Source organism: Rhizobium sp. B230/85 (genome assembly GCF_019355735.1).
In the GTDB taxonomy this organism is placed as follows: Bacteria; Pseudomonadota; Alphaproteobacteria; order Rhizobiales; family Rhizobiaceae; genus Rhizobium; species Rhizobium rhododendri.
Genome location: NZ_CP072158.1, coordinates 229154 through 285997 on the forward strand (window position 1 = coordinate 229154; position 56844 = coordinate 285997).

Sequence of the window (56844 nt, forward strand, 5' to 3'; positions counted from 1 at the left end):
GTAGCCGATCTGTCGCTCGAACGCGAAGGCCTCGCGGATTTCGTTGGATGCGTCGTCGGCATCCCAGGTCAGCCCGCCGTCGAAGCGCAGCCATGAAGCCTGGGGATATTTGGCCGCAAGCGTCCGGTGACGATCGATGCCAACCATGCGCAGCCGGTGATAGGCCTCGGAGCGCTTCCGGGACGAGTTGAGCCATGACAGCGAACGGCCGGATGCGCCGTTGGCAGGCGGACCGTCATTGACCAGCGTCGTCTGGACACCCAGGCGGGCGAGATTGACGGCGGATGCCACGCCGAAAATACCGGCGCCGACAACGATGACCTTCTTGGCGGATGAGACTGACATTCTGGGATAACCTTTGTAGTTGATGCTGGCGGTGTGGTGGTTGAACGGCACCGGGGTTCTTGCGCTAAAGCACCTCGGCGAGAAAGTGTCTGAGACGAGGACTGCTTCGGGTGTCGAAGATCTGAGATGGCGTGCCCGCCTCGATCACCCTTCCCTCGTCCATGAAGATGACCTGGTCGGCGACCTTGCGGGCAAAACCCATTTCGTGGGTGACGACGACCATGGTCATGCCGCGCTTGCCGAGATCGGCCATCAGGTTGAGGACGCCCTTCACCAGTTCCGGGTCGAGTGCGCTGGTGACCTCGTCGAACAGGATCACCTCCGGATCCATGGCCAGCGCTCGGGCAATCGCCACGCGCTGTTGCTGGCCGCCGGAAAGGCCGCCCGGACGGTGGTGCTTGCGGGTCGCAAGTCCGACATCCGCCAGCCGGGCCTCGGCGATCGCCTCCGCCTCGCGCTTGCCCATGCCCTTTATCTTGGTCAGCGACAGCATGACGTTTTCGAGGGCGGTGTGGTCGGGGAAGAGGTTGAAATGCTGGAACACCATGCCGACCCGACGGCGCAGCTTCTCCGGCTTCATCGTCAGGATGCTGGCGCCATCCAGAAGCACATCGCCTCCCTTCGGCTCGACCAGGCGGTTCAGGCACCGCAGCAACGTCGATTTGCCCGAGCCGGACGGACCGATGATGCAGGTCACCGTGCCCGGCTTGACCGTGAGGTCGACGCCTTTGAGGACCTCGAGATTGCCGTAGGCCATCGACAAATTGCTGACTTCAAGGCTGCCGCCCCGGAATTTCGGGCCGTTTGGTGGTATAGGACTGCCGGAGCCCGTATCCACCACGCTCGCCAGTTCGCTGACTTCGGCGAGCCCGCTGGTCGGCTCGCCGCCCTTGTGCTTGCCGAGCCTGAGATTGGTGTCGATGGCGTTGACCACATGGGTCAGCGGCACGGTGATGACGAGATAGAAGACGCCGGCCAGAAGCAGCGGCGACAGGTTGCCGGTGACGACGGCCTGATCCTGGCCGACGCGGAAGATCTCGCGTTCGGAAGCCAGCAGCCCGAGGAAGTAGACGAGGCTCGAATCCTTGACGTTGCCGATGAACTGGTTGACCAGCGCCGGCAGCACCCGCCGTATTCCCTGCGGAATGATGATGAGCCGCATGCCCTGCCCGTAGCTCATGCTGAGCGCCCGACAGGCTTCCAATTGCCCGCGCTCCACGCTCTGGATGCCGGCGCGGAAGATCTCGCCGACATAGGCACCGGCAATCAGGCTGAGAGCAAGAATGCCGAGTGGAAAAGGAGACGGACCGAAAAGTTCGCGGCCGATGCGGGCAAAGCCCTGACCAATCAGCAGGATCGTGACGATCGCCGGGAGGCCGCGGAAGATGTCGGTATAGAGCCGTGCCGGAATTCGCAGCCAGCGCGACTGCGAGATACCCATGACGGCCAGTATCATGCCGATGACCACGCCCAGTACTGTCGACGTGGAAGCGAGGATCAGCGTATTCTTCAGTCCGACGGTGATCATCGCCGGCATGACCTCGAGCATCGCGTTCCAGTCGAGGAAGCTGCGACGCAAATTCTCAAGCCAGTCCATTCCTATCCCCTTGCTATCGATGGTGTGCCGGCTGTCTGGTTGTTGCCGGCAGCCGGCCAGGCGTCGTTATTTCGGGAGATAGTCTGCTGGCATCGGCGAACCCGGGAACCACTTTTCGTAAAGTTTCTTCCAGGTGCCGTCCTGCATCGCAGCGTGTAGGCCGGTGTTCAGTGCTTCGCGGAAGGCATCGTTGCCCTTTTTGATGACGAAGCCGGCAGGTGCATCGAAGGACGGGATATTGACTGCGATCTTTAGGGCTGGATAACGCTCTGAATACTGCTTGGCGGCTTCGTAATCGAGGAAATGCGCGTCGACAGTACCGTTGTTCAGCGCGGAAACCGCCGAGTTGTTGTCGGGAAACTTCACCAGATCTGTGCTGGTGAAAGTCTTCGCGGCATAGATTTCCTGCAGCGTCCCCTGGACTACGCCCAGCCGCTTGCCCTTGAGGCCTTCCGCGCCGGTAATCGCCTTGTCGGCGGTCAGCACGGAGAGATAGCCGGCAAGGTAGCCATCGGAGAAATCGACGGTTTCCTTGCGCTTGGCGGTGGTGCCGATGGCGGCAACCGCCACGTCGAAGCGACCGTTGGCGACCGAGGGTATCAGCGCCGAAAAGTCCTGGCCGGTGAAGATAACCTGCTCCTTGGTGAAGCCCATGCGCTTGGCGACATCGAGGAAAAGCTCGATATCGAAACCGGTGAACTGGCCGTCTGCTGTGGTGAAGACGTAAGGCTTGGCATCGCCCATCGTCCCGACGCTGATCTGCTTGGCGTCGATCAGGCCGTATTTGTTGTCGTCTGCGGCAAAGGCCCCGGGGCTCGTGCCGACGGCTGCCAAAGCCGCTGCAAAAACCAGCGCGGCCGATAGAGCTGCCGGCTTCACAAATCTGATTATTCCCATCATGCGCATGTCGTTCTCCTCTGAACTTGTTTTTTGGGTCGAACGGGCACGCCATTTGGCACCGTCGGAAGGCTCGCGCCGACGTTCAGCTGCATGGTTCTTGTTACCCGAAAACTCACTTTTATGCGGATGAGACCGGTTTCTACGTTAGTGAGACCGGTCTCATTGATAATTGGTATATTCGGATTGACGGTTCGTCAACATCTCTTGTAGTCGTTGCCGGGATGAAAAAAATATCCGTGAAAACCCGCGCCGTGACGGTTGCGGATGTGGCCCGGGCGGCCAATGTCTCGAAGGCGACGGCGGCCCGCGTGCTCGGCGGCTATGGCGTCGTCAGCGACAAGGTCCATGCGGACGTCATGACTGCGGCCAAGGCGCTCGATTACCGGCCGAACGAACTGGCCCGGAGCATGACGACCGGAAAGTCCGGCCTGCTGGGTGTGGTCGTCGGCGATATCGAAAATCCCTTCTTCAGCCTTGCGGTGCGCGGCATCAGCGATGTCGCACGGGCGTCCGGTTTCAACGTCATCCTCGCCAATTCCGGTGAAGAACTCGAGGCCGAGAAGGCCGCAGTGCGGGTGCTGATCGGCAAGCGGGTCGATGGACTGATCGTCTCGCCATCGGATAGCCGGGAGATCGCCCATCTCAGGGACATCGACCGCTCCGGCCGTCCCCTGGCATTGCTCGACCGCCCCCTGCAGGATTTCAACGTCGACACCGTGACCGTCGATGACAGGGATGCCGCCAGCCGGGTGGCGCGGCTGCTGGTGGCCGCAGGCCACCGCAGGATCGCCTATTTCACGGCGGCCGAAGCGGAGGCAGGCCCGGGCTGGAACTTCAACCACATACCGACGTCAACCGTGCGCGAGCGCATTGCCGGCCTGCTCGCGGTCTGTGCGGAAGCCAATATCCCAGATCCGGAACGCTATCTCATGTTCGGCGCCAAGAAAGCCCGCACGGCATCGATCGTGGCGAATATCATGTCGGAACCGGATCGCCCCACCGCGATCATCGCCTCCGACAGCATCATCGGCCTGGAGATCTACAAGGCTATTCGCGATCTCGGCCTCAGCGTGCCGCAGGACGTATCGCTGGTCACCTTCCACGATGCCGATTGGACCAGTGTCACGACGCCGCCGATCACGGCGGTGGATCAGCCCGTCTATGAAATGGGAAAAGCGGTTGCCGAGTTGCTGATTCGCCGGCTGAAGGGAGATACGCATGCGCCGCAACGGATCGTCCTGCCGACGTCTATCATCGAACGCGGCTCTGTCGGTCCGGCAAAGGCGGATTGAAGCCAGAGTCAGGCGGTTAGCGGTGTCGCCACTCTCACTGCGTCAGAACCAGCCCTTCCGGCGGAACCAGACGAGTGGCAGGATGGCGCTGAGGGCGATCAGTGCCAACGATATCGGATAGCCCCATGTCCATGAAAGCTCCGGCATCGACTTGAAATTCATGCCCCAGATACCGGCGAGCAGGGTTGGCGGCACGCCGACGACAGAGGCGATGGTCAGCACCTTGAAGATTTCGTTCTGCTCGATGTTGATGTAACCGAGCACGGCGTCGAGCAAAAACTGGATCTTGTCGGAGAGGTGCGTCTCGTAGTCGCTGAGCGACACGACGTCCTTGCAGACCGCCGCCAACCGGTCGCGGAATTCGGGCGCCAGCCATTCATGCCCAACGTCGCCGCTGAAAGATGCGATCCGCCCGACGCCGAGAAGCACGTCGCGCGCCTTCGACAGGCGGTCGCCAAGGCCGCCGATCCTGGACAGCGTCCGGTGCAGCGTTGCGGTCGCCTTGCTAGGGTCTTTGAGACCCGAAATCTTGCCTCGAAAAATTGATCTTGAGACTTCGTCGATGGCGGCCCCGAGATGCTCGAGTGCGTCGGCGCCACGGTCTACTATGGCTTCCAGCAGCGAGGTGAATACCCCGACGCTGCTGGCGATAGTGCCATCCTTGTTCATCCGCTCCACAACTGCGTCGAACGTCGGCAGCGATGCGTAGCGGATGGTGACGAGAATGTCTTTGCCGAGCACGAAGCCGGCTGGCGACAGTTCAGCATCGTCCAGCGTCGCGTGGCCGATGACCGGAGTGCTGAGATAGAGGTGGTCGCCCTGCCTCGAGAGCCTGCTCGATGCCTCGATCTCGCTCAGGGCATCCCGCGACGGCACCTTGATATGGGCTCCGGCCTCGACGAATGCAATTTCCTCCGCCGTCGGATCCATGAGGTCCATCCAGATGACTTTGTCGGGAAGGTCAACGCCCGTGTCGGCCTGGCGCACGGAGGGGGTGGTATCGCGGTGGATGGTGAGCAAGGCTGCACTCCCGGGGGTCAAAAAGGCTTAGGCAAGTCGTTTCGGCGGAGCCTTAGGTGGCCAAACTGATATCACCATGATTACGCGGAACAATAGTTCTCGTTCCCGGCATCGGGCTTTACTTTTTCCAGCGGCGGGCAGGCATGCGGCAGCGCTAGATGTCATCGTCCTCAAAAAGGCAGCAGCACGGCCACAAATTGATGCTTTTCGTGCCCGGTCGATTTCCGTAACCCATAAGCCACAGACAACGAGGAACGGGTCGATGCCGACGCCATTTTACTGGAACGAGCTGAATACCTACGATTTTGCCGGGCTGTCGCCAGACACCACCATCGCTATCCTGCCGATCGCGTCCACCGAGCAGCACGGCCCGCACCTGCCCGTGGCGACGGATGTGGCGATAGCCAATGGCATGCTGGCCGAATTGCGCGCCCAGCGGCAGGACGATCTCGATATTCTGGTGCTTCCGACGCAGGAAATCGGCAAGGCCAACGAGCATGTCTACGGTCCCGGCACGCTGTCGCTGGGTGCTGAACTGCTAATTCCGGTGTGGACGGCGATCGGTGCCAAGGTGGCGGAAACTGGCCTGCGCAAGATGGTGATCGTCAATTCCCATGGCGGCAATGTCGACATCATGAGCATCGTCGCCCGCGAACTGCGCGTCCGCTACCAGATGGCGGTCATGTCGACGCAATGGGGCCGGTTCGGCAATCCCGAGGGTCTGATCAGCGATCACGAGTCCCGTTACGGTATTCACGGCGGTGAAGTCGAGACATCGCTGATGCTGCATTTCCGCCCCGACCTGGTGCGGATGGAGAAAGCGCAGAACTTCGTCTCGAAAGCCGAATGGATGCGCGAGCAATCCCAGTATATTCAGCCGCTGCCGCCGCACTCGCTGGCCTGGATCGCCCACGATCTGAACCCCAACGGTGTCGTCGGCGACGCATCGCTCGGCACCGCCGAGAAGGGAGCGGCAATCTGCCGACATCAGGTCAAGGGTTTCGTCGAGATGCTCTACGATCTCAAGGCCTACCCGCTTTCCAACCTCTACTCTCGGTAATTTTCAGGCGGCTGCCGGGCGGTCTGGGGCGATGTGGCCCTTGGCCTGCAACTCGGTGACGAGCCCGGCGAGTTCGGCGAGCAGATATTCGACGAACAGGCTGGTCGTGGCGTCGAGCGGCGCGCGGGCCCGGGCAAACAGCTTCATCGGTTGATGGCGCGTATGCGGCTCGGCGATGGGGCGGAACACCAGTTCGCCGGAGCGGCACTCGGTGATGACGTCGAGCGGATTGAGCATCGTCAGCCCCGCCCCGCATTTCACCAGCTTCTTCAGCATCTCGGACGCGTTGGTTTCGAGCACCGGCTCCACATGAACGTCGAGACGCGCCAGCATAAGGTCGATGGCATCGCGCAGGCTCGTTCCCGGCTGTGCCAGGATCAGGCGCTCCTGCACGACGTCGGCAAGGTTGATCGGCCCCGGCGCTAGCAGCCTGTGGCCGGGCGGGAAGACGACCCCGATCGGGATGTCGAAATTTGCCAGCGTCCGGATGCCCGGCGTTGCCGGAATGTTGAAGCCGAGGCCGATGTCGACCTCGCCGGTCAGCACCGGGTTGACCGTCGTCGTGCCGGCGTCGTTACGCAGTTGCAGGTAGACGCGCGGGTGCTTGAGCTGGAACCGGGCGATAATTTCAGGCAGCGGCCCGGAGGCGAGACCGACTGTCGTCACCAGCCGGATCTTGCCGGCCTGCTGCGTCTTCAGGCTGCGGATCCGCCCCTCCAGCCGCTCGTAGGTCTTCAAGACCTCGCGGATATGCTCGATGCAGAGTTCGCCGGCCGCCGTCAGGCGCAGGCCGCGCGGCAGGCGCTCGAAAAGCGGCGCGCCCATTTCTTCTTCCAGCGCCAGGATCTGCCGGTTGATCGCCGACGAAGCCACGTTCAGCCGCGCCGCCGCCTTGCGGATCGAGCCGCAGCGAGCGATTTCATTCATGTAGAGAAGCTTCCTGGAATGCAGCACGGGCGCCTCTTTGCGTTAATTTTAAGCAGCGCGCACAATTTCGGTACAGGCGCGCCCTGAGATGCCAAAAAGGCATCGTTGCGCACGAATTTTGATGCTTTTCAAAGCGCAAGGCAACCGCTCAAATGCAGAAAATCCGGCGTCTTCCAAGGCGACTGGTGGCCACAAAAATGGGGAACGCCTGCCATGTCGAAGCTCATGAACACCATTGCCTTTTCCGCAGCCCTTGGCTTCGGCCTCGTCGGCGCACTGACCGCGCCCGCCTACGCGCTGGATCAGGTGACCTACGGTACCAACTGGCTGGCCCAGGCCGAGCATGGCGGTTTTTACCAAGCCGTCGCCGACGGCACCTACGCCAAGCACGGCCTTGACGTCAAAATCGTCCAGGGCGGCCCGAACGCTGCCAACAGCGCTTTGCTCATTGCCGGCAAGATCGACTTCTACATGGGTGGCCCGCAGCAGGAGCTTTCGGCGGTCGAACAGGGAATTCCGATCCTCGACGTCGCCGCCATCTTCCAGAAGGATCCACAGGTGCTCCTCGCCCATGCCGATGCCGGTGTCGAGAAGTTCGAGGATCTGGCCAAGCTACACACTATTTTCATGAGCAAGGACGGCTATCTCACCTATTTCGAGTGGATGAAGTCGAACTTCAAAGGTTTTGCCGACGAGCAGTACAAGCCATATACCTTCAATGCCGGTCCGTTCCTTGCCGACAAGCAATCGGCCCAGCAGGGATACCTGACGTCTGAGCCCTACGAAATCGAGAAGCAGACCGGCGTCGCACCGAAAGTCTTCCTGCTCGCCGACAACGGATATTCGCCTTATTCGACGATGATCACCACCTCGCAGAAGATGGTCGACAGCAAGCCGGATGTCGTCCAGCGCTTCGTCGACGCCTCGATCGAGGGCTGGTACAACTATCTCTACGGCGACAACAGCAAGGCGAACGCCCTGATCAAGACCGACAATCCTGACATGACGGACGGACAGATCGCCTATTCGATCGCCAAGATGAAGGAATACGGCATCGCCGAATCCGGCGAGGCTCTCGACAAGGGCATCGGCTGCATGACGGATGCCCATTACAAAAAGTTCTTCGAGGAGATGGTCGGCATCAAGGTCGTCAAGGCCGATACCGACTACACCAAGGCCTTTACTACGAAATTCGTCTGCAAGGGCGTCGGCATGGCGCTCAAGAAATAAACGCCGCGCGCGCGAGGTTCGCGACCGCGAGGCTGCGAACCGCAACTGCCTTCAGGAAGATCCAGTCCATGTCCCTAGCCGAAACCCAGGCGTCCCGATCGACGGAAACGCGCAAGCGTCCGCTGGTCGTGATGCAGTCGGTGTCCAAGGTGTTTTCCAGCGGCACCGTCGCCTTGTCCGACATGTCGCTGACGGTGGAAAGCGGCGAATTCGTCAGCTTGCTCGGACCCTCCGGTTGCGGCAAGTCGACGGCGCTGCGGATCATCGCAGGGCTTGGCGGCACCACGAGTGGCAGCATCGACTGGCCGAGCTCGCGGATCAATGCCCGGGGCCTGCCGGAGGGCGATATCGGCTTCGTCTTCCAGGAGCCGACGCTGATGCCCTGGAAGACCGCCTTCGGCAATGTCTACCTCCCCCTCCGGCTGCGCGGCGTTTCGAAAGCTGCGGCCCTTGGCCCGATCATGGAAGCGCTCGAGAGAGTCGGCCTTGCCGACTTCGCCGACGCCTATCCGCGCGAATTGTCCGGCGGCATGAAGATGCGTGTCTCGATTGCCCGGGCGCTGGTGACAAAGCCGAAGCTCTTGCTGATGGACGAGCCCTTTGCCGCACTCGACGAGATCAGCCGCCAGAAGCTCAACGACGATGTGCTGCGGCTCTGGAAGACGACGGGCATCACGGTGATCTTCGTCACCCATTCGGTGTTCGAATCCGCCTACCTGTCCAATCGCATCGTCGTTATGAAGTCGCGGCCCGGACGCGTCCATGCCGATATTCCGCTGGTCACCAGTCTCGAGCGCGACGCCCATTATCGCACGTCGGAAGAGTATCGGCGGGCCTGTGAGACCGTCTCCCGGTCGCTGATTGCAGCCATCAACACGGCAGAGGAGGCGTGATGAGCAACGATCCCAAAACACACCCGTTGCCGGAAGGCCAGCAGGCCACCAATACCGGCCGACGCGATCTCGCCTTGCGCATTGCAGTGCCGATTGCCGTCATCGCCGTGCTGGTGTTGATCTGGCATGCCTATGTCCGGCTATCCGGCATTCCGCCCTATATCCTTCCGGGTCCTGTCGCTGTTGCCAATGCCTTCGTTTCCGACTGGGGGACGCTTGCGCCTGCCTTTTGGGTGACGACGAAGATCACCCTGATCTCGCTGCTGCTGGCGCTGATCGGCGGCGGTGGTTTCGCGATCTTCCTCGTCCAGTCGCGCTGGATCGAGCTCGCCTTCTATCCCCTCGCAGTCATCCTGCAGGTGACGCCTGTCGTGGCGATCTCGCCGCTGATCCTGATCTACGCGCCCTCGACGCAGGCAGCATTGTTGATTTGCGCCTTCCTCGTCGCCTTCTTCCCGATCCTGTCCAACATGGTGCAGGGGCTGAAAAGCGTCGACCACAATCTGATCAATCTCTACGAACTCTATGGCGCCTCACGCTGGCAGACGCTGCTCTATCTGAAGCTTCCGGCAGCCCAGCCCTATTTCATGACGGGGCTGCGGATCGGCGGCGGGCTGGCGCTGATCGCGGCGGTGGTCGCCGAATTTGCCGCCGGCTCGGCCGGGGCCGGCTCGGGCCTCGCCTTCCGGCTGCTCGAGGCGCAGTACCGCATGAACATCCCCCGCCTATTCGCCGCCCTGCTGATGCTGTCGATGCTCGGCGTGGCGATCTTTGCGATTACCTCTTTCATTTCCTGGGTGAGCCTGCACCGATGGCATGAGAGCAGCCTGAAGCGAGAAAACTGATGTCGACATCCTTTCTGTCTCCTCCCAATGCCGGACGCTTCGTACTCAGTCATGCGACATTGCCGGCAGTTGCCGTCGAGGGTTTTGCCGCGGCGTCCGACGAGGGCCTCGTGAAGGCCGATATCGTCATCAACGACGGCCTGATCGAGGCAATCGTGCCGCCGGGCACCGCGCCCATCGAGCTTGCCCGGTCCGACCTGAAGGACGGCATGGTCTGGCCGTGCTTTGCCGATATCCACACCCATCTCGACAAGGGCCACATCTCCGCCCGCCACGCCAATCCGGACGGCACCTTTGCCGGCGCGCTCGATGCGGTAAGGACCGACCGGGAAGCCCATTGGTCGGCGGACGATGTCCGGAAGCGGATGGAGTTCTCCCTGCGCTCGGCCTATGCCCACGGCACGAGCCTGATCCGCACCCATCTGGATTCGCTGAACCCGCAGCACCGGATCTCCTTCGATGTCTTTGACGAGGTTCGCGATGCCTGGAAGGACAAGATTGCGCTGCAGGCCGTCGCCCTCTTCCCGATGGATGCGATGGCCGATGCTGCCTATTTCGCCGACCTCGTTTCCGTTGTGCGGGAAAAGCGCGGCCTGCTCGGCGGCGTCCCGCAGATGAGCGCCGATCGCACCTGGCAACTCGACACACTGTTTCGGGCCGCAGCCGAAAACGAGCTCGATGTCGACCTGCATATCGACGAGACCGACGATCCCGCCGCCGAGACCCTGAAGGCCGTTGCCGAAGCCGTCCTGCGCAACCGTTTTACTGGCAAGGTGACGGCCGGGCATTGCTGCTCGCTGGCCCGCCAGGACGAGGAGACCGCACGCCGCACGGTCGGGCTGGTGGCAGAGGCCGGACTGTCGATCATCTCGCTGCCGATGTGCAACATGTATCTGCAGGACCGCTACCCGGACCGCACGCCCCGCTGGCGCGGCGTAACGCTGTTCAAGGAACTGGCGGCGGCGGGCGTTGAGACGGCTGTGGCCTCCGACAACACCCGCGATCCCTTCTATGCCTATGGCGATCTCGATCCCGTCGAGGTGTTCCGCGAGGCGGTGCGGATCCTCCATCTCGACCACCCCTTGGACACCGCCGCCCGCGTCGTCACGACATCGGCTGCCGCCATTGTCGGGCGGCCGGACATGGCGCGTATCGCCGTAGGCGCGCCGGCCGATCTCGTCCTCTTCAGTGCCCGTCGCTGGAGCGAATTTCTGTCGAGGCCGCAATCCGATCGCGTCGTCCTCAGGCGTGGCAAGATGATCGATCGGAACCTGCCCGATTACCGTGAACTCGATAGCGTCGTTGGAGCCTGACATGCCGGATTATCAACTGATCAAACAGGAACTCGAGGGTATCGCGGTCGAGGACAATCCGGCGCTGGTGCGCCAGAAAAGCCGCGACTTCTTCTGGTATTCGCCGATCCTCAAGGCGCAGCTCGACAACGTAACCGCCGATCTGGTGGTGACGCCGAAGACCGAGGCTGAGGTCATCCGGACCCTGAAAGTAGCCTTCGCTCATGGCGTGCCGGTGACCCCGCGCGGCGCCGGCACCGGCAATTACGGACAGGCCATGCCGCTTTCCGGCGGTATCGTCCTCAATCTCGCCGGCATGGACAAGATCAAGGAAATCCATCCCGGCCGTGTCATCTGCGAGCCCGGCATCGTCATTGCCGATCTCGACAAGCAGACTAAGGCCCATTCCGGTCAGGAGCTGCGCTTCCATCCCTCGACCAAGCAGACGGCTACCATTGGCGGCTTCATCGCCGGTGGCTCGGGCGGCGTTGGCTCGATCACCTGGGGCGGTCTTCGCGATATCGGCAATATCCTGCGGCTGCGGGTCGTGACGATGGAGGCCGAACCGCGCGTCCTCGACCTCACCGGCTGGGACCTGCAGAAGGTCAGTCATGCCTATGGCACCAACGGCATCATCACCGAGATCGAAATGCCGCTGGCGCCGGCTTACGACTGGATCGACGTGCTGGTCGGCTACGACGACTTCATGGCGTCGGTGCGTTTTTCGGATGCGCTGGCGAAATGCAACGGCATCCTTGTCAAGGAAATCGCCCCGATCGCGGCGCCTATACCTTACGACTACTTCACCCGCCACAAACCCTACATTCGCGAAGGCCAGTCCGTCGTGGTGCTGATGATCGCACCCCACTCGATGGACGCCTTCCTCGCCTTCGCAGCATCGCAGAGGGCCGAGGTGATCTTCCGCTCCGACACGGTCGAAAGCATGAAGGGCATCCCGCACGCCTATGAGCTGGCCTGGAACCACACGACGCTGCGCGCTTTGAAGGTCGATCCCGGTCTCACCTACCTCCAGATCCAGTATCCCGGCCCCGACCACGTCGCGAAGGTCGCCGAGATGACCGCGATCTTCGGCGACGAGGTGCCCGGTCATCTCGAATTCATGCGGTTCGACGGCCAGGTCCAGTGCTCCGGCCTGCCGCTGGTGCGCTACACGACAGAGGCGCGGCTGGAGGAGATCATCCAGATCCACCAGGATCACGGTTGCCCGGTCTTCAATCCGCATCGCTACACGCTCGAGGAAGGCGGCATGAAGCGCACCGACAAGATACAGCTGGCCTTCAAGCACGAGACGGACCCGAAGGGCTTGCTCAATCCCGGCAAGATGATCGCCTGGGACAATCCGGATTTCGATTTTACTGCCGGAAAGAATTATCTCTTTCCGGGGCTTGCTGGTGTCATGGAGGGGTGATGAGGGTCCTGGTTCTGCATTCGCATCCGGTGGAATCGAGCTATGGGGCGGCCCTTTACCGGCAGACGGTCGCAAGCCTGGAGGCCGCCGGGCACACGGTCGACGGTTGCGATCTCTATGCGGAGAAATTCGACCCGGTTCTCTCGCGACACGACCGGCTGATCTACCACGACTACCCGCAGAATACCGAACTGGTGGAGCCCTATGTCGAGCGTCTTCGGCAGGCGGAGGGCCTGGTCATCGTTACGCCGGTCTGGAATTTTGGCTTTCCGGCGATGCTGAAGGGCTATTTCGACCGCGTCTGGCTCCCCGGCGTCTCATTTGAGCTCGTCGACGGGCAGGTGCAGTCGCGGCTTCGGCACATTCGCAAGCTGGCAGCGGTTCTAACCTACGGCGCAACGCCGCTCCGCGCGCTGGTCGCCGGCAACCCGCCGAAGAAAATCGTCAAGCGGGTGCTGCGCGCGCAGATCAATCCGGTGAAGCCGGTGACGTTTCTCGCCCATTACGACATGAACAACTGCACGGAGCAAACCCGGGCGGCATTCATGGCAAGGGTGAAGACGGCGATGGAGCGCTTCTAGCCAGGGCGGCGCCCGTCAGATGACCTTGGCTGCCGTTACTTCGACTTCCACCAGGAATTCCGGGCGCGTAAAGCCGCTGACGATGATCAGCGTCGAGACCGGCTTGGGGTCGAGCGTGTAGCGATCCCGGACAGCCATGTAGGGGGCGAAGTCCTCGCGGCGGGTGACGAAGCCGGAGATGCGGATAACGTCAGAAAAATCCATCCCCGCTTCCGATAAGATAGCGGCGATTGCCTGGAAGCAGAGCTCGGCCTGGGCCGTGACGCCGTCCGGGATGGTATCGTCGGCGGCGATGCCCAGCTGGCCGGATGTCACGAGCAAAGAGGCGCCGGGCGGCACCAGCAGGCCGTGATTGTAATGGCCGAACGGGCGGCGAACGGAGGGTGGGTTGAATGTCTCGGCCATCGGTATCCCGTCTGATCTTATGCGCGGAAAGCAACGGCTGAGGGGCGTGACCGTCGCCGGTCAAGCCCCTGTTGCATCACGCAGCAATCGCTGCATTGAGCGGCAATTCGACGTCGATTTCAAGCGTCGAGACGAATTCCGATCGCTCGATCTTCACCTGCACCTTGTCGTTGTCGAGCTGCACATGCTTGGAGATAACCGCAAGGATCTCTTCCCTGAGCAGGGTGATCAGGTCCGAGCCGGATGACGACCGTTCGTGGGCAAGAAGCAGCTGCAGCCGTTCGCGGGCGGCAGGAGCGGTTCTCTGCCTGTTGAAAAGCTTGAAAATGTTCATGCTGCTCTCCGACCGAAAAGCTTGTCGAAAATATTGCGCTTGTCGCTCGGCATTGCGATCGGCAAGGCTTCGCCGGCAAGACGGCGGGCGGCGTCGAAATAGGCCATGGCAGCCGCACTGCGGCTTTCGGCGATGGTGACGGGGGCGCCGACATTCGAGGCGCGCAGCACGTCCATGCTTTCCGGAATGATGCCGAGCAGAGGGATGGAAAGGATTTCCAGCACGTCCTCGACCTTCAGCATGTCGCCGCGCTCGGCGCGGTTGGCATCGTAGCGGGTCAGCAGCAGGTGCTTTTCCATCCGCTCGCCGCGCTCAGCCTTGGCTGTCTTGGAATCCAGCAGGCCAATGATGCGGTCGCTGTCGCGCACCGACGAAACTTCCGGATTGGTGACGACCACGGCAACGTCGGCATGGCGCATGGCGAGAGTGGCGCCGCGCTCGATGCCGGCCGGGCTGTCGCAGATGATCCAGTCGAAATGGCGCTTCAGATCGGTGATGACGCGCTCGACGCCCTCTTCCGTCAGGTTATCCTTGTCGCGGGTCTGGGAAGCCGGCAGGAGGAACAGGTTTTCAAGCCGCTTGTCGCGGATCAGCGCCTGCGTCAGCTTGGCATCGCCCTGGATGACGTTGATGAGATCGTAGACCACCCGGCGCTCGGCGCCCATGATGAGGTCGAGATTTCTGAGGCCGACGTCGAAATCGACGACCACGACCTTCTCGTTGCGCTGCGCCAGGGCTGCCCCCAGAGCTGCAGTCGACGTGGTCTTGCCAACTCCGCCCTTGCCCGATGTTACGACGACGACTTTCCCCATCTCGCTCTCCTATGTCCCTGCCGGCGTCCGGCTTAATTGAGTTTCTCTGCCATGATCCTGTCGTCCTCGAGCCAGAGTTGCACGGCTTGCCCGTGAAGCTCTGGAGCGAGGTCTTCCGCCATCTTGTAGACGCCATCGATCGCGACCAGCTCGGCCTCGAGTTTCCGGCAGAAGATGCGCGCAGAGGCGTGTCCGACAGAGCCCGCCATGACGCGGCCTCTGAGTGTTCCGTAGATGTGCACCGATCCACCGGCGACGATTTCGGCGCCTGAGGCGACCGAGCCGATGACGGTGACGTCGCCTTCCGGAAAGATCACCGACTGGCCGGAGCGAACCGGCTCGCGGATGACCAGCGATTGTGTTGCCGGGCGCGGCTCGGTCACCACCGGCTTGGCGGGTGCATCGGCGTCCGGCTCCTTCGAGGCAACCTCGAAGTCGGCAACCGGGCGACCGCCCTTCAGCGCCGGCGGCATGCCCGGCCCGAGGATCGACGGACGTCCGCCCTCGATGCCCATGATGCTGACATTGCGGCCGGAAAGTTCGGCAATCAGGGCCTTCAGCTGTGCCCGGTCTATCGGCAGGTCCGTCACGTCGAGGACGACGGGACGTCCGAGGAAAAAGCCTGCAGAGCGCGCGGCCAGATCGTCCAGCCTGATCAGCCAGTCGTCAAACGGCAGATCGGGGGATAGCATGACCGCCAGAAACGAGCGGCCTTTAATGCGAATCGAGCGAGCATCTGTTAGCAATTTGGTCATCTGCGTTAAGAATTCATTGACGATGTTTAATGGCGATTTGGTTAACAGAGTGTTAATTTCATCCCCGTGCCCGGCGCCGGGGCACGAAATTTTCGGCAATGGTGCAAGTGTGTTGCGGGCGCCCCGGCAGCAGCAGCGGGAGCCGCTCAGGCGCGACCGTCGAGAACCGTGGCGATGCTTGCAAAATGCATTGCTTTTTCGCATCAAACGTCTGCAAGTCGTGCAATGGCGAATGATCGTGGCGCCCGCGTCACGGCTTCCTGAAATTGCGGTGGGTGGAAAGAAATGACCAGAAATATCATGTTGTTGACTGGCGCAAGCCGTGGGATCGGGCACGCGACGGTCAAATTCTTCACGGAAAAAGGCTGGCAGATCCTGACTGTATCGCGCCAGTCGTCCGAGGACTGCCCCTGGCCGGCCGCACGGGAAAGCCATATCCAGGCCGATCTGTCGGAGCTTGACCAGATCGAACGGCTTGCCGCCACGGTGCGCGAGAGGTTGCCGGAGGGTGCGTTGCATGCGCTGGTCAACAATGCCGGCATATCGCCGAAGGGGCCGGATCAGACCCGGCTCGGCGTCAGCGCGACCGATGCCCAGACGTGGACGAAGGTGATGAACGTCAATCTCATCTCGATAGCCCTACTGGCGCGCGAACTTCGTCCGGAACTGGAAAAGGCCAAGGGATCTATCGTCAACGTCACCTCCATCGCCGGCTCCCGCGTCCACCCGTTTGCGGGTGTTGCCTATGCCGCTTCGAAAGCCGGGCTGGCGTCCTTGACGCGCGAGCTGGCCCATGAATTTGCGCCGATGGGTATTCGCGCCAATGCCATTGCCCCCGGTGAGATCGCCACGTCGATGCTGTCGCCGGGAACGGACGACATCGTCAGGCGCGATGTGCCGATGGGACGGCTGGGGTCGCCGATGGAGGTTGCGGAGACGATCCACTTCCTCTGCACCGCCGCCTCCTCGTACATTAACGGCGCTGAAATCCACATCAGTGGCGGGCAGCACGTCTGAGACGCTGGCCTTTTCGTTGCATGGACTTACATGGCAAGAACGATGGAACGATGCCGTCCGGTCGGGATGGTGTCAGCGCCTTGGAAGGAAAAATCCATGCAGAAATTCAAAATCGCCGTTATCCGCGAGATCGAAGCAGACAGTGCCGATGAAGCGGCTTTGCTGATGTATCAGGAACTCAGCAAGGAGGCGGCACCGCTTACGTACACGCTGATGGAAGGCACGCAGGCGTCCGGGAAAATCGTTCTCGACCGCAAGGCGGCGGAGGAATTTGCCGAGATCGACCATACAGCCGATCCAGGAAACTGGTAGCGGTCCTCTAGCCGGAGACCCGCCGACGTATCGCTTTTAGTTAAGGGGCCCGGAGATTGCGTAATCCGGGCGCTCTATCGGCACAACGACCTTCTGCGGAACCGTGAACGCGGTATCGATCGGCTTCATTGAAGTCGGGGCAAAGGCTGTTGCGGCGGTAAACGCCGGGACAGGGCCGGTGGCTGGCAGCAAGTGATCGAACTGCGGCGACGTGATCTGCTCGGAAGCCTGCTGGTTGCCGACATAGTTCATTGCCACTTCGTAGGCCGGCAGTGGGGGCGGCGTCTCGAGTGTGCCGTCCTTGGCACGCTTCTCGTAGAAGGCATTGCCGCCTGCAACCGCGACGTAGTGCATGTTGCCGTAAGGGTATTTAAGGCCCTGCGTGTGGAAGAACATGGCGCTTTCGAGGGCTGGATGCCGCTCGCCATGCAGGATGGCATCGGCGGCCGCATCGAGCGTCGGCTCGGCCTGGTCCTTGATGACGACTTTCATGACGCCAGGGGCAAACTGTTTTTCCTGGCCGACAACGCCGCAGATGGTCTTGGGATAGGCCGGCGATGTCAGGCGATTGGCAACGACGGTGCCGACTGCCAGATAGCCATCCGGGTCGGAGGCCAGCGATTCCGCATACATGGCTCGCTTCAGGCATTCGCGGTCTTCGCGGGTGTAGTTGTAGGTGACCTTGACGCCGTTGGCTGTCTTGGTACGGGTAACTGGCTTCGTCTCGGGCTTAGGCATGGTCGTGCACCCTGCCATTGTCAGTCCGACAACAAAAATCCCCACGAAGGATTTCATCCAATCACTATGCGTCCGCAACGGCAGGTGCCTCCTGTTTGGTATGGCCCATACTTGTATCGACGCAACGTCTTAACAAAAACTTTACGTATTCCAAATTCATTTTTTCCGAGATGTCGTTTTTTGAATTTTTCTTCTGGTTCTCCGGGATTTTCGCGATCGCTGCGTTGGCTACTTTTTGGCCTAAACGAAGCCGGCAGCTTCCATAATTGACGCCGTGGTGATTCGCCGTCATTCCGCCGCTGGGCTTGCAAGTGTCTGATGCAGTACGGTGTGACCGGCGACCATTGAGGTGTTCGCCGGCCACGGATGCGTCATTCCGCCATGTCGACTTCGCGCTGGCGCCCGAGCGAGCTCATCCAGGTGCCGACGTCGGGGGTCGTTGCCAGCTGCACGGCGTAATGGCGACGTAGCGCGGCGGTGAGCTTGCCCTCGCGGTCGAGCTGTTCGTCGGCGTAGCGGATCATCAGCGAGTTCGGCCAGGCTTGCGGCCGGATGCGGCGGAGCGTTTCGAAGACGTGATCTTCCGCCTCTTCCGGATGGGCCTGGGCCATGATCGCCACCATGGCGGCCGTTGAGCGCGACACGCCCATGTGGCAATGGACCAGCAGCGAGCCAAAGGAGTTGCTCTCGGTCTCAACCAGATGGCCGAACTCGAGAATGGACTTCATGTGCGATTTTTCCGGCAGGATCATGCCGGGCTTGGGCTCGATGATGTCGTGCATCTTCAATACGAGGCGGCGCGTGCTGCCATAGGCTTCGAAATGCTCCATTTCCGGAAGCTCGGGGTCCACGAGGGACAGGACATGGGTGATGCCATGCCCGGAGCGCGCCGCCAGTTCGTCGATACCGCAGATATACCGCTTGGGCAGATTCAAGGTTTTCATGCGCAGTTCCTTTGCTGTCGAGGGCGACGTTCCGGACGGGTTTCATCTGTCAACGCGATAAACTTAAGACACTTTCGCGTCGTCGCCGACCCCCCAAATATCAGAAATTGAAGAATTGCTGCGGCACCCTTCAAATCCCACCCTGGAACGCTGTCACGAAGCCACAATCTGCAGCCTCGGGCGAAAAGGGGGCGACGCACCAAAGAAAATCTGGCATTGATTCTGTAAGCAAATCACCCGGAAATGCGGTCGAGCCGATTGCCGTTCGTCGCTAGCCATTGCTTTTCGTTGTCCGGCCAAGTCCGGTCCTGCTGATGTCAATCACAGATATGGAATCATGACGGCACCCTATTCTCCCCTCCGCGGCGTGCTCGTCGCTTTCGCAGCCTATGCCGTTTTCGCGTTCAGCGACGCGTCGATCAAGATCCTGCACGGCGCCCTGCCATCCTATCAGGTGACCTTCATCGGCGCGCTGTTCGGGATAGCCGCCCTGCCCTTCCTGAAGACCAGGAGCGATACCTGGTCGGATATCGTCAAGACGTCGAACCGGCCGCTCTGGATGCTGCGCTTCGTCTGTGGGGCGATCGGCTCCATCTGCTCGGTCGTTGCCTTCACCAAGCTGCCGATGGCCGAGGCCTTCGCGCTGCTGTTCCTGCTGCCGTCCTTCGTGACGATCCTGTCGGTCATCTTCCTGAAGGAAGACGTCCGCTGGCAGCGCTGGACGGCTGTTACCATCGGCTTCATCGGTGTCCTCATCGTGCTGCGGCCCGGTTTCCGCGAACTGACGATCGGCCACTTCTGCGCGGCGGCCGGCGGCCTCACCGCTGCCATCTCGATCGTCATCTTCAGGGCCATGGGCCCGAGCGAGAAGCGCCTCTCGCTTTACGGCGCGGCGTTGTTCGGCGTGCTGGTGATCAGCGGCGCTCTAATGCTCACCGACCTCGCCTTGCCGACGCCTCGGCAATGGGTGTTTCTCGCAAGCTACGGCCTTCTCGGCGCTGCCGGCAACGTCCTGCTGATGAATGCCGCCAAGATGGCGCCGGCAAGCCTGGTGGCGCCGCCGCAATATAGCCAGATGATCTGGGCGATCCTGTTCGGCTACCTGATTTTCGAGGACCACATCGATGCGCCGATGGCTGTCGGCATCGTGCTGATCATCTTCTCGGGCCTGCTGACGCTGCTGCGCGAGCGCAAGCGCAAGACGTCGCTGCCGACGGCGGTGGCCTCCGCCGACAGCCAGGCTGCGCTGGTGACGCTGGAAGACCCCGGCGATCCGGCGGCAAAGGAAGTCCGCGCCGAAAACCGCTGAGGCTGTATCAGTCGGCGGTCTTGCCGAGCGTATCGGCGACATAGGCTCCGCGTTCGCCCATCGGGCGCGGCGGTCCCGTGGTCGAATCCTCGCGCGTCTGGTGTTCGAGTTCGGCGTTGATCTCGGCTCCGACGATGATGATGATGACCGAGATCCAGATCCACACCATGAAGCCGATCAGCGCGCCGAGCGTACCGTAGGTGGCATTGTAGTCGGCGAAATGGTCGAGATAATAGGAAAACAAGAAGGACGACAGCAGCCACAGCAGCGTGCTGAAGACAGCGCCCCAGCTGAGCCAGACGACCTTGGCCGGCTGGCGGCTCGGGCCGTAGTTATAAAGCAGCATGATGCCCGACATCACCAGGCCGAGGATGATCGGCCAGCGCGCCAGCCTCGTCAGCAGATCCGTCCATTCGCCGAGCCAGATGAACGAGAGGATCGCCGGAATGACGCCGATGGCAAAGATCAGCACGACGGCGAAGATCAGCAGCCCGAAGGTAAAGGCGAGCGACAGCAGGTTGAACTCGACGATTCCGCGCTTTTCCTCCTCGCCGTAAGCGACGTTCATGGCGTCGCAGAGCGCCTTGACGCCGTTATTGGCGCTCCACAGCGCGATAAGTAGGCCGGTGACGAAGCCGATGCTCAGCGTCCCCGGCTTCTGCTGGGTCAGAGCCGTCAGTTGCGAGAGGATGAGATCGAAGGAGCCGCGCGGGAAGATCTGCGACAGGAAACCGATATGGGTAGCGATGGTCGTCGGATCGGACACGAAGCCGTAGATCGAGACCAGCGCGCCGAGGGCTGGAAACATCGCAAGCAGCAGATAGTAGGTGACGCCCGCCGCAATCAGCGTCACCCGGTCCTCCATCACTTCCGAGACGACCCGCCAGAGGACGTCCTTCAGGCCCTTCATCGGGATCTGGCTCGGCGTCTCGGCGTCTCGCCCGCGTCCAGCCTCGCCCAACGCCGGTCCCTCGGTCAAAGCCGCCGTCCCATCCTGTTCGCCCACGCCCGTCGATCTCCCTGTTATCCCGTCGAACTAGGGCTCTTGCGGGATTCGTCGAGTCGTCCCGGATGTTACGACTTCAGGGCGCGCTCCAGCACCCGCGACAGGCGATCAGAAAACGCCCGCGGGTCCTCGGGCTTGTCGCCGTCGAGGATGCGCGCCTGGTCGAGCAGCAGCTGCACGGCATCCGTCTGGAACGCCCCGTCCTGTCCGGCAGTGCCGGCAAGCGCGGTAATCAGCGCGTGGTCCGGGTTGATTTCCAGCACCGGCTTGGCGGCGGCGTCGAGGCGACCGGCACCCTGCAGGATTTTTTCGAGCTGCCGGTCCGGGCCATGCTCGGGGGCAACCAGGCATACGGCGCTTTCGGTCAGCCGGTCGGAGGCCCTGACGTCCGAGAGTGCATCGCCCAGCGTCGTCTTGGCAAAGGCGATGAAATCGCTGACCAGCTGCGTCGTCTCGGCCTTCGGCTGGGCTTCGCCATCGGCTTTTTTTATGTCGGCGAGATCGGCTGATCCCTGCGACACCGACTTGAAGCTCTTTCCATCGAAATCGGGTGCATTGGTCACCCAGAAGCTGTCGACGGGATCGGTGAGCAGCAGCACTTCGACGCCCCGGGCGCGGAACCCTTCGATATGCGGTGAAGCTGCCAGCTGCGCCGTGTTGCCGCCGGCGAGATAGTAGATCGCCGTCTGGCCTTCTTTCATGTCCTTGACGTAGTCGGCAAGCGACCGGTATCCGTCGCCGGACGCCGTGCTCTTGAAGCGGGCCAGAGCCATCAGCTGGGCGCGGCGCTCGTAATCCTCGTAGATGCCTTCCTTCAGCACGGTGCCGAACGCTTCCCATACCTTGATAAAGGTGTCGTTGTCGCTTTCCGCCAGCTTCTCGAGGCTGGTGAGGATGCGGCTGGTCAGGCCCTTGCGGATGGCGGCAAGGATCGGGCTCTGCTGGATCATCTCGCGCGACACGTTGAGCGGCAGGTCCGACGTATCGATCAGGCCGCGCACGAAGCGCAGATAGCGCGGCAACAGATCGGCGTCGTCGGTGATGAAGACGCGCTTGACGTAAAGCTTGATGCGGCCCTTGCGGTCGGGATCGAAGAGATCGAAGGGAGGCGAGTTCGGCACGAAGGCAAGCCCGGTATATTCGTGGCGACCCTCGGCGCGGAAATGCACGGTGACGGCAGGCTCGTCGAACTGGCCGGAGAGGCCGCGATAGAAGTCGGTGTATTCTTCCTTGGTGATGTCGCTCTTTTGCTTGGTCCACAGCGCCGAGCCGTCGGCGATCTGTTTCGGCTTCTCGCCGGGCTTCTCGACGATCTCGATCGGCACGGGCACATGGCCGGACTGTTCCTTGACGATGCGCTCGACAGTCCAGCGCGACGCATAGGACTTGGCATCTTCCATCAGCGCCAGCGTGATCCGGGTGCCGCGCGCCGGTGCCTGGTCGAGGGGAACGGCCGTGATGGTATAGGCGCCCTTGCCGTCGGACGACCACATCCAGGCTTCATCCGATCCGGCGCGCCGCGAGACGACGTCGACGCGATCGGCCACCATGAAGGCGGAGTAGAAGCCGATGCCGAACTGGCCGATCAGCTGGGCGCCGTCCTTGCCCTTGGCCGCCTCGACCATCTCCATGAAGGCGCGGGTACCGGAGCGGGCGATGGTGCCGAGCGCCTCGATCAGGTCGTCGCGGCTCATGCCGATGCCGTTATCCTCGAGCACGAAGCCGAGGTTCTCCTCGTCGAGCGTCAGCCTGATCCTCGAGGCAGGGTCGCCGGCCAGCAGTTCGGGCGCTGCTATGGCCTCGTAGCGCAGCTTCTCGCAGGCGTCGGCAGCATTCGAAATCAGCTCGCGCAGGAACACGTCCTTGTCCGAGTAGATCGAGTGAACCATCAGGTGAAGAAGCCTGGATACATCGGCTTCGAAGGCGTGATTTTCCACGGGGGTCTCGGCAGCAGTCGTCATGGCAATCTCTTCAGGCGTTGTCGATGTCATTGGGGCCTCTGACTTGGCAAAGACAGCTCTCGAATTCAAGGGGGAGGACAACCCGCAAGCGAAGATATCCGCGCACGCCCGCCTCCTCCGGCCCAGCATCCGCACCATCCCGTTCACGCGGCCTGTTCGGTCCGTGGCATGACAATTCTGATGGCCGGGACACACCGTGTGCCTGATGATTTTTAGTTAAGTGACACCAGATGTGCCCCGTTCGACAGTTTTTATCCGCAACTCCGGATCCTCTGTTTCCGACCCAGGTCCCTTTGAGGGGAAAAGCTGCCGGAGTTATGCCACACAGGCACGCCGAGCCTAGGGGCCCGAAGGGATCCACTTTCTGCGGACCCTTGAAGGAGTGCCTGCGTAGACGGCAACCCCTACAAGACCCGGTCCCACCTCGCCGGCAACGCAGACCGGTGTATCCGATGGTGTAACGGGGTGATTATAGGCCGGGCCGAAAGCACGGGGATGAAATTATGTTGCCGGCATTGTTTCCAAACGGAAATCCCAACGGTTTATCCCCATGAGGTGCCGCGAGCAGGGGAGTGAGGTTGCATGGCTGTGGGTGCACGTCTGAGGTCAGAAAGAACGCCAAAAAGCCACCCCAACTTCCCTCATTCCTGTGCTCGTCACAGGAATCCAGCCGCCCAAGTCCCTGGGCGAAAAGCACTTTCTTACCAACAAAGAGTCCTCCCACGGCGCAGACGCGCCGTGACTGGATTCCTGTGACAGGCACAGGAATGAGGGAAGTGGGGACGTGCGCTAAGCAAAGTATTGAAAATTCGAGTTATCGAGGTGTCCAACTCCGTGAAAGAAGGATCGATTTCTGCCACGTATTTCTAAGGCCCAACTTCGCCTTGAGATGCGCACAACACCCTCATTCCTGTGCCCGTCACAGGAATCCAGCCGCCCAAGTCCTTGGGCGATAAACACTTTTCTCACCAACAGAGAGTCCTCTCACGGCGCAGACGCGCCGTGACTGGATTCCTGTGACGAGCACAGGAATGAGGGAGCCGGGGGCGTCAGGGCGAGGTTGGAGTTTGAAGCGTTTGGCAGTTATGGATATATTTTTCAATGCCTGCTCAGTCTGTGGATCCGCGCCACACACCTATGCTTGTGACGAGCCTACACGTGCGAGGGTTACCGCTTGTGTGCGACTCCAGCGCCGTCGTGCCGGGTTTCCACCGTTCTACAGGCCGTGAAGATAGTGGGAGATGTCTTGCCAATCCGGGTTGGTGGTCTCGATCAGGTTTAGCTTCCATTGTCGGGGCCACTTTTTCATCGTTTTCTCGCGGATGATCGCGGCTGTCAGCAGATCGTGCTCCTCGAACCAGACCAGCGTTTTCACACCGTGTCGCGAGGTGAAGCCGGGGGTCAGTTCATTCTGGTGGTCGTAAAGCCGGCCGGCCATATCCCGCGTCACGCCGATGTAAAGCGTACCGTTGCGTTTCGATGCGAGTATGTAGACGTAGCCTTTCATCGCCGTATCTTTGCGCGAGTATATCAATAGGTACAATCAAAAATTGAAGCCTGGTTACCCGCCGATATTCTTCTCCTTTCTTGTCCCATGGCCCCCGCTCAAACCCTCCGGCCGATGCGGTTGCGGGTTTGGGAGGGGCTTTCGGCGAATTGGGTGCGGTAGCTGCGGGAAAAGGCTGAGGCGGAGTTGAAGCCGGTGGCGGCGGCGATGTCGGCGAAGGTGGCGGGTGTCTCGATCACCTTGCGGCGGGCGGCGTTGAGGCGGAGCGCGAGGTAGTGGACGTGGGGCGCAACGCCGACGCTTTCGCGGAACAGCGTTTGCAGATGGCGGGCGCTGAGCCCTGCGCGCCTGGCGAGGCGGGCGAGCGACAGGGGCTGCTCGACGGTCTCCTCCATCAGCCGCACCGCGTGGGCGACGCGGGGATCGTTCATCCCGAACGCCGCCGTCGAAGGCATGACCTGCGTGTTGCTGCGGGAACCGGCCTGCTCGTAGATGAACAGCCGGGTTACCTCCAGTGCCAGCGAATAGCCCTGCCGCCGCCGGATGATTTCGAGCATCAGGTCGACGGTTGGCAGCGAGCCGCCGGTGGTGATGCGCTTGCCGTCGATGACGAAGCGCTCGCGCACCATCCGCACCTGCGGATAGGCCGCGGCAAAATCGTCGAAATCCTCCCAATGGGTCGTGGCCGCCACGTTGTCGAGCAGGCTTGCTTCCGCCAGCAGCCATGTCCCGGATTCGATGCCGGCGATGACCGTGCGATAACGCGCGGTCTGGGACAGCTGCATCTTCAGGGCCGGCGTGGCGCTCCGCTGCCAGTTGTAGGCGCCGAGCACGAACAGCGGCGTCGTCTCCCTGGCCGGACGGAAGGCGGCGTCTACGGGGATTTGGATATTACTCGTCGTCTGCACCGGAGCGCCGTCGGGGGTGAACAATCGCCACCGGTAGATCTCGCTGCCGGCAATGCGGTTGGCGCCCCGCAGCGGCTCGATGACCGAGGCAATCAGGATCAGGTTGGTCTCCGGCAGGATCAGCAGGTCGATATCCAGCGGGGCGTTCGACGAGGTCAGCATAGGGATCGGGGTCCGTTTCCGATAATGTATAATCTACTTCCGAAAATGCAAAGCAATCCTCTCCGTCATGCCGCGTAATCCGGTCAACCAATGGAGACCCCCAAATGCCTCTTGCCATGAATCGCGATGTGTTCATCACCTGTGCCGTCACCGGTGCCGGCGATACGGCTTCGAAGTCCGCCCATGTGCCGGTTACCCCGAAGCAGATCGCCGAATCCGCCATCGATGCCGCAAGGGCTGGCGCTGCCATCGTCCATTGCCATGTTCGCGATCCCGAAACCGGTGCTGGCAGCCGTCGCATCGAGCTTTACCGGGAGGTCACGGACCGCATCCGTGCCTCCGAGGTCGACGTCGTGCTGAACCTGACGGCCGGCATGGGCGGCGACATGATTTTCGGCGATGTCGAAAATCCGCTGCCGCTCAATCCTGTCGGCACCGACATGGGCGGCGCCACGGACCGTGTTGCCCACGTCGCCGAGTGCCTGCCGGAAATCTGCACGCTCGACTGCGGCACGATGAATTTCTCGCTCGGCGACTACGTGATGACCAACACGCCCGCCATGCTGCGCGCCATGGCGAAGAAGATGACCGATCTCGGCGTCCGCCCGGAGATCGAGGCCTTCGACACTGGCCACCTGTGGTTTGCCAAGCAGCTGGTCGAGGAAGGCCTGATCGAGGACCCGGTGTTGATCCAGCTCTGCATGGGCATCCCCTGGGGCGCGCCCGACGATCTCAATACATTTATGGCGATGGTCAACAACGTGCCGCCGAGCTGGACATTTTCGGCCTTTTCGATCGGCCGCAACGCCATGGCCTATCCGGCCGCCGCCATCCTTGCCGGCGGCAATGTCCGCGTCGGGCTGGAGGATAATCTCTATGTCGGCAAGGGCAAGCTCGCCACCAATGAGCAGCTGGTCGAAAAAGCGGTCACCGTCGTCGAAGGCATGGGCGGCCGGATCATCGGGCCGGACGAGGTGCGGCGCAAGCTGAAGCTGACGAAGCGGTAGGAATATGGGTCCGGCTAACGGCCCTCATCCGGCCTTCGGCCACCTTCTCCCCGGGGGAGAAGGGCAGGCGGAGAGGATGTTGCCCGAAGGGTCGGATGAGGGAATTTAGAGCATGGCAGGAACTATCATGACCAAAATCACCAGAGCGGCCTGCATCGGCGGTGGCGTTATCGGCGGGGGATGGATCGCCCGGTTTCTGCTGGCCGGTGTCGACGTCAAGGTGTTCGACCCGCATCCGGACGCCCGGCGCATTGTCGGCGAAGTGCTGGCCAATGCCGAGCGGGCCTATGCGATGCTGACCGGGGCGCCGCTGCCGGCACGGGGTCGGCTGACGTTCACGGCAAGCCTCGAGGAGGCGGTTGCCGATGCGGACTGGATCCAGGAGAGCGTGCCGGAGCGGCTCGACCTGAAGCGCGGCGTACTCAACCAGATCGATGCGGCGGCCCGGCCGGACGCGCTGATCGGCTCCTCGACCTCGGGCCTGCTGCCGAGCGAATTGCAGCGCGACATGCGCCATCCGGAACGCCTGTTCGTCGCCCATCCCTACAACCCGGTCTACCTGTTGCCGCTGGTCGAGATCGTCGGCGGCGAGAAGACTACGGCCGAAACGATCAGGGCGGCAATGGACTGGCTGGTGCCTATCGGCATGAAGGGCGTCCATATTGCTAAGGAGATCGAGGCATTTGTTGGCGACCGCCTGCTGGAGGCCCTGTGGCGCGAGGCGCTGTGGCTGATCAGGGACGATATCTGCACGGTCGAGACGCTCGACGATGTCATCCGCTATTCCTTTGGCCTGCGGTGGGCGCAGATGGGGCTGTTCGAGACCTATCGCATTGCCGGGGGCGAGGCCGGCATGCGGCATTTCCTCGCGCAGTTCGGCCCGTGCCTCGCCTGGCCCTGGAGCAAGCTTACCGACGTCGTCGATCTCGACGACGCGCTGGTGGAAAAGATCGGCCGGCAATCGGACGAACAGGCCGGCGGCCGCTCGATCCGCGAACTCGAACGCATCCGTGACGAAAACCTCGTCGGCATTCTGCAGACGCTGAAGGGCGGCGACGGCGGCAATGGCTGGGGTGCCGGCAAGCTGCTGAAGGAATTCGAGGATGGCCTCTGGGCCGAGGGCGGCGGGAGCAACGCCCGGCACGACACCGCAGGGCCGCTGAAGCTGGTCGAGACCAAGGTCAGCCCGGCCTGGGTCGACTATAACGGCCACATGACGGAACACCGCTATCTGCAGGTGTTCGGCGACACGTCGGATGCGCTGCTGCGGCTCGTCGGCGTCGATCTCGCCTATGTCCGGGACGGTCACAGCTACTACACCGTCGAGACCCATATCCGGCATCTCGGTGAAGCGAAACTCGGACAGCCGATCCATGCCACCTGCCAGATTCTCTCGGCCGACGACAAGCGGCTGCAGGTTTTCCACACCATCCACAACAGCGAGACAGGCGATGCGATCGCCACCGCAGAGCAGATGCTGCTGCATGTGGATTCCAAGGCGGGCAAGGCGATGCCGGCGCCGGAAAATATCCTGAACAGAATCATGGCCATCGCCGATGCCCATGCGACGCTTCCCCCGCCGGAGGGTGCGGGACGGCATGTCGGGCAGAAACGACAGGGGTAGGATGGATATCGCAATCGGTGCCGCCGGCGCGGGATTTGGGCCGCGCGGCAACAGCTTTGAAACCGATGGGCGGATTGGCAGGGATGCCGGTCCGCATCGTCGCATCGGGGGTAGTTTCTGTCGCGTCCAACCGCTGCAATCGGTGGTGAACCCGCCATTACTGAAAGGCGAAACCGATGGCGGGCGGGCAGCCGTTCCGCCGTTAAACGTCGAGGATTGCCGCGCATCCGGTTACGAAAAGATGCAGCGAATTTATCAGGGAGATCGATCAAGGGTTTGAATTGGCTGCTATCTCCGTATAGTCGTCGGCAATGGATCGGACCGGGAAGTCAACGCCGAAAACGGCAGCCGGGATACGAAGTCTAATAACAACCAGAGAAGAGGAACAGGGAATGAGCGAGTTTACGAAATATCTGACCGGTCGTGTCACCTCGGGGGGCATGAACCGCCGCGAATTCATGGGTCGCGCCATGGCCGCCGGTATCACGCTTGCCGCCGCCGACGCGATGTTTGCCACCAGCGCCATGGCGCAGACGCCGAAAAAGGGTGGCCACCTGAAGCTCGGGCTGGAGGGCGGATCGTCGACCGACAGCATCGACCCGGCCTCGGCTACCTCGCAGGTCATGTTTGTTGCCGTGCGCACCTGGGGCGACACGCTGGTGGAGACCCATCCGCAGACACGCAAGCCACTTCCGGCGCTCGCCGAATCCTGGACATCGTCGCCTGACGCCAAGATCTGGACCTTCAAGATCCGCAAGGGCGTGCAGTTCCACGATGGCAAGGAAATGACCATCGACGACGTCGTCGCCACCCTGCACCGCCATTCCGACGAGAAGTCGAAGTCCGGCGCTCTTGGCATGATGAAGTCGCTGACCAAGATCGAGAACCAGAACGGCGATCTCGTCATCACCCTCGACCAGGGCAATGCCGACATGCCGGCGCTCCTGACCGACTACCACCTCGTCATCCAGCCGAACGGCGGCATGGACAACCCGACGGCGGCGATCGGCACCGGCGCCTACAAGGTGGCCAATTTCCAGGCCGGCGTGCGCATGACCTTCGAGAAGAACCCGAACGACTGGCGCACGGATCGCGGTTATGTCGACAGCGTCGAGCTGATCACCATGAACGACGCGACAGCCCGCGTCGCCGCCCTCACCTCCGGCCAGGTCCACTGTATCAACCGCATCGATCCAAAGACGGTCAACCTTCTGAAACGCGCCCCGAACGTCCAGCTTCTGACGACGGCCGGCGGCGGTCACTACGTCTTCATCATGCACTGCGACACCGCACCGTTCGACAACAACGACCTGCGTCTCGCGCTGAAATACGCCATCGACCGCGAGGAAATGGTCAAGCGCATCCTTGGCGGCTACGGCTCGCTCGGCAACGACTTCCCGATCAACAGCACCTATGCGCTGTTCCCAGACGGCATCGAGCAGCGCAAGTACGATCCAGACAAAGCGAAGTTCCACTACAAGAAGTCCGGCCACGACGGCTCGATCCTGATGCGGACCTCGGAAGTTGCCTTCCCCGGCGCCGTCGATGCGTCCGTGCTGTTCCAGCAGAGCGCCAAGAAGGCTGGCATCAACCTCGAGATCAAGCGCGAGCCGGCCGATGGCTACTGGACCAACGTCTGGAACAAGCAGCCGTTCAGCGCCTCCTACTGGGGCAGCCGCGCGACACAGGACCAGTTCTACTCCGGCGCCTACCTGTCCACCGCCGACTGGAACGATACCCGTTTCAAGCGCCCGGATTTCGACAAGCTGCTGGTATCGGCCCGTGCCGAACTGGACGAGACCAAGCGCAAGGACCTCTATCGCCAGATGGCCATGATGGTCCGCGACGAAGGCGGCACCATCCTGCCGATGTTCAACGACTTCGTGAACGCCGGTTCGAAGAAGCTGATGAACTATGTGCAGGACATCGGCAACGACATGTCGAACGGCTATGTCGCCACCCGCGTCTGGCTCGACGCCTGAGACTGAAACCGGGCGGCCTATGCGCCGCCCGCCAGACTGGCGTGTGGATCGTCGGGCGTCTCGCCCCCGATCCTGCCCTCCACGTTTCAGAAAAGCCCTATCCGGTTCAGAAAAGGCGGTCCGCCCATGTCCAATTCGATCGACACCGACGGTCTTCCCGGCCGCAGGCTGCGCGAGAAGTTTCCACTGGCGGCGCTGATCCTCGAGCGTCTCATCCTCAGCATCGTCCTGCTGTTTGCCGTCTCGCTGCTGATCTTCGTCGGCCTCCAGGCGCTGCCCGGCGATTTCGCCTCGACCTATCTCGGCCAGTCGGCGACGCCTCAGGCAATCGCCAACATCCGCGATCAGCTGGGCCTCAACCAGCCGCTCCTGTCGCGCTATCTGTCGTGGCTCGGCCATGCCATGGTCGGCGACTTCGGTACCTCCTGGGCGAGCCAGAATTCGGTCAGCGAGCAGATCGGCCTCAGGCTCGGCAATTCGCTGTTTCTCGCCGGATTTGCGGCATTGATCTCCGTGCCGCTGGCCGTCGGGCTCGGCATGCTGTCGGTGCATTTCCGCAACCGGATGCCGGACAAGATCATCAACATCGTGTCGCTGGCGGCGATCTCGCTGCCTGAGTTTTTCATCGGCTACCTGCTGATCATGTTCTTCGCCGTGAAATTCGGAGTCGCTACCTTCCCGGCCACCGTCTATGCCGAAATGAGCCTCTATGACCGGCTGCAGGCAATTGCCCTGCCGACGGCGACGCTGGTTCTCGTCGTGCTCGCCCACATGATGCGGATGACGCGGGCAGCGATCCTCTCGGTGATGTCGTCGGCCTATATGGAGACGGCTGAACTGAAAGGCCTCAGCGCCTTCCGCTCGATCGTCCGGCATGCGGCGCCGAATGCGCTGGCGCCGATCATCAACGTCGTGGCGCTGAACCTTGCCTATCTCGTCGTCGGCGTTGTCGTGGTCGAGGTGGTGTTCGTCTATCCCGGCATGGGCCAGTACATGGTGGACGCCGTGACGGTGCGCGACATGCCCGTCGTCCAGGCTTGCGGCCTGATCTTCGCTGCCGTCTACATCCTCTTGAACATGGTGGCCGACATCCTTGCCATTGTCGCCAACCCCCGTCTGAGGCATCCGCGATGAGATTGAGAGAGATCCCCATCACCGCCTGGGTCGGCATGGCAGGCATCCTGCTGGCGCTGGTCTGCGCCATATTCGCCCCGTGGATCGCTCCGCATGGCGAGACCGAGGTCGTCGGCGAGGTCTGGGCGCCGGCCGACGGGCAATTCTACTTCGGGCTCGACAATCTCGGCCGAGACATTCTCTCTCGGCTGATCTTCGGCGCCCGTACGACGCTGTCCGTGGCGCTCGGTGCGACGCTGATCTCGTTCTCGCTCGGCATCATCCTGTCGTTTACCGCAGCCGTCTCGCGCGGCGTGATCGACACCGTGCTGTCGCGCTTCAACGATCTGATGATGTCGATCCCGACGCTGATTTTCGCGCTGGTGGTTCTGGCGGTGCTGCCGCAGAACCTGGTCGTGCTGATCCTGGTCATGGCTATTCTCGACAGTACCCGCGTCTACCGTCTCGGTCGGGCGGTGGCGCTCGACGTGGCGGTGATGGAGTTCGTCGAGGCGGCAAAGCTGCGTGGCGAAGGCAAGATCTGGATCATCTTCCGCGAAATCCTGCCAAACACGCTGTCGCCGCTCCTGGCTGAATTCGGCCTGCGCTTTGCCTTCGCAATCCTCTTTCTTTCCACACTCTCCTTCCTCGGTCTCGGCATCCAGCCGCCGACTGCAGACTGGGGCGGCATGGTGAAGGACAACAAGGACGGCATCATCTTCGGCATTTCTGCAGCGCTTCTGCCCGGCGGGGCCATCGCGGCGCTCGCCATCTGTGTCAATCTGGTGGTCGACTGGCTGTTGAAGCGGACGTCCAGCCTCAAGGGAGGACGTGGCGATGCCTGAGCTGCTTTCGGTACGCGGCCTGAAGATCGAGGCCACCAGCTATCCGCCCGGCGAGCCGCCGAAGCGCGTGACTATCGTCGACGATGTCTCTTTCGATCTCGCCAAGGGCAAGGTGCTCGGCCTTATCGGCGAATCCGGCGCGGGCAAGTCGACCATCGGCCTGTCGGCACTTGCCTACGGTCGCGGGGGTGCAGAAATCACCGGCGGGGAAGTGCTGCTCGACGGTGAGAACCTTCTGGCGCTCGGCAAATCCGGCATCCGCCGGGTGCGCGGCGCCCGCGTCTGCTACGTGGCACAATCGGCGGCGGCCGCCTTCAATCCAGCGCACCGGCTCGGCGGACAGGTCATCGAGGCCTCCGTAAAGCACGGCCTGATGACCAAGGAAGAGGCCCGGACCCGCGCGCTCTATCTGTTCCGCGTCCTCGGCCTGCCCAACCCCGAGACGTTTGGCGAGCGCTATCCGCATCAGGTCTCCGGCGGGCAATTGCAGCGCGCCATGACCGCCATGGCACTGTGTTCCAACCCGGAGCTGATCGTCTTTGACGAGCCGACCACGGCGCTCGACGTGACGACCCAGATCGACGTGCTTGCCGCCATCAAGCACGCCATTGAGGCCACCAACACGGCGGCCCTCTACATCACCCACGACCTTGCCGTCGTTGCCCAGATTTCCGACGACATCATGGTGCTGCGCCACGGCAAGACGGTGGAATACGGCACCGCCCAGCAGATCATCGAGGCGCCGCGCGAGGCCTATACCCAGGCGCTCGTCAACGTCCGCCAGGCGCTGCGGACCGAGGCTGCCGTCCAGACCGGCACGCTGCTGAAGGTCGAGAATATCACTGCCGGCTATTCCAACGGCTTCAAGGTGCTGTTTGACGTCACGCTGCATGTGCCGAAGGGTCAGACGCTGGCGATCGTCGGCGAATCCGGTTCCGGAAAGTCGACGCTGGCACGCGTCATTACCGGCCTGCTACCGCCCCAGCAGGGCAGTGTCTCGTTCGGCGATAAAATGCTGTCCCCTGCCCTGAAAGGTCGCTCGAACGACGACCTTCGACGCATCCAGCTGATCTACCAGATGGCCGACACGGCGATGAACCCGCGCCAGACCGTCCGTGACATCATCGGCCGGCCCCTGACCTTCTATTATGGCCTGCGTGGAGCTGCAAAAACGGCCCGCGTGAAAGAGTTGCTTGAGCAGATCGAGATGGGAACCGGCTTCGTCGACCGCTATCCGGCCGAACTGTCCGGCGGCCAGAAGCAGCGCGTCGCCATCGCCCGCGCCCTTGCTGCCAATCCGGAGCTGATCCTTTGCGACGAGCCGACCTCAGCGCTGGATCCATTGGTGGCAGAAGGCATTCTGAGCCTTTTGATGAAGCTGCAGGAGGAAAAGCAGCTTTCCTACATCTTCATCACCCACGACATCGCTATCGTCCGCGCCATCGCCGACAGCGTTGCCGTCATGCATCGTGGCAAGCTGGTACGGTTCGGGCCGAAATCGACGGTACTCGCCCCACCCTTCGACGACTACACCGACCTGTTGCTGAAATCGGTGCCGGAAATGGAGATCGGCTGGCTGGAGAAGGTGCTGACGACGCGGAAGATGGAGAGCGCAGGGAATTGAGCTATGATGCTGGTGGCTGTCGGCGCTGGCTCAAAGTCTCCCTCATACTGTGCCCGTCACAGGTATCCAGCCACGGCGCGTCTGCGCCGTGAAAGGACAGGGCGCGGTGGTAAGATCAACTATACTCTTTGGAGGTGCAACATGCGTGAGATTGAACTTCAGAAGGCACAGGAAAAATTGTCCGCCCTCGTTAAAGACGCATTGAAAAGCAAGCCCACCATCATCACCCGCGATGGCGAAAAGTCGGCGGTCATTCTATCCTATGATGACTATCAAAATCTTCCAGGCGTTCGGCTGAGTGCTGAGGCAGGGGTCATGCACGAGTAGCTATTGCTGGAACGAAAGACTGATACCTATCAAGTTCTTCGACATCTGATTATCGCCTTTGACTATTGCCTTGGAATTGGAATGCCATGACTGACCGCCCCTTCACCGTCATCGAAAACCAGTGGATCACGCTTGCCGACGGCACGCGGCTCGCTGCCCGTATCTGGATGCCCGACAATGCCGAGGCGGATCCGGTGCCGGCGGTGTTCGAGTTCCTGCCGTATCGCAAGCGTGATGGAACCAGCCCGCGAGACGAATCCACCTATCCAGTGTTTGCGGCTGCCGGCATTGCCGGGGTGCGCGTCGATATCCGGGGGTCGGGCGAATCCGATGGCGTCATCGATGGCGAATATACCGAGCTGGAGCTCGCCAATGCCTGCGAGCTGATCGCCTGGATTGCCGCCCAGCCGTGGTCGAACGGGTCTGTCGGCATGATGGGGATTTCCTGGGGCGGCTTCAACTGCCTGCAGGTGGCAGCCCTCAATCCGCCGGCGCTGAAGGCGGTGATCTCGATCGCCTCGACCGTCGATCGCTATAATGACGACATTCACTACAAGGACGGCTGCCATCTGTCGGCGCAGCTCTCCTGGGCAGCGACCATGCTCGCCTACCAGTCACGTGCGCCCGACCCCGAGATCGTCGGCGAGCGCTGGCGCGAGATGTGGATGGAGCGGCTGGAGAACGAGCCGTTCTTCATGGAGGAGTGGCTGCAGCACCAGCGTCGCGACGCATTCTGGCAACATGGATCGATCGGCGACGATTTCTCGGCCTTCAAGGTTCCGGCCCTTGTAATCGCCGGGTGGGCCGATGGTTACCGCAATACGCCGCTGAAAGCCGTTGAGGGACTGGGCGACAAGGCCAAGGCGCTGATCGGCCCCTGGGTGCACAAATATCCACATTTCGCCTGGCCGAAACCGCGTGCCGATTTCCATGGCGAGGCAATTGCCTGGTGGAACCGCTGGCTGCGCGGCGAGGACAACGGTATCGAAAACCTGCCGCAGGTGCGTGCCTTCATGCTCGATGCCCCGAAGCCTGCGACCCGCCGCGATGTCGATCCCGGCTTCTGGGTTTCCAAGCCCGAATGGCAGCAACCGGATATGCAGTGCTTCTATGTCGAGCAGTTCGGGGCGCTGATGGAAGGGATGCCGATCCCGCATGCGCCGGAGCACCCGGTCTTCCTGAAGTCGCCGCTCGACACGGGCACCGCATCCGGCGAATGGTTCACCCTCAAGCCGGATGCCGAGATGGCACTCGACCAGCGCGGCGACGATGGTGGCTCGCTGGTGTTCCAGACACCGGTGCTGACGGAAGCCCATGATTTCCTCGGGCGCCCCGAACTGACGCTGACGGTCCGCGCTAACGCCGAGCTTGCCAATCTCTGCGCCCGCATCGTCGATATCCATCCGGACGGTACCGCGACGCGAGTGACCTTCGGCGTTCTCAATCTCGCCCATCGTGACAGTAATGCCGAGCCGCAGCCGATGGTGCCGGGCGAGCCGACGCAGATCCGTCTGGTGCTCGATGCCTGCGGCTATCGCTTCCAGGCCGGCCACCGCATCCGCCTGTCGCTGTCGACTGCCTACTGGCCGATGCTGCTGCCGCCACCCGTCGACGAAGGCGTGACCATCGATCTCGCCTCTATAGGCCTTGCGATGCCGCTGCTCGGCGAGCACCAGATGTTCGAGATGAAGCAGCCGGATAACCCCGATCCGCTGCCGAAGTATATCGAGCACAAGCCGAGCGAGACGAAGCGCCAGGTGGTGCGCGATCTCTCCGCCGGTCGCACCGATTACTGCGTTTATGAAGACACCGGCCTGTTCGAGCATCCCGGCACCGGCCTGTCGACGCGCCAGCTGCGCGACGAGGTGTGGTCGATCTCCGCCAACGATCCGTTGTCGATGAAGGGCAAATCGGTGTGGACCTGCGACATGCAGCGGCCCGGCTGGTTCGTCCGCACCGTCTCGACCGCGACGATTGCCTGCACGGCGACGGAATGGCTGATCGGCGGTTCGGTCATCGGCTACGAGGGCGATGCGAAGGTCTTCGAAAAGACCTTCGACAAGGCCGTGCCGCGCGACATGATGTGATCAGAGCGTGTCGGCAAATCGGCTGACCGCGATGCAGACTGCGCGAAAGCCTGCCTGTGCGCCGTTGCTCATATGGCGGGCCCGGAGCCAGGCATGCACCATCTGCGGCTCCTCGCGGAACCAGATCTCGACGCCGTCAGCGGCAAGCCGTCCGGCATAAAGTCTTCCGTCGTCGCGCAGCGGATCGAAATGGGCGACCGTGATGTAGGCTGGCGGCAGGCCCGCACAGGTCCGGGCTAGCAGCGGATGAGCGACAGGCTCGTCTGCAGGCGCCTTGAGGATGGCGCGATAATAGGCGAGATCGGCGGTCGTTAGCCCCGGAGCGTCTGCCATCTCCTGGTAGGAGCCCGAGACGAGGTCGCCGCCGAGCGCCGGGTAGATAAGCACTTGGCCGACGATCCCATCCAGCCCTTCGTCGCGTGCCCTGAGCGTCAGGCCTGCCGCGAGGTTGCCGCCGGCGCTGTCGCCGATGACGACAACCGTCTCGCCATCGCCGAGCAGCAGCTTCAGCACCGTGAAGCAATCGTCCGTCTGCACCGGCCACACATGTTCCGGGGCCAGGCGGTAATCGACGGCAATCAGTTCGACGCCCGCAGCGTCGGCGATCTCGGCGCAGATCGAATGATGGCTCGACAGCGAGCCGACGACATAGCCGCCGCCATGCAGATAGAGCAGTTTCGTCGACGTCCGCACGTCGGCGGGGCGATATCGACGGGTCGGGACGGTGCCAATCGGGCAATCTTCTGCCGTCATGCCGTCCGGCATTCGCCTCTCGAACTGGGCGCAGAGTGCATCGTACCAGAGACGCTGCTGGCCAATCGACGCATCGACGGCATCGGCCGGGTAGAAGCTGTCGCACAGCTGCAGGAATTCGAGGATGCCTGCCTCGCCTGGCATCGGGCGGATGGTTTCCGGCATTGTCTTCTCCCCGTTTGCAGGCGCATTTCGCCAAAAATCACGCTGTGCGATTCCCGGACTCGATAAAAACCCGTTTTTAACGTTTACCGCTTATTCATCTCTCGGAAGAGAGTGAGTTTGCGATGCGTAAATTGTTTATCGCCGCCCTTGTCGTGTTGTCCAGTTGCGCGACGGCGCCCCATCAGATCCGCAACAGCTGCGCGATTTTCGAGCAGCGCGACGGCCTTTTCAACAACTGGCGACGTGCAGCTGACAAAGCCTCGCGCGAGTACGGAGTCCCCGTGCCGGTGCTGATGGCGACGATCTACGTCGAATCCGGTTTCCAGCCCTATGCACGGCCACCGCGCACACTATTGCTCGGTTTCATCCCATGGACGCGGCCTTCGAGCGCCTACGGTTATGCCCAGGCTCTCGATGGAACATGGTCGCGCTACCAGCGGGCGACCGGCCACTGGTCGGCCCGACGGACCAATTTTGCCGACGCGATCAATTTCATCGGCTGGTACCATGCGCAAAGTCATCTCCAGAACGGCATCGCGCTGAACGATACCTACAATCTCTACATGGCCTATTATGTCGGCCATGACGGCTACAGCCGCGGCAGCTTCCGCTCCAATGGCGAGCTTCAGCGCACCGCCCGCCGGGCCGCCGGCATTGCCTCGACCTACAACAGCCAGCTGCGCACCTGCGGCGGCTGATCGGCCGCCGTCCGACGTTTCGGCCCTGTGAAAACGGCTCTTCGTTCCTAGGTTAGGCTTATCAGCCCTTGAAGGAACAGAGATGAAAATCGCAGTCCTCGACGACTATCAGAATGTGGCCCTGACGCTTGCAGACTGGTCCGATGTGACCAGGCGGGCGGAGGTCACCGTCTTCAACGATCACCTCGCCGACCGGCAGAAACTCGTCCGGCGGCTGGCGCCGTTCGATGTGATCTGCGTCATGCGCGAACGCACGCCGATGCCGGCCGAGTTGCTGGCACAATTGCCCAACCTGAAGCTCATCGTCTCGACAGGCGCGCGCAATGCCTCGATCGATGTTGGAGCTGCGGCGGAACGCGGCATCGTCGTCAAGCACACGGGCTATGCATCGACGGCGACCGTGGAAATGACATGGGCGCTGATCCTCGGCGTTGCCCGTCACGTCGCCAGCGAGAATGCCTCGCTTCGATCCGGCGGCTGGCAGCGTTCGATCGGTTACGATCTCAACGGCAAGACGCTCGGGTTGCTCGGGCTTGGCAATGTCGGCTCACGGGTCGCCACCATCGCCCACGCATTCGGCATGAAGACCATCGCCTGGAGCCAGAACCTGACGGCTGAAAAGGCCGAACAGTTCGGGACGACGCTGGTCTCGAAAGAGGCGCTGTTCCGGCATTCCGATTTCCTGAGCGTGCATCTGGTGCTCAGCGATCGCAGTCGCGGACTGGTCGGGGCCGACGAGATTGCGCTGATGAAGCCTTCCTCCTTCCTCATCAATACCTCGCGCGGCCCTATCGTCACGGAGGCGGCGCTGATCGATGCGCTCGAGCGCAAGGCCATCGCCGGTGCTGCGGTGGATGTCTTCGACGTCGAGCCGATGTTGCCGGATCATCCATTCCGGACACTGCCCAATGTCCTGGCCACCCCGCATATCGGCTACGTCTCGCAGTCGCTGTACGAGACGTTCTACGGCGATACCGTTTCCCATGTTAGCGAGTGGCTGACCGCGAACGCCGGCTAGCCTTCGTGACGGGACGGTTTGTCCCGGCCCCTAATCGACCTCGTCCGGTGCAAGAGGCGGTGCGATCTGCTCGAATGTGCACTGGCGCGGGTCCTTGTCCGGTCGCCAGCGCACCAGCGTCGTTCCGTGCCGGAAACGTCGGCCTGTCACCTGGTCGAAGCGGACTTCCACGACAAGCTCCGGCCGCAGCGGCTGCCACGCGGCGCTGCGCTCGGTCGTCCAGCGGCTGGGGCCGCCCGGCGCCTTGCCAGCAAAACCCGGTGGTGCCTGCAGCGCCTCGAGCTGTTTTGTGAGATCCGGTCGTTCCTCGTCCGAAATTGTCGAGGTGTAGCCGACGTGATCGAGCTTGCCGTCCTCGTTGTAGAGGCCGAGCAGCAGCGAGCCGACTTCGGCGCTGTTGCTCTCGTACCGGAAGCCGCCGATGACACAGTCGGCGGTGCGCAGGCGTTTCACTTTCAGCATCGCGCGGATGCCCGGCTCGTAGGCGCCGTCTCGGCGTTTGGCGACGACGCCGTCGGTGGCACTGTTTCCCGACGACGAAAGCCAGCGCTCAGCCTGGGTAAGGTCGGTCGTGAAGGGCGACAGTACCATCTGTCGCGGACGGGGATTCTGCTTTGCGAAGCTTTCGAGTGCGCTACGGCGCTCGGACATCGGCAGGTCGACCAACGGCATTCCGTCCGAAGACAGCAGCATGTCGAACATGACGAGGCGAGCGGGCGTGGCAGCGGCGAGCTTTCGAATGCGGCTTTCCGCCGGATGGAGGCGCATCTGCAGGGCCTCGAACGAGAGGTGACCGTCGATTTCGATCACCAACTCGCTGTCGATGATAAATCGCTCGGCCGGAATCTCGGCCAGCAGGGCGAGAACTTCGGGAAAGTAGCGTCCGAGCGGTTTGCCGGATTTCGCATGAAGCGCGACTTCCTCGCCATTTTTGAACGCGAGGCAGCGGAAGCCATCCCACTTCGGTTCGTATTGCCAGCCATCGCCCTGCGGCAACGCCTCGGCGGAGCGCGCCTCCATGGGTGATGTGTCGAGCGCGATGCCGAGCAGGTCACCCTTGCTGACATCAGCCTTTTTGCCTTTCCGGCCTGCCTTCACCGCCATCAGGCCGCGTCCGCGCGCGATTTTGCGAGGCGCTTTACCGCCGGGGCGAGCGGGCGAGCGCCGTCGTTGTAGTCTTCCCAGGCCGAGCTCTTCTTCAGCAGGGCGGGCACGGTGCGGATGGTGAAGCGTTTCGGGTCGAGGTCGGACTTGACCTGCGACCACAGGATCGGCATCGACACCGTCGCGCCCGGTCTCGCGCGTGTCGAAAGCGGGGCGACTGCCGTCGCCATGCGGTCGTTGCGCAGGTAATCGAGGAAGATGCGTCCGTTGCGAAGCTTCTTTGCCATGTTGACGACGTAGCGGTCGGGGGCGTCATGGGCCATCTGAAGACAGAGGTCGTGGGCAAAGGTCTTCGCCTCCGGCCATGTCAGCGCCGTCTTGCCTTCCGACAAAGGTGTGACGACGTGCAGGCCTTTGCCGCCGGTTGTCTTGCAGAAGCTGACAAGGCCTAGCTCCTCGAGCCGGTCGCGCAACTCGCGCGCAGCCTCGACTACGGTCGAGAATGGCACGTCAGGGCCGGGATCGAGGTCGAATACCAGTCTTCCGGGCACTTCGGGTTTTTTCGGCAGGCAATTCCAGGGATGCAGCTCGAGTGCCGCGACTTGGGCTACCGCGGCAAGGCCTTCGATGCGGTCGATTTCGAGATAGGGCTTGCGATCGCCTGATACGGTGACGAGATCCAGCAGGTTCGATGTGCTCTGCATTGCATGCCTCTGGAAGAACTGCTCACCGCCGATGCCGTCGGGCGCCCGGATTATCGAGCACGGCCGACCGGCAATGTGGTCCATCATCCATGGACCGACTGCCTCCAGATACTGGGCAAGATCCAGCTTGGTGACCGGCTCGCCATCGCCGGCGTCAGGCCACATGGCCTTGTCTGGATGGGAGATCGCCACGCCCATGACCGACGCCCGGGCTGCTGCGCCCCGGCGGGTTGCGTGGACTTTCTCGTCCGGATGCGGCACCTCGACCTTTGCAGGCGATGCAGGCTTTTCGGCCTCGACCTCGGATGCGGGCTTGTCGTCGCGCAGGCCCTTGAACGCCGCCTGTCGAACCTGCCCGTCATTCGTCCAGCCGGCGAATTCGATTTCGGCGACGAGCTCCGGCTTTGCCCAGACAATGCTCGCATCCTTGCGCGGAGCACCGATGCCGGTAAATGGCGATTTGTCAGCTTTGACGGCTTCCAGTCTTGGTTCGAGCGTCTTGAGTTTCGCCTCGCCATATCCTGTTCCAACACGGCCGACATAGACGAAATGATCGCCTCTGTAGACGCCAACCAGCAGCGAACGGAACCGTCCGTTGGTCGTTGCCCATCCGCCGACCACCACCTCGTGGCCGGCGCGGCATTTTGACTTCGACCACGAGGCGCTACGGCCGGAATGATAGGGAGCGTCGAGCTTCTTCGAGATGATGCCTTCGAGGGAAAGCTGGCAGGCAGAGCGCAGAACCGCGTCGCCACCGGTGTCGAAATGCTCGACAAACCGGATGCGGGGATCGGGCTTTGCTTTGTCCATAACCTTTTTCAGGCGGATCTTGCGCTCGGAAAGAAGTCGGTCGCGCATATCCTCCTCGCCGTCGAATAGCAGATCGAAGGCGAAGAACACGAGATTCTCCGTTTTTCCCTCTGAGAGGGCTGCCTGGAGGGCAACAAAGTCCGGCGCGCCATGGCTGTCGAGCGCGGCGATTTCCCCGTCGATGATGCCATCGGGCAGAGCCTCCGCGGCGCGGGCAATCGCGCTGAACTTGTCTGTCCAGTCGAGGCCCTTGCGGGTCTTCAGGCTGACGCTACCGTCCACTATCCGCATCTGGATGCGGTAACCATCGAACTTGATTTCGTGTACCCAGCCCTCACCGGACGGTGGCCGTGCGCCCGTGTCACAAAGCTGCGGCGGTATGAAATCCGGCATTGCGGAGCTGCTTTCCTTTGCGCCGGCTTTGCCCTTGCCCTTGCCCTTGCCCTTGCCCTCGGCTGACTTGCGCTTTGGCTCTTTGGTAGCGCGTTCTTCTGCAGCAAGCCCCTCGCTGGTGTCCCAGACAGCGCCGGCGGACGAAGTGCTCTTAGCAAGCATGAAAGGTTTTGGGGCTTTTCCCTTGCCTGCGGCAATCGTTTCCATCGAGCGGCCGGACGCGACGGAGCTATCCTTCTCGAGAATTTTCTCGCCGCCGGTGTCCACGGCATGATCGTCATGATGCTTGATCAGCAACCAGTTGGTTCGCTTGCCGCCGTTCCGGTCATGCTTCATGCGCACAAGCACAAAGCTGCCATGCAGCTTTTCGCCTTCGAGACTGAATTTGAAATCGCCGTCTTCAAGCGCTCTTTCCGGGGTCTTGCTGCCTTCCGGCTCCCAGTATCCGCGGTCCCACAGCAGCACCGTGCCGCCGCCATACTGGCCTTTCGGGATTGTACCTTCGAAGTCGCCGTAGTCGAGCGGATGGTCCTCGACCTCGACGGCAAGCCGCTTGTCGCCGGGATCGAGAGACGGACCCTTGGTGACTGCCCAGGACTTGAAGACGCCGTCGAGTTCCAGGCGCAGGTCATAGTGAAGCCGCGTCGCGTCGTGCTTTTGGATGACGAACCGCCTTCTGTTCGAGGCAGCAATCTCCGTTTCGCCGCTCGGCTCCTGCGTTTTCTTAAAATCTCGCTTGGCGCGATAGGTCTTGAGATTTTCGTCGCCGACCATGGGTGTCTCCAGAGTTCCGTCATCGACACAACGCAGGCGCGTGGCCTTTGTTCTGTGCCCGGATGCACTTTCGCCCCCTGCGCCGGAGTCTGGCGCGAGGGAGACGAAAGGATTGCGGGCGGATCAGCGGTGGCGGTTGACGCCGTGGAAGGCCAGTGCCAGGAGATATCCCATGCCGGCTGCGGTCAGAACGCTGAGGACCGGGTGCAGCCTGACGGTCTCGTCGACCACGGCCTCTACCGCATTCGCGTTTGACTTGAGCCTGGTGCGCGCCGCATGGGTCATATCGGCTATGGCAGTCGACAGGCTAGCGACCTCGGCCTTCAGCGCTTCAACCTGGTCGGCGACGGTATCTGAAAAGTCGGACTTCGGCTGCGCCAGGGCTTCATCGACGAGCGGCGCGTCGGAGGGCTCGATGATGCCCAGCGGCGTAGCGGGTTTCGGTGGGAATTCTTCGGCCATGATGTCCTCCTGAGGTTGAAAAGTAGCAACCAGTCAGGATGGGATATGTTCCCATGGTTAGGAGCGTGATGGTTTCGGTTCGCGCATGTGTAGGCACAGGTTTCAGCTTTGACCGCAAGCCACGGAGCAGCGGAAGCCCCTGGACGTCCGCGCCGGATCTGGGGATCAGGACTTCGGCTTGTGCTCGGCTTCGATAGCCGCGTCATGATACCAGCTGCCACCATAGGCAGCATCAGCATACGCGCCTTCGGAAAACCGATTGAGCTTTCGGTCGAGCAATACGACGGTCGCGTCACCACCGAGGTCGTGTCGGACCTTACGGGTGATGATGGGAAACTGGTAGATCGTTGCCGTTTCTGCGTGTGTGTTTGCCATTGATGTCTATCTTTCGTTTCCCCGTGGAGATCACGACTCCCGGCATTCTCAATGTAACATGTCTGCCTGCCATTTGCTCGAAATGATTAAAAAGAAATCATTATGTTGAATATGTAGGCAATTCGCCGTTTTCCGCAAGGGAAATCGTGGTGATATTGTGGCGTAAATTTACGCTGACAGATCATTGTCAGCGTTGTGCCGGCCTATGCCGTGAGCGAAGCGAACCGGAAGATGCGCTTCCATGCGGAAAAGGCCGCAGATGTCGCCACCAACGCAGCGCGCTGGCCTCTTGAATATGTGAATTTTAGAATATTCTGGTTAAAGAAGTGTGCCAACCGCTGGAAGATGGCGTTGCGAAGGGGTTGGCGCAGAAACTGGCATAGCAAATGCATGTCTCTTGGCAAACGTGGACGGCCACGATCCGGGGCCGCCGACGCCGATAGACTTTACTGACCTTAGCTTCGTAAACCTATGAGAGGTTCGCCATGACGAAATATAAACTCGAGTACATCTGGCTCGACGGTTACACGCCGGTTCCCAATCTGCGCGGCAAGACGCAGATCAAGGAATTCGCCGCATTCCCAACTCTCGAGGAGCTGCCTCTCTGGGGTTTCGACGGATCGTCGACGATGCAGGCCGAAGGCCGCAGCTCCGATTGCGTGCTGAAGCCCGTTGCCGTTTTTCCGGACAGTGAGCGCTTGAACGGCGTTCTCGTCATGTGTGAAGTCATGATGCCGGACGGCGTCACGCCGCATCCTAGCAATTCCCGCGCTACCATCCTCGACGATGCCGGCGCTTGGTTCGGCTTCGAGCAGGAATACTTCTTCTACGAGAACGGTCGTCCGCTGGGCTTCCCAGAAGCCGGCTATCCTGCTCCGCAAGGTCCTTACTACACGGGCGTCGGCTATTCGAACGTTGGCAGCATCGCGCGCCAGATCGTCGAAGAGCACCTCGACATCTGCCTCGCAGCCGGCATCAACCACGAAGGCATCAACGCCGAAGTGGCGAAGGGTCAGTGGGAGTTCCAGATCTTCGGCAAGGGCTCCAAGCGCGCCGCCGACGAAATGTGGATAGCCCGCTACCTGCTGCAGCGCCTGACCGAAAAGTACGGCGTCGATATCGAATATCACTGCAAGCCGCTCGGCGACACAGACTGGAACGGTTCGGGCATGCACGCCAACTTCTCGACCGCCTATATGCGTGAAGTCGGCGGCAAGGCCTATTTCGAAGCCCTGATGGCAGCCTTCGAAAAGAACCTGATGGACCACATCAATGTCTACGGTCCTGACAACGACAAGCGCCTCACCGGCAAGCACGAAACTGCTCCGTGGAACAAGTTCTCCTACGGCGTTGCCGACCGTGGTGCATCGATCCGCGTGCCGCACTCGTTCGTCAAGAACGACTACAAGGGTTACCTCGAAGATCGTCGTCCGAACTCCCAGGGCGACCCCTACCAGATCGCTTCGCAGATCCTGAAGACCATTGCAGAAGTTCCGACCGAAGGCAGCGTCTCCGCCGCCGCATAAGGTTAGTCTGTTGCGTCATCGATGGGCCGCCTCCTGAAAGGGTCGCGGCCCATTTTTTTGTTTATTGGCGGTACAAGGCGAACTGGTCGCGTCCTGCCGATTTCGCCCGGTACAGTGCGTCGTCGACATTCTTCAGAAGCGTCTGCCGATCATTGCCGGCCTCCGGTGCCACGGCCGCTCCGACGCTGACGCTGACGCGGATCATTTCCCCCTCGATCACAAAAGGCTCACGGAAGGCCCCGACTACCCGTTCCGCCAATGCGGCTGTTGCTCCGGGGTTGCCGAGTTCCGGAGAGAAGATGGCAAACTCGTCGCCGCCCATGCGCACGACGATGTCGCTCGAGCGGATGACTGCGCGGATGCGCTCCGCCCCTTAGCGCAGGATATCGTCGCCGCCGTGATGGCCGAGCCGGTCATTGATCGCCTTGAACCCGTCAAGGTCGATATAGAGCGCTCCGAACGGGCGGTCGGATTCGAGGGCCTTTGTCAAAGCGCTATCGACGAAGGCCGGCAGCGCCGATCGGTTGAAGAAACCGGTGAGCGGATCCGTCATCGCCGCCGTGCGGAGATCCTGCTCGGTGAGCGACATGACGATATTCGACTTTTGCAGCCGCAACAGAGCGCTGGCGACCACCGCAAAGTTTCGCAATGTCTCGATCTGCAAGACGTCGAGCTCGCGCGGATGGGTGTCGAGAATACAGAATGCGCCCACTGCCAACCCCGGATCGAGCTCGACCGGTGCTCCTGCATAAAAGCGGAAAAAGGGATTGCCGTCGACGAAGGGGAGATGCCTGAGCTCGGGATCTTCCTTCAGATCGGGGACGACGAGCAGGTCGTTGCCGTAGACGACCCGTGTGCAGATCGACTGGTCGCGGCCGCAATCGCCGAGCACCAGGCCCGCCTGTCCGGCTATGCGAAGCCAGTCCTCCTCTACGATGTTGATGGCCGCAAAGGCAGTTCCGAAAACATTGCGGGCAAGTCCTGCCAGAGCTTCCATTTCGGTGGTCGTGCCACCGCGTGCAGAACTCAGGGAACGGACGGCAATCAGCCGTTCCGCCTCGTTGTCTGGCTTCAGCCCAAGTCCTTGCACCCTTTCCTCCACCGCTTTTCGCCTCCTTTAGACATAAGGCAGATGTCATGGAAAGGTAGAGGGCGCGGTTGTGCCATTCCGGTCCCCTCGCCAAGAGACCGTTAACCAACTGCGCGTAAACAGGGAGCAGTAAACGAGGGTTTTGAGTCGCATGGCGTCGAAGTTGAGTGAACTGCTAAGTGTCGTTGGCAATGGCAATATCGTGGTGTTTCCGGTGGCAAGTCGTGCGGGTGATATCGAGCGTTGTGCGCGTGAACTGGACGACAAGCATGGCACCGACGCTGTCGATTACTGGAAAACGGAATGCCGCAGGCTGGCCGCGCAGCTGACGGCGGTGGGCCTTTCCGAAGATGACGTTCGCCGGCAGGTGATGCTGTTTCAGGACGAGGTGCAGGCCGAGCTTGTGCGCCGCCACCAGGATCGCCAGCATGACGAGGCGCCGGCCGAAAAGCAGGGCTGATCTCGGCTGACAGTTTAAGGTGTCGTCGAGACGGTGGTCGACAGCAACGGGTACGATGCTGTAGCCTTGGTGTCGGCAGTTGGCATGAGCCTTCGCGACAGTCGAGAAAATACCATGAGCCTGATCTACATCCTCAACGGCCCCAACCTGAACCTGCTCGGCAAGCGCCAACCGGAGGTCTATGGCCACGAGACCCTGTCGATGGTGGAAGCCGATTGCCACCGGGTGGCGCAGGAGTTCGGCCATACGATCCGCTTCGAGCAGAGCAACCGGGAATACGAGATTATCGACTGGATCCATGCGGCCCGTGACGAGGCGGCGGCCATCGTCATCAATCCGGCCGCATTCACCCACACGTCAGTTGCCATTCTCGACGCGCTGAACGCCTATGACGGACTGGTGATCGAAGTGCACATTTCGAATGTTCACAAGCGCGAGGAATTTCGGCACCATAGCTTCGTGTCGAGCCGCGCAGACGGCGTTATTGCCGGTCTCGGTACGGAAGGCTATCAACTGGCCATCCGCAGGATCGGCTCGCTGCTGAAGACCTAGCGTCTTGCTGCAGCAAACCTGAAAAAGCCAGCCGACTTTAAATCAGCTCGCCTTGAGTTCCTCTGCCTTGACCTCTGGGGCATCGAAGATTTCCTCGAGCAGCGCCAGGACCTTGCGAACACTTTCCGAATTGACGGTGTAGTAGACCGTCTGCGCATCGCGGCGGGTCTTCACCATGTGGGCCGAGCGAAGCTTCGCGAGGTGCTGCGACAGCGCCGACTGGCTAAGCCCGATCATATCGGCCAATGCGCCGACCGGCATTTCGCCCCGCGTCAGGATATCGAGAACACGCAGCCGCTGTTCATTGGCCATAGCGCTCAGGAACGTTGACTTTTGCTCGAAGATAGGGTTTTCCAAAATGAAATTCCTTGAAAATTTGTTTAAAAATTAGCATCCGGACCTAATAAAGTCCAATCTAAAATGTCGGACTGATTAACGTGAGCGCATTTAACCACTTTTACGCGTGCTAATTGTGTACTCTACCCCAGAACCATGCCGCTTGTCTCCCGTTCGCCCTGCTGGGGAGGCGATCTCGGCAGATATTTTTTGGACATCTCTCATACAGGCTTGCAGGCATTTGGCCCAACAGGCCTTTTTGCCTGAGGTTGGCCGACCAGCTTTCCTCGAAAAATGGGAACCTATCCAATAGGTCGTCGTTCGATTTTCAGGCTCCACCGCCTGAACCATCGAAAGGACCTCCCCATGCGCGCACTCTGCTGGCACGGCAAAGAAGACATCCGTTGCGACACTGTTCCGGATCCGAAAATTCTCCATTCCCGCGACGCAATCATCAAGGTCACAAGTTGCGCCATCTGCGGCTCTGATCTCCATCTCATGGGCGGCTTTGCGCCCGGCATGAAGTCGGGCGACGTAATGGGCCACGAGACTATGGGAGAAGTGGTCGAAGTCGGCTCGGACAACAAAAAGCTCAAAGTGGGCGACAGGATCGTCGTGCCCTTCACCATCGGCTGCGGTGAATGCCGCATGTGCCAGTCGGGCATGTGGTCGCTTTGCGAACGCTCCAATCCTGCTGGCGCCGAACAGGCCAAGCAGATGGGCTATGCTACTGCCGGCCTTTTCGGCTTCTCTCATCTCTATGGCGGGTTCCCGGGCGGCCAGGCAGAATACCTCCGCGTGCCCTATGCGGATGTCGGTCCGATCAAGGTTCCGGAAGGCCTCTCCGACGAGCAGGTGCTCTTCCTGTCGGATATCTTCCCGACGGGCTACCAGGCGGCGGAGAACTGCAACATCCAGCGGGGTGACACCGTTGCCGTCTTCGGCTGCGGTCCGGTCGGCCTGTTCGCCATCAAGTCGGCTTTCATGCTCGGCGCCGAGCGCGTTATCGCCATCGACACCGTGCCGGAACGCTTGGCGCTGGCTCGCCAGTCAGGCGCCGAGACGCTCGATTATGCGGCAGGTGACCTGCAGCAGCGCATCGTCGAAATGACCAACGGCAAGGGACCGGATTCGGTCATCGAAGCCGTCGGCATGGAAAGCCATGGCGAAGGCGGCATCATGGAAACCCTGCAGACCGACCTCACTTCGATGGAGCGGCCCTATGCGCTGCAGCAGGCAATCATGGCCTGCCGCCCCGGGGGCACTGTTTCGCTGCCCGGCGTCTTCGTAGGCGCGGCTGTTCCGGTTGCGCTCGGTGCGGCGTTCGGAAAGGCGCTCACCTTCAAGATGGGCCAGACCCATGTCCAGCGCCATCTCGAGCCGTTGATGAAGCGCATCGTCGAGGGCGAGATCGATCCTTCCTTCATTATAACCCATCGCATCGGCCTCGAAGACGGTCCGGAAGCCTACAAGACCTTCCGCGACAAGAAAGATGGCTGCGTCAAGGTGGTCATCCACCCTAACGCCTGACCGATTTTCACAGGGCGGCCCTTGCTTGGGGTCGCCCTGCCCCTTTAAACCTCGGAGATAGTCTTTTCCGGGGATGCCCATGCCATTTGACTTCGTCATCGCCAATGCCCGCCTGCCCGGCCAACCGACGCCAGTGGATGTCGGTGTCGCCAACGGCCTGATCGCCGCAATCGCTCCCTCCCTCACATTCGAAGGCCATGTCGAAGACGCCAGCGGCGGATATCTCTGCAGCGGGTTCGTCGACAGCCACATCCATCTCGACAAGGCCGGCATCCTCGGCAGATGCACTATCTGCGAGGGGACGCTTGCCGAAGCAGTGCGGGAAACGGCGCGGGCGAAAGCCGGCTTTACCGTCGAGGACGTCTATGCCCGCGCAGCCATCGTGCTGGAGCGTGCTATCCTGCAGGGAACGACCCTTCTGCGCACTTTTGTCGAGATCGACCCTCGCGCCGGGTTTCGCTCTTTCGATGCTATCCGCCAGCTGAAAGCGGACTATGCATGGGCCATCGATATCGAGATCTGCGCCTTTGCGCAGGAGGGGCTGACACAGGAGCCGGAAACCGAGGCTATGCTGGCGCAGGCGCTTGCCGACGGCGCTGATCTGGTCGGTGGCTGTCCATACACCGATCCCGACCCCAAGGAGCATATCCGCCTTATCTTCGATCTTGCGGAGCGTTTCGGCACAGCGGTGGACTTCCATCTCGATTTCGATCTGGACCCAGAGAACTCCAACCTTCCCTCGGTGATTTCAGAGACGATGGCGCGCGGTTACAGTGGGCGGGTCTCGGTCGGCCATGTGACCAAGCTTTCGGCAATGCCGCCGCAGGCGGTTTCCGAGATCGGTAGCCGGCTAGCCGACGCCGGTGTCGCAGTGACGGTGCTGCCGTCCACGGACCTCTTTCTGACCGGCCGCGACCGAGATCATCTGGTGCCGCGCGGCGTCGCCCCGGCCCTGGATCTGGCAAAGCTCGGCGTGGTGACATCGATCGCAACTAATAATGTCATGAACCCTTTCACCCCCTACGGCGACGCGTCGCTGATCCGTATGGCCAATCTCTACGCCAATGTGGCGCAGGCTTCCCTCGATGCAGACATGCTGGGCGTCTTTGCAATGGTCACCGACGGCGCTGCGCGACTGATGGGACGGGAGCGTCATATCAAAATCGGCGCGCCGGCCGACATGATCCTCATCGATGGTAACGATCCGGCTGAGATCGTTCGCGAAATCAGGCCGGTACTGGCTGGCTGGAAAAGTGGCCGCAAGACTTTCGAGCGGCCGCGCGGACGGCTGATCAGGCCTTGACCTCCGCTCAAAGCACGCCCCATCCTCGGTAGCGCCCGCGCCCGGTCATTTCGCGGATGCCGAGATCGGCGACAAGATTAAGGGCGCCGCGCGGGGTTATACCGGCATGGCGGGCCACCATGCCGGCTGAGACGATCGGTCGCGACAGCACGAGGTCGATGGTTGCCGGCAGGCTGCTGTTGGAGCGGCGATCCTTGAGCCGTCGCTCCATCTGCGTCCTTGCCAGCGTCAGCCGGTCCAGTTCCTTCAGCCCCGCCTCGGCCGCCTCCGCCATTGCCTCGAGAAAAGCGGTCAGCCGCGTGAGGCGGTCGGGTGCGCGCCGGCGCTCGAAGCGGATGGCCTTCATCCCGACATTGAGGCAGAACAGGTGCGAGGTCACCTTGCCGCGCGACCGGAGATAGCTGGCCGTTAGAAGCCCCCCAAGCCAGTGCTGCCGACGCAGCGGCTCAAGGCGTTCCCAGGCATCGTAAAGCACTGCTGCGCCCAGTGCAGGCGGCATCCCGTCTGCATCACCGATCACGGAGCGCCATTCGCGCAGGCGCTCGCTTTCATCCCATTCATCGTCGTGGATCAGGCCCAGCGGATCGTGATCCACGGCTGCCTTGGTTTCCGGCGCGCGGCCTTTGGTCTCCTCCAGAAGCCGGTCCGAGCGGGCCAGCACCGCATCGATCGCTGCCATCTCCAGGCTGAAGGCATCTTCGGCCCCGGTCTCCGACTCGGGATCGGCGGTCGCAGTCGACGCTTCGCTGCCGCCCGTCTCGCCCGATCCGCGCAAGGCCGCAATGCCGGCTGGATCGAGCCCCCAGCCGGGCTCCGCCTGCCACAGCCGGCGCCGCGTGCGGAGCAGCGCGTGGGCGATGGTCAGTTCATGGGTCGGCGTGCGGGCATCCATATGGGCGTCGTGCAGCACGAGATCCTCGACATGCACCAGTTCACCGCCAACCCAGAGAGCCGCGACGGCATCGAAGAAATGGCCGCGCTCGCGAAATCCGTCGCCGATGGCGTGGCGCAGCACCCGTTCGTCCAGCCGGGCCAACCGGTCTTCGGCATGAATGATGGCCGGAAGGAGGGCGGACATCTGTGCCGCAGAAAGCTCATATCGCATTGGAATCATTTCGCACGTGTCGATTGCCTGAAGCTAACACACGAGCTGGCTTCCAGGTAGTTGCCGGTCTCGTTTGTCCAATGCAAAGAAACTGCTTGACCCTCCAGTCGCTGGAAGGTTCATAAAGCGAAACCTCAACGGGGTTTGGAGTACTGCCATGGCATCGAACGCCCACCATCACGACGCGCATCATGGTCACTCCCATGCCTCCGGCAATGGCATGCAGCCCGTCACCCGCGATCCCGTCTGCGGCATGATCGTCGATCCCGATGCGGGTAAGCCGCATCTGGCTTACGAAGGCCGCACATACCATTTCTGCTGCAACGGATGCCGGACGAAATTCGAGGCTGACCCGGGTGCATTCCTGACGGCCCGAGACCCTGTTTGCGGCATGTCTGTCGACCGGGCGACGGCGGCGCATTTCCTGCGGCACGAGGGCGCGAAACACTATTTCTGCTCGGCCGGTTGCCAGGCGAAGTTCGAAGCCAACCCGGCAGCCTATGTCGATGGAGCGGCCCCTGCCGCTTCGGCAATGCCTGCGGGCACCCAGTACACCTGCCCGATGCACCCCGAAATCGTCAGCGACAAGCCCGGCGATTGCCCGAAATGCGGCATGGCGCTGGAGCCGATGGGCGTTCCGGCCGCAGACGAAGGCCCGAACCCGGAGCTTGCCGACTTCATGCGCCGGCTCTTTGTGAGTGTGGTCCTTGCTGTGCCATTACTTGTTCTCGGTATGGGGCCGATGGTCGGCCTGCCTTTCGACACCCTGATCGGCGAGCGCCTGACTGGCTGGATCGAGCTTCTGCTGGCAACGCCGGTGGTGCTCTGGGCTGCCCTGCCCTTTTTCCGCCGGGCCTGGAATTCGGTGCTCAACCGCAGCCCGAACATGTGGACCCTGATCGGTCTCGGCGTCGGCGCCGCTTATCTCTATAGCGTCGTCGCCCTGCTGGCGCCCGATCTTTTTCCGATGGCCATGACGGCCCATGGCACCGGCGTGCCGGTCTATTTCGAGGCTGCGGCCGTCGTCGTGGCGCTGGTCTTTGTCGGCCAGGTGCTCGAACTCAAGGCACGCGAACAGACCGGCTCTGCCATCCGCGCCCTGATGGCCCTCGCGCCTGACACGGCACAGCGGGTCGGGCCAGATGGCACGGACCAGACGGTGGCGCTCGATCTGGTGCGCCTCGGTGATCGCCTGCGGCTGCGTCCCGGCGAACGGGTGCCGGTCGATGGCACGGTTGCCGAAGGCAGCTCGACGGTCGATGAATCAATGATCTCGGGCGAGGCCCTGCCCGTCGAAAAGCAGGTTGGCGCGATGCTCACCGGCGGCACCATCAATGGTAACGGCACCATGGTGATGGTGGCCGAGAAGATCGGCGCCGATACGACGCTGTCGCGCATCGTCGGCATGGTGGCGCTGGCGCAGCGCACGCGAGCGCCGGTGCAAGGCATGGTCGATCGGGTCTCGGCGGTCTTTGTGCCGACTGTCGTACTGACCGCGCTGGCGACCTTCGTCATCTGGATGGCGGTCGGGCCGGAGCCACGGCTCGCCCATGCGCTGATGGCGGCGGTCGCCGTGCTGATCATCGCCTGCCCCTGCGCGCTGGGCCTGGCGACGCCGATGTCGGTGATGATCGCCACCGGCCGCGGCGCGCGCGAGGGGGTACTCATCCGTGATGCCGAAGCGCTGGAGCGCTTTGCCGGCGTCGATACGCTGGTGATCGACAAGACGGGCACGCTGACCGAGGGCAAGCCCGAACTCACCGATCTCGTCGCTGTCGAGGGCATGACAGAGGACCGGCTGCTACAGCTGGCGGCAGGTCTCGAACAGGGCTCCGAGCATCCACTGGCCGCCGCCATCCTCGAGGCCGCGAAGCGACGGGGCATCGAGGATGCCGCCGCTACCGACTTCAAGGCAACGACCGGCATGGGCGTTGGCGGCGTCATCAAGGGAAAATCCGTCGGCCTCGGCAATGCGGCGATGATGGAGGCGCTGGGCGCCGATCCGGGACCGCTTCGCGACCGGGCAGAGAGCTTGCGCGATGAAGGCAGGACTGTGGTTTTCCTCGCCATCGACGGCAAGCTCGCCGGCCTGCTCGCTGTTGCCGACCGGATGAAGCCGACGGCAGCTGCAGCCATTGCTGCCCTGCACGAGAGCGGCCTGAAAATCATCATGGCGACAGGCGATGCGGCCGCGACGGCCGAAGCTGTTGCCCGGCAGCTGGGCATCGACGAGGTTCATGCCGGGTTGTTGCCGGAGGGCAAGAAGGCGCTGATCGATGCTCTGCACGCCGCAGGCGCCCGGGTGGCGATGGCGGGCGACGGTATCAACGATGCGCCGGCGCTGGCCGCAGCCGATGTCGGCATTGCCATGGGCACCGGCGCAGATGTGGCGATGGAGAGCGCCGGCATCACGCTGGTGAAGGGCGATCTTGGCGGCATCCTCAGGGGCCGACGCCTGTCGCAGGCGACGATCCGCAACATCCGCCAGAACCTGATCTTCGCCTTCGGCTACAATGCGCTCGGCATTCCGCTGGCCGCAGGCATTCTCTATCCGGTGTTCGGCCTGCTGCTGTCGCCGATGATCGCGGCGGCGGCCATGAGCCTGTCTTCCGTCTCGGTGATCGCAAATGCCCTCCGGCTGCGCCACGAAAAGCTTCAGGAGGCGACATGAACATCGGCGATGCATCGGAACGGTCGGGCCTGCCGGCAAAGACCATCCGCTACTACGAGGAGATCGGCCTTGTCAGCCCCGACCGCAGCGGCAACGGTTATCGCGACTACCGCGAGGCCGACATCCACAAGCTGCGCTTCCTGCAGCGCTCCCGGGGCCTCGGCTTCTCCGTCGAGGAATGCCGCCAGCTGCTGGCACTCTATGGAGATCGCGACCGCGCCAGTGCCGACGTGCGCCAGATCGCCAGCGCCAAGCTCAGCGAGATCGACCGGAAGATCCGCGAATTGAGCGAGCTGCGCCGCACCCTCGAAACCCTGGTGCACGCCTGCCACGGCAACGACCGTCCGGATTGCCCGATCCTGGAAGAGCTCGCCGAGGGCCCGGGCAACGGGCAGCCCTCTTAGAGCCAACGTCCAACGTCTCCAGACGATTTCTCCAGCCTGACGCTTGCCGAATGCCGCTTTCGACCAAGATAGCGCGATTGGAGAAATTTAGACCATGGCGTTTTTCGAGAGCCTGCTGACGCTGCTGCTGGTGGCAATCGTATTCCTGCAGCCATCGCGCCGGCTGATGATTCCCTATCCGACGATGCTGGCTGTCGCCGGCCTGCTGGTGGCGACCCTTCCCTGGGCGCCGACGATCTCGATCGATCCGCAGCTGGCGCTCGCCATCTTCATCGCACCGGCCCTGTTCGATGCCGCCTACGACCTGCCGCCGAGAGCGCTGCGTGAAAACTGGGTGCCGCTGATTTCGCTTGCCGCCATCGCTGTCATCCTGACGACGGCAGCCGTCGCCTTCGTCGGCGTTACCTTTGCCAGGCTGCCTGTTGCCGCTGCGGTTGCGCTCGGAGCCATCGTCGCGCCGCCGGATGCAGCGGCGGCAAGTGCGATGCTTAGCCGGTTCGCACTGCCGCGCCGAACATTTGCGGTTTTGAAAGGCGAGAGCCTGCTTAACGACGCCGTGGCGCTGCTGATCTTCGGCGCTGCCGTGGCGTTTTCCACAGGTGGAAATTCGGCGTCCGTCGTCATCCCGGAACTGGCGCTGGCAGCCCCCGGAGGCCTGGTGCTCGGCATAGCGCTCGGATTTCTCTACATCTTCATTGCGCCGCGGTTGGCAGGCACGCTGGGCGGCTCGCTGTTCGAATTCGTCGCGACGTTCGGCACCTGGGTGATTGCCGAGCGCCTGCATCTGTCGGCGGTACTCGCCATCGTCGCCTACGCCATGGTGATCGCCCGCTACATGCCGGAACGCCAGACGGCGCGAAATCGCATCCATTCCTATTCGGTCTGGGAGGCGACGATCTTCATGTTCAACGTGCTCGCCTTCCTGCTGATGGGCATGCAGGCGCGCGAGACGATCCAGCAGCTTTACCCGAAAAACATCGAATTCGCCTTTGCCTTCGGCGGCGCCATCCTGCTTGTGGTTGTTCTGGTCCGGCTCGGATGGGTGATGCTTTATAACCGCGTCATCAATTATCTGGCACGCCGCAAGCTGGTCTCCGAGGAGCCGCCGACTGTCGGCATGAGCCTTGTCGCGGGCTGGTGCGGCATGCGCGGCTTGCTGACGCTGGCAACGGCGATTGCTCTTCCGGCGGATTTCCCGTCCCGCGACCTCATCGTCTTTGCCGCCCTGACGGTCGTTCTCGGCACCCTGATACTCCAGGGGCTGACGCTCGGGCCGCTCATCCGCATCCTGAAATTCGGCAACGACGACTCCATGCGCGAGGGCATCACGAATGCTCGCATGATGCTGCTCGACACCGCCCTTGCCGACCTCGACACGCTGGAGGAAACAGACGAGGTGCGGACGCTCCGGGCGATCTACGAGGGGGACCGCAAGCTCACCGCCAACGGCATCCACCCGCGCGAAAAAAGCGAACTCGACAGCCTCCGGCGTCGCTCCATCAAGGCCAAACGCGTCAAACTCGCCCAACTCCGCCGCACCGGCTCCATCGACGACGACGTCTTCCACGCCCTCGAGCAGGAACTGGACTGGGCCGAAATGGCCGCCTCGCCACCGGACAGGTTCGAGATTGTCGAGGGGTAGCGGTGTCGCTAGCGGGTCTCGGGACTTATGATCTCGATTGACGGGAAGTATGTCCGATAGCGCGCTTGTCAGCGAATGAATCGGGTTCTATCGCGGCATGGGCACTTGTGAAAAAGTCGGTAAGCACCGAGGCGCCTGCACCCTTTGCAGACTTTGCGCGGCAAGGGTCGCGGCAGCAGGGCGCCGGCCTACTTTTCCCGACGTGCAAGAGCTATATAGGATCGTGCGCAGTTTAATGGCGCGCATTAGAGGCTGTTTCGAGCAGTCTGCATCAGTTGCGCTTAAATAGGTATGGTGCGCTCGCTATTGTCACCCAGCTTTGCACGATGGTATGATTTGAAATGGAAGAATTTGAGAGAATAACCAATAAGTATAAGCCGGATTATATCGAGAAGCATTTTGAATCTCTCGAAGAAATACACGTATTTTCGCTTCAATTTTTTAAGGACGTTGCAGATATCTATGATGGTATAACGCGGCTGCGCAATCTGGACCGCAACCCATCGGGATTTTCAATCGATGACGCCCCAATCCTCGGATTGCTTGTAAGAGTGTCAAAACTCCTCAAGGAATGCGTGAAATCTCACAAAGCTGAAAATGCTGAGGTGATTGCGATTTTCGAACGGCCTTTGATCGAGGCAACAACGATCGCGACCTATCTCATGCGTAACGATGGTGCAGTGATGGAGGACTATCGCAAGTGCTCCTATAAAGATCGCCTAAGATTGCTAAGAAAGCTAAAGGAAGGATCGCCCTTCTCTGATACCAAAGCGGGCAAG

55 protein-coding genes and 1 pseudogene (2 of these 56 only partly in view) are annotated in these 56844 nt (G+C 61.9%); 32 read left to right on the forward strand and 24 right to left on the reverse strand.

What is annotated here, in order from left to right; all coding sequences use genetic code 11:
- The 3 genes from J5289_RS26180 to J5289_RS26190 all read right to left on the reverse strand — a co-directional run.
- Positions 1-345, reverse strand: partial view of an FAD-binding oxidoreductase gene (locus J5289_RS26180; protein ID WP_209185501.1) — the beginning only. It extends 777 nt beyond the left edge of the window; 345 of the gene's 1122 nt are visible here — the first part of the coding sequence; the start codon lies at positions 343-345; its stop codon lies beyond the left edge, outside the window.
- A 64-nt stretch (positions 346-409) separates the two neighbouring features.
- On the reverse strand, positions 410-1942 hold the full coding sequence (locus tag J5289_RS29775) for an amino acid ABC transporter permease/ATP-binding protein (RefSeq protein WP_209207549.1): 1533 nt from the start codon (positions 1940-1942) through the stop codon (positions 410-412).
- Between the two features lie 66 nt (positions 1943-2008).
- Positions 2009-2842 (reverse strand): ABC transporter substrate-binding protein, encoded by an 834-nt coding sequence (locus J5289_RS26190; RefSeq protein ID WP_244615327.1) that lies wholly within the window; start codon positions 2840-2842, stop codon positions 2009-2011.
- Positions 2843-3063: 221 nt separating this feature from the next.
- Between J5289_RS26190 and J5289_RS26195 the strand changes: the two genes are divergently transcribed.
- Positions 3064-4134, forward strand: coding sequence for a LacI family DNA-binding transcriptional regulator (locus tag J5289_RS26195; protein ID WP_209185499.1), 1071 nt, complete (start codon positions 3064-3066; stop codon positions 4132-4134).
- Between the two features lie 42 nt (positions 4135-4176).
- On the opposite strand, the gene J5289_RS26200 is transcribed toward J5289_RS26195, so the two are convergent.
- Complete coding sequence (locus J5289_RS26200; RefSeq protein ID WP_247749366.1) at positions 4177-5154, reverse strand: magnesium transporter CorA family protein; 978 nt, start codon at positions 5152-5154, stop codon at positions 4177-4179.
- Between the two features lie 262 nt (positions 5155-5416).
- Here J5289_RS26200 and J5289_RS26205 point away from each other — a divergent pair, with 262 nt between their 5' ends.
- Entirely contained in the window at positions 5417-6214 is a 798-nt protein-coding gene (locus J5289_RS26205) for a creatininase family protein (protein WP_209185498.1), read from the forward strand.
- Between the two features lie 3 nt (positions 6215-6217).
- Here J5289_RS26205 and J5289_RS26210 read toward each other — a convergent pair whose 3' ends face one another.
- On the reverse strand, positions 6218-7168 hold the full coding sequence (locus tag J5289_RS26210) for a LysR family transcriptional regulator (RefSeq protein WP_142829336.1): 951 nt from the start codon (positions 7166-7168) through the stop codon (positions 6218-6220).
- 186 nt (positions 7169-7354) lie between these two features.
- On the opposite strand from J5289_RS26210, the gene J5289_RS26215 reads away from it, so the two are divergent.
- The 6 genes from J5289_RS26215 to J5289_RS26240 all read left to right on the forward strand — a co-directional run bounded on the left by J5289_RS26215 (position 7355) and on the right by J5289_RS26240 (position 13411).
- Positions 7355-8371 (forward strand): ABC transporter substrate-binding protein, encoded by a 1017-nt coding sequence (locus J5289_RS26215; RefSeq protein WP_209185497.1) that lies wholly within the window; start codon positions 7355-7357, stop codon positions 8369-8371.
- 68 nt (positions 8372-8439) lie between these two features.
- Entirely contained in the window at positions 8440-9264 is an 825-nt protein-coding gene (locus tag J5289_RS26220) for an ABC transporter ATP-binding protein (RefSeq protein WP_209185496.1), read from the forward strand.
- Positions 9264-10109, forward strand: coding sequence for an ABC transporter permease (locus J5289_RS26225; protein WP_209185495.1), 846 nt, complete (start codon positions 9264-9266; stop codon positions 10107-10109). Before J5289_RS26220 ends, J5289_RS26225 begins: the two co-directional genes overlap by 1 nt.
- Complete coding sequence (locus J5289_RS26230) at positions 10109-11422, forward strand: cytosine deaminase (RefSeq protein ID WP_209207550.1); 1314 nt, start codon at positions 10109-10111, stop codon at positions 11420-11422. Before J5289_RS26225 ends, J5289_RS26230 begins: the two co-directional genes overlap by 1 nt.
- 1 nt (position 11423) lies before the next feature.
- Positions 11424-12830: an FAD-binding oxidoreductase gene (locus J5289_RS26235; protein WP_209185493.1), complete on the forward strand. Its 1407-nt coding sequence runs from the start codon at positions 11424-11426 to the stop codon at positions 12828-12830.
- Positions 12830-13411 carry an NAD(P)H-dependent oxidoreductase gene (locus J5289_RS26240; RefSeq protein WP_209185492.1) on the forward strand — a complete coding sequence of 194 codons (582 nt, stop codon included), beginning with the start codon at positions 12830-12832 and terminating at the stop codon, positions 13409-13411. Before J5289_RS26235 ends, J5289_RS26240 begins: the two co-directional genes overlap by 1 nt.
- A gap of 15 nt (positions 13412-13426) precedes the next feature.
- On the opposite strand, the gene J5289_RS26245 is transcribed toward J5289_RS26240, so the two are convergent.
- The 4 genes from J5289_RS26245 to minC form a co-directional block, all read right to left on the reverse strand.
- Positions 13427-13816, reverse strand: a complete 390-nt coding sequence (locus J5289_RS26245; protein ID WP_209185491.1) for a RidA family protein — start codon at positions 13814-13816, stop codon at positions 13427-13429.
- Between the two features lie 76 nt (positions 13817-13892).
- A complete protein-coding gene (minE, locus tag J5289_RS26250; protein WP_111221087.1) occupies positions 13893-14150 on the reverse strand; it encodes a cell division topological specificity factor MinE in 258 nt (85 codons plus the stop codon).
- Positions 14147-14962, reverse strand: a complete 816-nt coding sequence (gene minD, locus J5289_RS26255) for a septum site-determining protein MinD (protein WP_111221088.1) — start codon at positions 14960-14962, stop codon at positions 14147-14149. The genes minE and minD overlap by 4 nt, the downstream gene beginning before the upstream one ends.
- A gap of 32 nt (positions 14963-14994) precedes the next feature.
- Positions 14995-15717 carry a septum site-determining protein MinC gene (gene minC / locus J5289_RS26260; protein WP_111221089.1) on the reverse strand — a complete coding sequence of 241 codons (723 nt, stop codon included), beginning with the start codon at positions 15715-15717 and terminating at the stop codon, positions 14995-14997.
- Between minC and J5289_RS26265 the strand changes: the two genes are divergently transcribed.
- From J5289_RS26265 to J5289_RS26275, 3 genes are all read left to right on the forward strand, one after another.
- Complete coding sequence (locus tag J5289_RS26265; protein ID WP_209185728.1) at positions 15653-16006, forward strand: hypothetical protein; 354 nt, start codon at positions 15653-15655, stop codon at positions 16004-16006. The two genes, minC and J5289_RS26265, sit on opposite strands and share 65 nt — an antisense overlap.
- Complete coding sequence (locus J5289_RS26270) at positions 16003-16734, forward strand: SDR family NAD(P)-dependent oxidoreductase (protein WP_142829319.1); 732 nt, start codon at positions 16003-16005, stop codon at positions 16732-16734. The genes J5289_RS26265 and J5289_RS26270 overlap by 4 nt, the downstream gene beginning before the upstream one ends.
- A 96-nt stretch (positions 16735-16830) precedes the next feature.
- Positions 16831-17046, forward strand: coding sequence for a hypothetical protein (locus J5289_RS26275; protein ID WP_209185490.1), 216 nt, complete (start codon positions 16831-16833; stop codon positions 17044-17046).
- A gap of 36 nt (positions 17047-17082) precedes the next feature.
- Here J5289_RS26275 and J5289_RS26280 read toward each other — a convergent pair whose 3' ends face one another.
- From J5289_RS26280 to J5289_RS26290, 3 genes are read right to left on the reverse strand one after another with little or no spacing between them, the layout of a single operon-like run.
- Positions 17083-17862 carry a cell wall hydrolase gene (locus J5289_RS26280; RefSeq protein WP_374108340.1) on the reverse strand — a complete coding sequence of 260 codons (780 nt, stop codon included), beginning with the start codon at positions 17860-17862 and terminating at the stop codon, positions 17083-17085.
- A complete protein-coding gene (locus J5289_RS26285; RefSeq protein ID WP_209185488.1) occupies positions 17849-18148 on the reverse strand; it encodes a hypothetical protein in 300 nt (99 codons plus the stop codon). Before J5289_RS26285 ends, J5289_RS26280 begins: the two co-directional genes overlap by 14 nt.
- Before the next feature lie 7 nt (positions 18149-18155).
- Positions 18156-18728 (reverse strand): tyrosine phosphatase family protein, encoded by a 573-nt coding sequence (locus J5289_RS26290; protein WP_142829311.1) that lies wholly within the window; start codon positions 18726-18728, stop codon positions 18156-18158.
- Positions 18729-19065: 337 nt separating this feature from the next.
- On the opposite strand from J5289_RS26290, the gene J5289_RS26295 reads away from it, so the two are divergent.
- Positions 19066-20037, forward strand: coding sequence for a DMT family transporter (locus J5289_RS26295; RefSeq protein WP_209185487.1), 972 nt, complete (start codon positions 19066-19068; stop codon positions 20035-20037).
- Positions 20038-20044: 7 nt separating this feature from the next.
- Here the strand turns inward: J5289_RS26295 and J5289_RS26300 are convergent, their stop codons facing one another.
- The 4 genes from J5289_RS26300 to J5289_RS26315 form a co-directional block, all read right to left on the reverse strand.
- Positions 20045-21043: a YihY/virulence factor BrkB family protein gene (locus tag J5289_RS26300; protein WP_257623517.1), complete on the reverse strand. Its 999-nt coding sequence runs from the start codon at positions 21041-21043 to the stop codon at positions 20045-20047.
- A gap of 68 nt (positions 21044-21111) precedes the next feature.
- Positions 21112-23034: a molecular chaperone HtpG gene (gene htpG, locus J5289_RS26305; RefSeq protein WP_247749368.1), complete on the reverse strand. Its 1923-nt coding sequence runs from the start codon at positions 23032-23034 to the stop codon at positions 21112-21114.
- 1186 nt (positions 23035-24220) lie between these two features.
- Positions 24221-24511 (reverse strand): GIY-YIG nuclease family protein, encoded by a 291-nt coding sequence (locus J5289_RS26310; protein ID WP_209185705.1) that lies wholly within the window; start codon positions 24509-24511, stop codon positions 24221-24223.
- Between the two features lie 98 nt (positions 24512-24609).
- On the reverse strand, positions 24610-25581 hold the full coding sequence (locus tag J5289_RS26315; RefSeq protein WP_209185704.1) for a GlxA family transcriptional regulator: 972 nt from the start codon (positions 25579-25581) through the stop codon (positions 24610-24612).
- A 104-nt stretch (positions 25582-25685) separates the two neighbouring features.
- Between J5289_RS26315 and J5289_RS26320 the strand changes: the two genes are divergently transcribed.
- The 9 genes from J5289_RS26320 (at position 25686) to J5289_RS26360 (ending at position 36190) form a co-directional block, all read left to right on the forward strand.
- The gene (locus tag J5289_RS26320; protein WP_209185703.1) at positions 25686-26588 is read left to right on the forward strand and encodes a 3-keto-5-aminohexanoate cleavage protein; all 903 of its coding nucleotides are present in this window, start codon (positions 25686-25688) and stop codon (positions 26586-26588) included.
- Positions 26589-26715: 127 nt separating this feature from the next.
- Positions 26716-28212, forward strand: a complete 1497-nt coding sequence (locus J5289_RS26325; protein ID WP_209185702.1) for a carnitine 3-dehydrogenase — start codon at positions 26716-26718, stop codon at positions 28210-28212.
- 1 nt (position 28213) lies between these two features.
- Complete coding sequence (locus tag J5289_RS26330) at positions 28214-28492, forward strand: hypothetical protein (protein WP_209185701.1); 279 nt, start codon at positions 28214-28216, stop codon at positions 28490-28492.
- Between the two features lie 112 nt (positions 28493-28604).
- Entirely contained in the window at positions 28605-30194 is a 1590-nt protein-coding gene (locus J5289_RS26335; RefSeq protein ID WP_142824872.1) for an ABC transporter substrate-binding protein, read from the forward strand.
- 126 nt (positions 30195-30320) lie between these two features.
- Positions 30321-31328, forward strand: coding sequence for an ABC transporter permease (locus tag J5289_RS26340; RefSeq protein ID WP_209185700.1), 1008 nt, complete (start codon positions 30321-30323; stop codon positions 31326-31328).
- Positions 31325-32152 (forward strand): ABC transporter permease, encoded by an 828-nt coding sequence (locus J5289_RS26345; protein WP_142824874.1) that lies wholly within the window; start codon positions 31325-31327, stop codon positions 32150-32152. Before J5289_RS26340 ends, J5289_RS26345 begins: the two co-directional genes overlap by 4 nt.
- A complete protein-coding gene (locus J5289_RS26350) occupies positions 32145-33776 on the forward strand; it encodes an ABC transporter ATP-binding protein (RefSeq protein ID WP_209185699.1) in 1632 nt (543 codons plus the stop codon). The genes J5289_RS26345 and J5289_RS26350 overlap by 8 nt, the downstream gene beginning before the upstream one ends.
- A 141-nt stretch (positions 33777-33917) precedes the next feature.
- The gene (locus J5289_RS26355) at positions 33918-34103 is read left to right on the forward strand and encodes a type II toxin-antitoxin system Phd/YefM family antitoxin (RefSeq protein WP_142824876.1); all 186 of its coding nucleotides are present in this window, start codon (positions 33918-33920) and stop codon (positions 34101-34103) included.
- Between the two features lie 86 nt (positions 34104-34189).
- The gene (locus J5289_RS26360; protein ID WP_209185698.1) at positions 34190-36190 is read left to right on the forward strand and encodes a CocE/NonD family hydrolase; all 2001 of its coding nucleotides are present in this window, start codon (positions 34190-34192) and stop codon (positions 36188-36190) included.
- Here the strand turns inward: J5289_RS26360 and J5289_RS26365 are convergent, their stop codons facing one another.
- Positions 36191-37108: an alpha/beta hydrolase gene (locus J5289_RS26365; RefSeq protein WP_247749353.1), complete on the reverse strand. Its 918-nt coding sequence runs from the start codon at positions 37106-37108 to the stop codon at positions 36191-36193.
- Between the two features lie 122 nt (positions 37109-37230).
- On the opposite strand from J5289_RS26365, the gene J5289_RS26370 reads away from it, so the two are divergent.
- Positions 37231-37806: a transglycosylase SLT domain-containing protein gene (locus J5289_RS26370; protein WP_142824878.1), complete on the forward strand. Its 576-nt coding sequence runs from the start codon at positions 37231-37233 to the stop codon at positions 37804-37806.
- An 82-nt stretch (positions 37807-37888) separates the two neighbouring features.
- Positions 37889-38824 (forward strand): D-2-hydroxyacid dehydrogenase family protein, encoded by a 936-nt coding sequence (locus J5289_RS26375; protein ID WP_209185697.1) that lies wholly within the window; start codon positions 37889-37891, stop codon positions 38822-38824.
- Between the two features lie 30 nt (positions 38825-38854).
- On the opposite strand, the gene J5289_RS26380 is transcribed toward J5289_RS26375, so the two are convergent.
- The 4 genes from J5289_RS26380 to J5289_RS26395 all read right to left on the reverse strand — a co-directional run bounded on the left by J5289_RS26380 (position 38855) and on the right by J5289_RS26395 (position 43446).
- The gene (locus J5289_RS26380; RefSeq protein ID WP_142824880.1) at positions 38855-39928 is read right to left on the reverse strand and encodes an ATP-dependent DNA ligase; all 1074 of its coding nucleotides are present in this window, start codon (positions 39926-39928) and stop codon (positions 38855-38857) included.
- Positions 39928-42609 carry a DNA ligase D gene (gene ligD / locus J5289_RS26385; protein ID WP_209207527.1) on the reverse strand — a complete coding sequence of 894 codons (2682 nt, stop codon included), beginning with the start codon at positions 42607-42609 and terminating at the stop codon, positions 39928-39930. Before ligD ends, J5289_RS26380 begins: the two co-directional genes overlap by 1 nt.
- A gap of 123 nt (positions 42610-42732) precedes the next feature.
- Positions 42733-43071: a hypothetical protein gene (locus J5289_RS26390; RefSeq protein ID WP_209185694.1), complete on the reverse strand. Its 339-nt coding sequence runs from the start codon at positions 43069-43071 to the stop codon at positions 42733-42735.
- Between the two features lie 165 nt (positions 43072-43236).
- On the reverse strand, positions 43237-43446 hold the full coding sequence (locus tag J5289_RS26395) for a DUF2735 domain-containing protein (protein WP_209185693.1): 210 nt from the start codon (positions 43444-43446) through the stop codon (positions 43237-43239).
- 485 nt (positions 43447-43931) lie between these two features.
- Between J5289_RS26395 and J5289_RS26400 the strand changes: the two genes are divergently transcribed.
- On the forward strand, positions 43932-44972 hold the full coding sequence (locus J5289_RS26400) for a glutamine synthetase beta-grasp domain-containing protein (RefSeq protein ID WP_209185692.1): 1041 nt from the start codon (positions 43932-43934) through the stop codon (positions 44970-44972).
- A 61-nt stretch (positions 44973-45033) separates the two neighbouring features.
- On the opposite strand, the pseudogene J5289_RS26405 reads toward J5289_RS26400, so the two are convergent.
- Positions 45034-46020: pseudogene (locus J5289_RS26405) on the reverse strand (diguanylate cyclase domain-containing protein).
- A 193-nt stretch (positions 46021-46213) separates the two neighbouring features.
- Here J5289_RS26405 and J5289_RS26410 point away from each other — a divergent pair.
- Positions 46214-46522, forward strand: coding sequence for a DUF6074 family protein (locus J5289_RS26410; protein ID WP_209185691.1), 309 nt, complete (start codon positions 46214-46216; stop codon positions 46520-46522).
- Between the two features lie 114 nt (positions 46523-46636).
- Positions 46637-47074, forward strand: coding sequence for a type II 3-dehydroquinate dehydratase (aroQ, locus tag J5289_RS26415; RefSeq protein WP_209185690.1), 438 nt, complete (start codon positions 46637-46639; stop codon positions 47072-47074).
- 42 nt (positions 47075-47116) lie between these two features.
- Here the strand turns inward: aroQ and J5289_RS26420 are convergent, their stop codons facing one another.
- On the reverse strand, positions 47117-47386 hold the full coding sequence (locus J5289_RS26420) for a helix-turn-helix transcriptional regulator (RefSeq protein WP_209185726.1): 270 nt from the start codon (positions 47384-47386) through the stop codon (positions 47117-47119).
- 390 nt (positions 47387-47776) lie between these two features.
- Between J5289_RS26420 and J5289_RS26425 the strand changes: the two genes are divergently transcribed.
- Positions 47777-48940: a zinc-dependent alcohol dehydrogenase gene (locus J5289_RS26425; RefSeq protein WP_209188052.1), complete on the forward strand. Its 1164-nt coding sequence runs from the start codon at positions 47777-47779 to the stop codon at positions 48938-48940.
- A 79-nt stretch (positions 48941-49019) separates the two neighbouring features.
- A complete protein-coding gene (locus J5289_RS26430; protein WP_209185688.1) occupies positions 49020-50243 on the forward strand; it encodes an amidohydrolase family protein in 1224 nt (407 codons plus the stop codon).
- 7 nt (positions 50244-50250) lie between these two features.
- Here J5289_RS26430 and J5289_RS26435 read toward each other — a convergent pair whose 3' ends face one another.
- Entirely contained in the window at positions 50251-51348 is a 1098-nt protein-coding gene (locus J5289_RS26435) for an RHE_PE00001 family protein (RefSeq protein ID WP_142824889.1), read from the reverse strand.
- Between the two features lie 157 nt (positions 51349-51505).
- Here J5289_RS26435 and J5289_RS26440 point away from each other — a divergent pair, with 157 nt between their 5' ends.
- The 4 genes from J5289_RS26440 to J5289_RS26455 all read left to right on the forward strand — a co-directional run.
- A complete protein-coding gene (locus tag J5289_RS26440; protein ID WP_209185687.1) occupies positions 51506-54019 on the forward strand; it encodes a heavy metal translocating P-type ATPase in 2514 nt (837 codons plus the stop codon).
- Positions 54016-54423 carry a Cu(I)-responsive transcriptional regulator gene (gene cueR / locus J5289_RS26445; RefSeq protein ID WP_209185686.1) on the forward strand — a complete coding sequence of 136 codons (408 nt, stop codon included), beginning with the start codon at positions 54016-54018 and terminating at the stop codon, positions 54421-54423. The genes J5289_RS26440 and cueR overlap by 4 nt, the downstream gene beginning before the upstream one ends.
- Before the next feature lie 94 nt (positions 54424-54517).
- The gene (locus J5289_RS26450) at positions 54518-56065 is read left to right on the forward strand and encodes a sodium:proton antiporter (RefSeq protein WP_209185685.1); all 1548 of its coding nucleotides are present in this window, start codon (positions 54518-54520) and stop codon (positions 56063-56065) included.
- 341 nt (positions 56066-56406) lie between these two features.
- Positions 56407-56844: the 5' end (the start) of a DUF5677 domain-containing protein gene (locus J5289_RS26455; RefSeq protein WP_209185684.1), read on the forward strand. Its footprint extends 438 nt past the window's final position; only the first 438 of its 876 coding nucleotides appear in the window; it begins with the start codon at positions 56407-56409; the stop codon falls past the right edge of the window.

Coding starts and splice junctions, on each gene's coding strand:
- J5289_RS26275 (WP_209185490.1), top strand. CDS start 16,831: ATGCAGAAATTCAAAATCGCCGTTATCCGCGAGATCGAAGCAGACAGT.
- J5289_RS26195 (WP_209185499.1), top strand. CDS start 3,064: ATGAAAAAAATATCCGTGAAAACCCGCGCCGTGACGGTTGCGGATGTG.
- J5289_RS26310 (WP_209185705.1), bottom strand. CDS start 24,511: ATGAAAGGCTACGTCTACATACTCGCATCGAAACGCAACGGTACGCTT.
- J5289_RS26190 (WP_244615327.1), bottom strand. CDS start 2,842: ATGATGGGAATAATCAGATTTGTGAAGCCGGCAGCTCTATCGGCCGCG.
- J5289_RS26375 (WP_209185697.1), top strand. CDS start 37,889: ATGAAAATCGCAGTCCTCGACGACTATCAGAATGTGGCCCTGACGCTT.
- J5289_RS26335 (WP_142824872.1), top strand. CDS start 28,605: ATGAGCGAGTTTACGAAATATCTGACCGGTCGTGTCACCTCGGGGGGC.
- cueR (WP_209185686.1), top strand. CDS start 54,016: ATGAACATCGGCGATGCATCGGAACGGTCGGGCCTGCCGGCAAAGACC.
- J5289_RS26350 (WP_209185699.1), top strand. CDS start 32,145: ATGCCTGAGCTGCTTTCGGTACGCGGCCTGAAGATCGAGGCCACCAGC.
- J5289_RS26390 (WP_209185694.1), bottom strand. CDS start 43,071: ATGGCCGAAGAATTCCCACCGAAACCCGCTACGCCGCTGGGCATCATC.
- minD (WP_111221088.1), bottom strand. CDS start 14,962: ATGGGGAAAGTCGTCGTCGTAACATCGGGCAAGGGCGGAGTTGGCAAG.
- J5289_RS26220 (WP_209185496.1), top strand. CDS start 8,440: ATGTCCCTAGCCGAAACCCAGGCGTCCCGATCGACGGAAACGCGCAAG.
- J5289_RS26355 (WP_142824876.1), top strand. CDS start 33,918: ATGCGTGAGATTGAACTTCAGAAGGCACAGGAAAAATTGTCCGCCCTC.
- J5289_RS26410 (WP_209185691.1), top strand. CDS start 46,214: ATGGCGTCGAAGTTGAGTGAACTGCTAAGTGTCGTTGGCAATGGCAAT.
- J5289_RS26225 (WP_209185495.1), top strand. CDS start 9,264: ATGAGCAACGATCCCAAAACACACCCGTTGCCGGAAGGCCAGCAGGCC.
- J5289_RS26395 (WP_209185693.1), bottom strand. CDS start 43,446: ATGGCAAACACACACGCAGAAACGGCAACGATCTACCAGTTTCCCATC.
- J5289_RS26360 (WP_209185698.1), top strand. CDS start 34,190: ATGACTGACCGCCCCTTCACCGTCATCGAAAACCAGTGGATCACGCTT.
- J5289_RS26365 (WP_247749353.1), bottom strand. CDS start 37,108: ATGCCGGAAACCATCCGCCCGATGCCAGGCGAGGCAGGCATCCTCGAA.
- J5289_RS26400 (WP_209185692.1), top strand. CDS start 43,932: ATGACGAAATATAAACTCGAGTACATCTGGCTCGACGGTTACACGCCG.
- htpG (WP_247749368.1), bottom strand. CDS start 23,034: ATGACATCGACAACGCCTGAAGAGATTGCCATGACGACTGCTGCCGAG.
- J5289_RS26205 (WP_209185498.1), top strand. CDS start 5,417: ATGCCGACGCCATTTTACTGGAACGAGCTGAATACCTACGATTTTGCC.
- J5289_RS26370 (WP_142824878.1), top strand. CDS start 37,231: ATGCGTAAATTGTTTATCGCCGCCCTTGTCGTGTTGTCCAGTTGCGCG.
- J5289_RS26295 (WP_209185487.1), top strand. CDS start 19,066: ATGACGGCACCCTATTCTCCCCTCCGCGGCGTGCTCGTCGCTTTCGCA.
- J5289_RS26320 (WP_209185703.1), top strand. CDS start 25,686: ATGCCTCTTGCCATGAATCGCGATGTGTTCATCACCTGTGCCGTCACC.
- J5289_RS26270 (WP_142829319.1), top strand. CDS start 16,003: ATGACCAGAAATATCATGTTGTTGACTGGCGCAAGCCGTGGGATCGGG.
- J5289_RS26325 (WP_209185702.1), top strand. CDS start 26,716: ATGACCAAAATCACCAGAGCGGCCTGCATCGGCGGTGGCGTTATCGGC.
- J5289_RS26240 (WP_209185492.1), top strand. CDS start 12,830: ATGAGGGTCCTGGTTCTGCATTCGCATCCGGTGGAATCGAGCTATGGG.
- J5289_RS26450 (WP_209185685.1), top strand. CDS start 54,518: ATGGCGTTTTTCGAGAGCCTGCTGACGCTGCTGCTGGTGGCAATCGTA.
- J5289_RS26425 (WP_209188052.1), top strand. CDS start 47,777: ATGCGCGCACTCTGCTGGCACGGCAAAGAAGACATCCGTTGCGACACT.
- ligD (WP_209207527.1), bottom strand. CDS start 42,609: ATGGTCGGCGACGAAAATCTCAAGACCTATCGCGCCAAGCGAGATTTT.
- J5289_RS26380 (WP_142824880.1), bottom strand. CDS start 39,928: ATGGCGGTGAAGGCAGGCCGGAAAGGCAAAAAGGCTGATGTCAGCAAG.
- J5289_RS29775 (WP_209207549.1), bottom strand. CDS start 1,942: ATGGACTGGCTTGAGAATTTGCGTCGCAGCTTCCTCGACTGGAACGCG.
- J5289_RS26290 (WP_142829311.1), bottom strand. CDS start 18,728: ATGAAAACCTTGAATCTGCCCAAGCGGTATATCTGCGGTATCGACGAA.
- aroQ (WP_209185690.1), top strand. CDS start 46,637: ATGAGCCTGATCTACATCCTCAACGGCCCCAACCTGAACCTGCTCGGC.
- J5289_RS26440 (WP_209185687.1), top strand. CDS start 51,506: ATGGCATCGAACGCCCACCATCACGACGCGCATCATGGTCACTCCCAT.
- J5289_RS26230 (WP_209207550.1), top strand. CDS start 10,109: ATGTCGACATCCTTTCTGTCTCCTCCCAATGCCGGACGCTTCGTACTC.
- J5289_RS26435 (WP_142824889.1), bottom strand. CDS start 51,348: ATGCGATATGAGCTTTCTGCGGCACAGATGTCCGCCCTCCTTCCGGCC.
- minE (WP_111221087.1), bottom strand. CDS start 14,150: ATGAACATTTTCAAGCTTTTCAACAGGCAGAGAACCGCTCCTGCCGCC.
- J5289_RS26215 (WP_209185497.1), top strand. CDS start 7,355: ATGTCGAAGCTCATGAACACCATTGCCTTTTCCGCAGCCCTTGGCTTC.
- J5289_RS26235 (WP_209185493.1), top strand. CDS start 11,424: ATGCCGGATTATCAACTGATCAAACAGGAACTCGAGGGTATCGCGGTC.
- J5289_RS26330 (WP_209185701.1), top strand. CDS start 28,214: ATGGATATCGCAATCGGTGCCGCCGGCGCGGGATTTGGGCCGCGCGGC.
- J5289_RS26265 (WP_209185728.1), top strand. CDS start 15,653: ATGACCGCCAGAAACGAGCGGCCTTTAATGCGAATCGAGCGAGCATCT.
- J5289_RS26430 (WP_209185688.1), top strand. CDS start 49,020: ATGCCATTTGACTTCGTCATCGCCAATGCCCGCCTGCCCGGCCAACCG.
- J5289_RS26340 (WP_209185700.1), top strand. CDS start 30,321: ATGTCCAATTCGATCGACACCGACGGTCTTCCCGGCCGCAGGCTGCGC.
- J5289_RS26345 (WP_142824874.1), top strand. CDS start 31,325: ATGAGATTGAGAGAGATCCCCATCACCGCCTGGGTCGGCATGGCAGGC.
- J5289_RS26420 (WP_209185726.1), bottom strand. CDS start 47,386: ATGGCCAATGAACAGCGGCTGCGTGTTCTCGATATCCTGACGCGGGGC.
- J5289_RS26315 (WP_209185704.1), bottom strand. CDS start 25,581: ATGCTGACCTCGTCGAACGCCCCGCTGGATATCGACCTGCTGATCCTG.
- minC (WP_111221089.1), bottom strand. CDS start 15,717: ATGACCAAATTGCTAACAGATGCTCGCTCGATTCGCATTAAAGGCCGC.
- J5289_RS26245 (WP_209185491.1), bottom strand. CDS start 13,816: ATGGCCGAGACATTCAACCCACCCTCCGTTCGCCGCCCGTTCGGCCAT.